This window comes from Butyricicoccus sp. AF18-9LB, assembly GCF_027684505.1.
Classification (GTDB): domain Bacteria; phylum Bacillota; class Clostridia; order Oscillospirales; family Butyricicoccaceae; genus Agathobaculum; species Agathobaculum butyriciproducens.
Genome location: NZ_JAQCWA010000016.1, coordinates 11959 through 59719 on the forward strand (window position 1 = coordinate 11959; position 47761 = coordinate 59719).

Annotated in this window: 28 protein-coding genes, 2 pseudogenes and 1 CRISPR repeat array; of the genes and pseudogenes, 10 read left to right on the forward strand and 20 right to left on the reverse strand. The window is 55.6% G+C overall.

Annotated elements, in window-relative coordinates:
- Window positions 1-38: 38 nt before the first annotated feature.
- Window positions 39-3215 carry an ATP-binding protein gene (locus PGY33_RS09880; protein ID WP_118480561.1) on the reverse strand — a complete coding sequence of 1059 codons (3177 nt, stop codon included), beginning with the start codon at window positions 3213-3215 and terminating at the stop codon, window positions 39-41.
- Between the two features lie 207 nt (window positions 3216-3422).
- On the opposite strand from PGY33_RS09880, the gene PGY33_RS09885 reads away from it, so the two are divergent.
- Window positions 3423-4379 carry a ketopantoate reductase family protein gene (locus PGY33_RS09885; protein WP_118480563.1) on the forward strand — a complete coding sequence of 319 codons (957 nt, stop codon included), beginning with the start codon at window positions 3423-3425 and terminating at the stop codon, window positions 4377-4379.
- Between the two features lie 96 nt (window positions 4380-4475).
- Here the strand turns inward: PGY33_RS09885 and PGY33_RS09890 are convergent, their stop codons facing one another.
- From PGY33_RS09890 to cas3, 9 genes and pseudogenes are all read right to left on the reverse strand, one after another.
- Window positions 4476-7265, reverse strand: coding sequence for a molybdopterin-dependent oxidoreductase (locus PGY33_RS09890; protein ID WP_118480565.1), 2790 nt, complete (start codon window positions 7263-7265; stop codon window positions 4476-4478).
- Between the two features lie 20 nt (window positions 7266-7285).
- The gene (locus PGY33_RS09895) at window positions 7286-8830 is read right to left on the reverse strand and encodes a sodium:solute symporter family protein (RefSeq protein ID WP_118480567.1); all 1545 of its coding nucleotides are present in this window, start codon (window positions 8828-8830) and stop codon (window positions 7286-7288) included.
- 15 nt (window positions 8831-8845) lie between these two features.
- The gene (locus PGY33_RS09900; RefSeq protein ID WP_118480569.1) at window positions 8846-9115 is read right to left on the reverse strand and encodes a hypothetical protein; all 270 of its coding nucleotides are present in this window, start codon (window positions 9113-9115) and stop codon (window positions 8846-8848) included.
- Between the two features lie 47 nt (window positions 9116-9162).
- Window positions 9163-9837 carry a cysteine hydrolase family protein gene (locus PGY33_RS09905; RefSeq protein ID WP_118480571.1) on the reverse strand — a complete coding sequence of 225 codons (675 nt, stop codon included), beginning with the start codon at window positions 9835-9837 and terminating at the stop codon, window positions 9163-9165.
- Between the two features lie 241 nt (window positions 9838-10078).
- Window positions 10079-12425: a CRISPR direct-repeat array (repeat unit 32 nt; unit sequence ATTTCAATCCACGCTCCCGCGAAGGGAGCGAC).
- A gap of 33 nt (window positions 12426-12458) precedes the next feature.
- Window positions 12459-13079: pseudogene (cas4, locus tag PGY33_RS09910) on the reverse strand (CRISPR-associated protein Cas4); the annotation flags it as partial.
- A complete protein-coding gene (gene cas7c / locus PGY33_RS09915; protein ID WP_270478436.1) occupies window positions 13079-13966 on the reverse strand; it encodes a type I-C CRISPR-associated protein Cas7/Csd2 in 888 nt (295 codons plus the stop codon). The gene cas7c and the pseudogene cas4, both read right to left, overlap by 1 nt.
- Complete coding sequence (gene cas8c, locus PGY33_RS09920; protein WP_270478437.1) at window positions 13967-15697, reverse strand: type I-C CRISPR-associated protein Cas8c/Csd1; 1731 nt, start codon at window positions 15695-15697, stop codon at window positions 13967-13969.
- Entirely contained in the window at window positions 15694-16356 is a 663-nt protein-coding gene (gene cas5c / locus PGY33_RS09925; protein WP_270478439.1) for a type I-C CRISPR-associated protein Cas5c, read from the reverse strand. The genes cas8c and cas5c overlap by 4 nt, the downstream gene beginning before the upstream one ends.
- Window positions 16357-16716: 360 nt before the next feature.
- On the reverse strand, window positions 16717-18894 hold the full coding sequence (gene cas3 / locus PGY33_RS09930) for a CRISPR-associated helicase Cas3' (RefSeq protein ID WP_270478441.1): 2178 nt from the start codon (window positions 18892-18894) through the stop codon (window positions 16717-16719).
- Between the two features lie 489 nt (window positions 18895-19383).
- Between cas3 and PGY33_RS09935 the strand changes: the two genes are divergently transcribed.
- The 7 genes from PGY33_RS09935 (at window position 19384) to PGY33_RS09965 (ending at window position 26976) form a co-directional block, all read left to right on the forward strand.
- Window positions 19384-20430: a methionine ABC transporter ATP-binding protein gene (locus PGY33_RS09935; protein WP_118480579.1), complete on the forward strand. Its 1047-nt coding sequence runs from the start codon at window positions 19384-19386 to the stop codon at window positions 20428-20430.
- Window positions 20411-21091, forward strand: a complete 681-nt coding sequence (locus PGY33_RS09940) for a methionine ABC transporter permease (RefSeq protein ID WP_118480581.1) — start codon at window positions 20411-20413, stop codon at window positions 21089-21091. Before PGY33_RS09935 ends, PGY33_RS09940 begins: the two co-directional genes overlap by 20 nt.
- Before the next feature lie 12 nt (window positions 21092-21103).
- Complete coding sequence (locus tag PGY33_RS09945; protein ID WP_118480583.1) at window positions 21104-22057, forward strand: L-lactate dehydrogenase; 954 nt, start codon at window positions 21104-21106, stop codon at window positions 22055-22057.
- Window positions 22058-22268: 211 nt separating this feature from the next.
- The gene (locus PGY33_RS09950) at window positions 22269-23159 is read left to right on the forward strand and encodes a MetQ/NlpA family ABC transporter substrate-binding protein (protein WP_118480585.1); all 891 of its coding nucleotides are present in this window, start codon (window positions 22269-22271) and stop codon (window positions 23157-23159) included.
- Window positions 23160-23223: 64 nt separating this feature from the next.
- The gene (locus tag PGY33_RS09955) at window positions 23224-24612 is read left to right on the forward strand and encodes an FAD-binding oxidoreductase (RefSeq protein ID WP_243022928.1); all 1389 of its coding nucleotides are present in this window, start codon (window positions 23224-23226) and stop codon (window positions 24610-24612) included.
- 2 nt (window positions 24613-24614) lie between these two features.
- A complete protein-coding gene (locus PGY33_RS09960; RefSeq protein WP_118480589.1) occupies window positions 24615-25787 on the forward strand; it encodes a pyridoxal phosphate-dependent aminotransferase in 1173 nt (390 codons plus the stop codon).
- 19 nt (window positions 25788-25806) lie between these two features.
- Window positions 25807-26976 (forward strand): M20 metallopeptidase family protein, encoded by a 1170-nt coding sequence (locus tag PGY33_RS09965; protein ID WP_118480591.1) that lies wholly within the window; start codon window positions 25807-25809, stop codon window positions 26974-26976.
- A 63-nt stretch (window positions 26977-27039) separates the two neighbouring features.
- Here the strand turns inward: PGY33_RS09965 and PGY33_RS09970 are convergent, their stop codons facing one another.
- The 5 genes and pseudogenes from PGY33_RS09970 to PGY33_RS09985 all read right to left on the reverse strand — a co-directional run bounded on the left by PGY33_RS09970 (window position 27040) and on the right by PGY33_RS09985 (window position 36831).
- Window positions 27040-28341 (reverse strand): hypothetical protein, encoded by a 1302-nt coding sequence (locus tag PGY33_RS09970; RefSeq protein ID WP_110435567.1) that lies wholly within the window; start codon window positions 28339-28341, stop codon window positions 27040-27042.
- Between the two features lie 399 nt (window positions 28342-28740).
- On the reverse strand, window positions 28741-28974 hold the full coding sequence (locus tag PGY33_RS09975) for an S-layer homology domain-containing protein (protein WP_270478445.1): 234 nt from the start codon (window positions 28972-28974) through the stop codon (window positions 28741-28743).
- Window positions 28975-28980: 6 nt separating this feature from the next.
- Window positions 28981-29037: pseudogene (locus tag PGY33_RS14525) on the reverse strand (S-layer homology domain-containing protein); the annotation flags it as partial.
- Between the two features lie 12 nt (window positions 29038-29049).
- A complete protein-coding gene (locus PGY33_RS09980; RefSeq protein WP_270478446.1) occupies window positions 29050-30531 on the reverse strand; it encodes an InlB B-repeat-containing protein in 1482 nt (493 codons plus the stop codon).
- 123 nt (window positions 30532-30654) lie between these two features.
- Window positions 30655-36831 carry an InlB B-repeat-containing protein gene (locus PGY33_RS09985; protein WP_270478447.1) on the reverse strand — a complete coding sequence of 2059 codons (6177 nt, stop codon included), beginning with the start codon at window positions 36829-36831 and terminating at the stop codon, window positions 30655-30657.
- Window positions 36832-37171: 340 nt separating this feature from the next.
- On the opposite strand from PGY33_RS09985, the gene PGY33_RS09990 reads away from it, so the two are divergent.
- The gene (locus tag PGY33_RS09990; protein ID WP_243022929.1) at window positions 37172-37402 is read left to right on the forward strand and encodes a hypothetical protein; all 231 of its coding nucleotides are present in this window, start codon (window positions 37172-37174) and stop codon (window positions 37400-37402) included.
- 256 nt (window positions 37403-37658) lie between these two features.
- Here PGY33_RS09990 and PGY33_RS09995 read toward each other — a convergent pair whose 3' ends face one another.
- The 4 genes from PGY33_RS09995 to PGY33_RS10010 all read right to left on the reverse strand — a co-directional run bounded on the left by PGY33_RS09995 (window position 37659) and on the right by PGY33_RS10010 (window position 43413).
- Window positions 37659-39104: a TrkH family potassium uptake protein gene (locus tag PGY33_RS09995; RefSeq protein WP_118480595.1), complete on the reverse strand. Its 1446-nt coding sequence runs from the start codon at window positions 39102-39104 to the stop codon at window positions 37659-37661.
- Window positions 39101-40471 (reverse strand): Trk system potassium transporter TrkA, encoded by a 1371-nt coding sequence (trkA, locus tag PGY33_RS10000; RefSeq protein ID WP_118480597.1) that lies wholly within the window; start codon window positions 40469-40471, stop codon window positions 39101-39103. Before trkA ends, PGY33_RS09995 begins: the two co-directional genes overlap by 4 nt.
- A 243-nt stretch (window positions 40472-40714) precedes the next feature.
- Complete coding sequence (locus PGY33_RS10005; RefSeq protein WP_118480599.1) at window positions 40715-41563, reverse strand: hypothetical protein; 849 nt, start codon at window positions 41561-41563, stop codon at window positions 40715-40717.
- A gap of 122 nt (window positions 41564-41685) precedes the next feature.
- Window positions 41686-43413: a phospho-sugar mutase gene (locus PGY33_RS10010; RefSeq protein WP_270478448.1), complete on the reverse strand. Its 1728-nt coding sequence runs from the start codon at window positions 43411-43413 to the stop codon at window positions 41686-41688.
- A 330-nt stretch (window positions 43414-43743) separates the two neighbouring features.
- Between PGY33_RS10010 and PGY33_RS10015 the strand changes: the two genes are divergently transcribed.
- Window positions 43744-46323: a X2-like carbohydrate binding domain-containing protein gene (locus PGY33_RS10015; RefSeq protein WP_158557369.1), complete on the forward strand. Its 2580-nt coding sequence runs from the start codon at window positions 43744-43746 to the stop codon at window positions 46321-46323.
- Window positions 46324-46614: 291 nt separating this feature from the next.
- Here the strand turns inward: PGY33_RS10015 and PGY33_RS10020 are convergent.
- Window positions 46615-47761, reverse strand: a 1147-nt coding sequence (locus tag PGY33_RS10020; RefSeq protein WP_270478450.1) for a hypothetical protein, incomplete at its 5' end; no start/stop codon positions are given.

The following is a 47761-nucleotide window of genomic DNA, read 5'->3' on the forward strand; positions in this document are numbered from 1 at the left end:
ATGCTGACTATATGACTTTTCGACAGACTGAGGACGCTTTACGCGTCCTTTTTTGCAGATCGGTTATTTTTCACCCATTCGGCGATTGTCTGCTTGACCTTCTTTATCTGCAGCGGCTTTGCCAGATGGGCATTCATGCCTGCGGCGAGGCACTTCTGTGCATCCTCGTAAAAGGCGTTTGCGGTCATGGCGATGATGGGCAGCGTTTTCGCGTCCGGTCGGTTGAGCGAGCGAATGGTCTTCGTAGCGTCAATGCCGTTCATCACAGGCATCATTATATCCATGAGAACCGCGTCGAAGGTGTCCGGCGGATTGTTCTGCACGATTTCCACAGCCTGTTTGCCGTCCGTGACGACGGTTACGGTTGCTCCCTCGTCGGTCAGCAGGATCTGTGCGATTTCGGCGTTGAGGGCATTGTCCTCGACGAGCAGCAGCCTGCAGCCTGCAATGCTGATATCCGGCGCGGCATGTGCGTCCGGTGTCTGCTCGGGAGACGGTGCAATTTCAAACGGCAGGGTGATCACGAAGGTGGAGCCGACGCCAAGCTGACTCGTGACCGCAATCGAGCCGCCCATCCGGTCGACAAGCTCCTTGGTGATGGTCATGCCGAGACCGGTGCCGTGATAATAGCTGCGCGCGTCCTGCTTTTCCTGCGTGAACGGTTCAAAAATATGGTCAACAAAGTCCGGACTCATGCCGATACCCGTATCCGAAATCGTCCAACGGTAGATGCATTTGCCGTCCTGTTCACCGAGCGAGTCCGTACGGGTGGTGATTTTACCGCCGGGACGGTTGTATTTGATGCAGTTGCTGTAAATATTGAGGAAAATCTGCCGCAGATGCAGCGGACTGCCGTAAATATACGGGTACGGAATGATGCATTTGTCCTTTTCGTACTCCCACTCAATGCCGGCTTCTTCAGCGCGGCCGACGATAATGGTAATGATATCGCGGGTCAGCTCCACCAGACTGATACGCTCATGCGTGAGGACTGTCGTGCCCTCCTCCAGTTTGCTCATCTGCAGCACATCGTTGATGAGCGACAGCAGGTGATTGGCGGAAATCTGCATTTTTTTGTGATTTTCCAGCAGCAGCGCCTTGTCATCAAAGTGGGTTTCGTCCACCTGCAGCAGACCGATAATGCCGTTGAGCGGTGTGCGGATATCGTGACTCATGCGTGAGAGAAATTCGGTTTTGGTGCGGTTCGCAATACGCATTTCATCGAAGGCGGCCTGCAGACGGGCGTTCTCCTGCTCGTCGCGGGCGTGCATCTGCGAGGTATCCTGCAGCAGGATAATCGCCGTGACCATCGGCATTTCGGCATTGATTTCCGGATCAAACACGGTAGTCTGCGTCATCAGCACGGTTTTCTGTACCCAGCGGATAGCGCCGTCATCCTCCTGCACGCAGTACTCCACCGTGATGTGTTTTTCACCGGCGGCAAAGCGCTTGAGCAGACGGGCACTGGTATCTGCCGTGCGGTAGCTGCCGAGTGTTGCCGGTGTGACGCGCTTGCGGTACTCATCGCAGTAGTCGCGGTAGGCGCAGGGAAGCGGGTAGTCGAGGAACAGCGCCCGGTCCGAATCACTCTTGCCGGCAGGTGAAATGTTGCGCTCGAGGGTGTCGCGCGTGAGGTTTACCGTGTAGATTGTGCCTGCCATATCGAGCAGCGCGTCCACATAGCTGTCGTTCTCAAGGATAGACTGCTTTAGCTGCTCGTAGTACAGCGTCAGCTGCTCCTTCGGGTCGATGGCTTGGTCGGCGTTCAGCCGAATGGTCTCGAATGCGAGGATGAAATGATGCAGCCTGCCGTTTCTGTCCCAGTCAATCGGAAGAACGGTCAAACGGCTGTAGCGGCTTTCCTCGGCCGCGTTGTACTGCAGTTCGAGGGTATCCTCTGCGCTGTGCAGGCTGCGCTGCAGTACGTCAAGCTGCAGCGCAGAACGGACGCGGCTGCGCTCGCTTTTAGCAGCCTGTTCCTCGGCAATCTGCTCAACAGCGCCGGTGTAGCTGCCGTCCGATGCCAGAAAAAAGCTCTCGCACGCGCGGATGGTGCGGTAGGTGTCCAGACGCGCATCGCAGTACAGGCAGTCGGAAAAGCTGCGGTGCAGGTGGTTGACCTGCTTCAACAGCTGAAAATCCAGCCGCTTTTCGGCGGCGGCTTCCTCGCGCTTGACGTGGTTTTTGTTGATGTACATGTTTTTGTCCGCAAGGTCAAACAGATCGCGCATATTGCTGTCCGGATTGTCCGATGCAAGCGCAAAGCCGACTGCATAGCTGAGCGGTGTATCCGGATGCTGTCGGGACTCCTCGGCAAGCTGTTTACGGACATGGGAGAGCAATTTCTGCAGCGCATCGGCATCCAGTCCGTGCGTTACCGCGAGAAACTCATCGCCGCCTGCACGGCCGACAAAATGCTCCTCGGGCATGGCCGCACGCAGCGCGACCGCAAACCGCCGGATGTATGCGTCACCGGTCTCATGGCCCATGCTGTTGTTGATGCGGCGCAGATTATTCAGGTCAAAGCTGCACACACCGGTTTCGGGTGCAGGCGGCGTCGGATCGTCGAGCAGCTCCTCGCACCTGTTCTTGTTGGGGAGACCGGTCGCGGCATCCAGATAGACCTTATGCTGCAGAGCGCGGTTCATCGTAGCCGTGCGCAGCGCCTGAAACAGCTGGTAGCCGATCAGCAGCATGAGCACGACGATATCCGCTGTGATGTACTTCTCCAGAATGGAAAGCGAGGTTGCCTTGCGCTGTGAGTACGCCTCTGCCAGACCGGTCGCGTCATTGCAGATGCCGAAAAAGGTTTCGCTTATGGGAATGATGTCCGTGTTATTTGACCCGACTGCGCGCACGCGGCCTATCTCCTGCTTGAGTGCTTGAAAATAGTCGTCCAGCTCCTGCATTTTGCTTTGGAAGGCATCATTGTTCAGCCGCACGAGGTTGAGCTCGTCGCTGCCGAAGCGCAGTCCGTCGATAAACGCGTCAATATCTGCGAGCATGCCGTCCTGCGGCTGACCGGAGATTTCCAGCTTGACGATACGCTGGATCATGCCGCGCACGAGTCCGGCGTAGTTGATGATACGCGCGGTGCCCTGAATACCGGCAACGAGGTTCATCATCCAGACAATCAATATAGCCAGCACGACTGCCAGCGCGCCAATGGCGGCGTTGACGATGCCGGTGCTTTTCTTTTTGGGGTTGCCAGCCATGTGCAATGACCTCCTTGCAGGCTGTCGAATTTTGTCGAACAAATTAGACGGGTGAGAAAGTATATATAGAATCATTATATCGTGAAAAGGGAACAAATGCAATGACAGAAGCGGAGAATCACACGCTGCACAGAGATATCCACAGACTTGTGGATACATTGCCGATTTTGTGCTATAATGCAGAAAAAGCAATCGGAGGAACAGAGGATGAAGCTGCGTTATATGATTATCGGTGCCGGTGGCGTTGGCGGACCGGTAGGCGCGTATTTGAGCAAATCCGGTGCGGATACCACGCTTATTGCACGCGGAAAGCATCTTGCGGTCCTGCAGGAGCACGGCTTGACGCTTGTATCCGGAGAAAATGAGCGCGAGAGCATTCCGGTCAAGGCAATCGACATGGACGGCTTTCTTGCCGCGCGGGAGCAGGGCGCTCCCGCGCCGGATGTGATTTTCGTGTGTGTCAAAGGATACTCTCTCGCGGATACCGTACCGTTCATCCGCAAGGCAGCAGGCAAGGACACGGTAGTTATTCCGGTGCTCAACATCTACGGCACAGGCCGTACCCTGCAGGCAGAGCTGCCTGAGCTGCTCGTTACAGACGGCTGCATCTACATTTCGGCCAACAGGATTGCGCCGGGTGTCATTCAGAAGCACGGCGCAATCTGCCGTATCGTGTACGGACTGCCGAGCCACAAGATCGACCATCCGGTGCTGCAGCAGGTCGAGACAGACCTCAAAAACGCCGGAATCGACCCGGTTTATTCTCCCTATGTCGAGCGCGACACGCTGCTCAAATTTGCATATGTGTCGCCGAATGCGGCCTGCGGACAGTATTATCACGCGAAAGCTGCGGAAATGCAGCATCCGGGCGAGGTGCGCGACAGCTTTGTGCGCCTGATAAAAGAGGTCGCTGCGATAGCGAACAAGATGGGTATTCCGCTGGAGAGCAGGCCGGGGGAACTGGTCGAGCGCAACCTGCGCATTCTGGACGCACTTGCACCGACTGCGTCTACCTCTATGCAGCGCGATATGGAAGCCGGCAAGCAGTCCGAGGTGGATGGTCTGATTTATCAGGTTGTGCGTCTGGCAGAGCAGTATGACGTGGATGTGCCGGAGTATCGCAAAATCGCAGAGGCGGTAAAAAAACAGACGGAAAATAAGTGAAAACGGCAAAGACCCGGAATCTTCCGAAAAAGATTCCGGGTCTTTGCACTATGGGTGGTGATGCTGTTTCGACTGTCATTGTCAACAACGACAATTTCACTGCACACCGTCCGATGGACGGTGACATTCGCAATCCTTCTTGAGCGCCTGAAGCTGCTGCTCCATGGTCGGCACCTCGCACTTGCCGGTGCGGATGGCCTCGAGCACGACCTCGGGCGACGCAGGAACCTTATTGATGCGCACGCCGATGGCACGCGACACGGCATTGAGAATCGCCGGTGTGACGGGCACGGTCGCAACCTCGGAAATGCCCTTGGCACCGAACGGACCCTGCGGTTCCGGGTCCTCGATTAAAATAATCTCGTAATCCGGCGTATCCTCGGCACGCGGCAGACCCAGCTGGCGGTACAGCGTCTTGACCGGATAGCCGTTCCTTGTCGGATAACCCTCGGTCAGTGCGTAGCCCTGTCCCATCGAGCAGGAGCCGTGCATCTGTCCCTCGATGATATGCGGATTGATGGCGCGGCCGACATCGTGTGCCGCGATGATTTTGAGCAGACGAACCTTGCCGGTCTCCTTGTCCACCTCGACGATAGCGGCCTGCGTGGCATACGCATATGCCGGAAAGTTGCGGTATTTTGCACCGCGCTTTTTCGCGCCCTCAAAATCGCCGATGGCGAAGCACGGGTCGGATGCATAATAGTATTCCGCGCGGCGTTCCTCGCCCGGCCGCCACGGACGGCTGTCTAAATCCTGCTTGAGCTTGACGCACGCCTCATATACCGCACGGCCGCCGCACAGCGTCTGACGCTCGGAAACCGACTCGCCGGTCGGGATGGTCAGCTCGGTGTCGCCGTTGGTGATGTAAATATCCGCGATATCCATGCCGAGCGTTTCCGCCGCGATCTGCGTCATGGCTGTACGGAAGCCCTGTCCCATATCCGTGCCGGAAACGATCATATGCAGGCGGCCGTCGCCCTGCAGAATCAGCCTGCACGCACCGTCATCGGTGAAAATACCCTTGCCGATGCCGACATTCTTAAATCCCGAGGCCATGCCCCATCCAAGCACCTTGCTGCCCTTGGGATACTGGCCTTCGTACTCTTTGAGCGCTTTTTTCAGGCTTTTTTCGCATTGATTGATGGTATCCATCATACCCATGCTGTATTTGAGCACCTCACCGCCGACCGAGGTCGCACCCGGATAGACGGCATTGCGCCGGCGCAGTTCAAACGGGTCGATACCCAGCTTTTCCGCCATCATATCCATCGCGGTCTCAATCGAAATCGCCGCCTGATTGATGCCGTAGCCGCGAAACGCGCCGCCCTGCAGATTATTGTTGCGGATCGCCGAGCCTTCCACCTTGACATTGGGAATGATGTACGGGCCGCCGCTCATCAGCGCGCCGGTCATCAGCGTGCCGTAGCTTTCGCACTCGTACGGTCCGCCGTCTGAGAACATCCGGCAGTCCAGATACTGGAACTTGCCGTCCGGCGTAAAGCCGATCTCGTAATCCGTATGGTAGCCGTGGCGTTTGGTGGTGAGGATCAAATCCTCCTTGCGCGTCAGCGTAATCTTGACCGGCTTGCCGCAGGCATGAGCGGCAACAACCGCCGGTGCTTCGAGAAATGAGTCGCATTTTTTACCGAAGCCGCCGCCGAGCGGCGTGACGATAACGCGGATATCCTCCTCCGGCTTGTCCAGAATCTTTGCCAGCATACTGCGGATTTCAAACGGCGCCTGTGTGCAGGAATAGAGAATCGTTTTGCCGTCCTGCACCATGCCGATGGCCGAAACCGGCTCCATGCAGGCGTGCTCCTGCGGCTCGATATCCTTGGAGACATTGAGCTTGACGATGTCCGTCCGCTGCTTTGCCTGCTCCACATCGCCGCTGACGCGGCCGGTGTGTACGATGAAGCTGTTTTTGCGGTAGCCGTCCGCCATGGTGTAGATACCGGGCAGCTCCTCATAGTCGATTTTAACCAGTTTGGCAGCCGCTCTCGCGTGCGCCGCCGTATCCGCGACAACCAGCGCGAGATGGTCACCGAGAAACCGCACCTCATCCGTGCAAAAGACCGGCTGCTCCGGCGTCCATGTGCCGACCTTATTCATGCCGGGCACGTCAGCCGCCGTCACGATGCGCACCACGCCTTCCGCCTGTTCGGCGGCGGAGTAGTCCACCGCGTTGATCTTTGCGTGCGGCGCCGGCGCCCAGACAAATGCACCATGCAGCAGGGTATCCGCGCCGATGTCCTCCGAGGTGTAGTCGTCGCAGAATTTCAGTTTGCCGCCGGTCTTGTCCATGCCGTCCACATCCCAGACCGACTTACCAACCGCGGAACCGGTGATTTCGGGCACGACCTGATTTTCACCAACCACAATAACCGTGCTTTCATGGCTGCGGAAGCTGTCAATATCCGGATCTTCCCCGCGCAGCCGCGCCGCTGCCAGCTTGACCGCCTCGATAATCTTGACATAGCCGGTGCAGCGGCAGTAGTTGTTTTTCAGTCCGTCGCAGATTTCCGGCTCGGTCGGAGCCGGATGGTGCAGCAGCAGCGCCTTTGTCGCCATCACCATGCCCGGTGTGCAGAAGCCGCACTGCACAGCGCCGACATCGAGAAACGAGTGTTGAATCACCTGCAGCATGGTGTCGTTCGGTGCATTTTCGATGGTCTCAACGGCTTTGCCGTCCAGTCGGCGCACGAGCGTCACGCATGAACGTGCCAGTCTGCCGTCCACCAGCACGCTGCACGCGCCGCAGTGACCGGTGCTGCAGGCTTCTTTTGTGCCCTTCATGCACTTTACATTGCGGAGATATTCGAGCAATGTGCGGTTTTCACCGTCCTGCACCTCGATTTGTGTGCCATTGAGCGTAAATCGTGTCATGGGATTTCGCCCTCCTGCCGTTACTTGATTTTTGCTTTGATGCGCATGAAGCGTCTGTGACCGGAGTCAAGCGCCTCGTAAAAGTCCTCGCTGTCCTTCGGGTCATCCTTTGTCAGCTTAGAGACTACATACATCAGCACGAACGCGGTCGCCAGACCGATCGTGCCGTACCACACATAGCCGAGATCCCAGACGAAGAAGGTCAGGCAGATGATGATCGCACCGACCGAAATCGAGGTGATAGCGGCTTTTCGGGTTGCCCACTTGCAATAAATGCCGAATACCAGTGCCGGGAACAGCGATTCGACCAGGGAGTCCGCGAAAATCATCAGATTGTAGACGTATTCCCAGTGCATGAGCGATACGGCAACCGTTACGGCACCGAACAGCAGAATTACCACGCGGATAACCGAGGTTTCGGATGTCTTGAATTTGCAGTGACCGATACCGACCAGCAGGTCCTTGTAGATGATAGAGGACATGACCATCAGCAGCGCATTTGCGGTGGACAGACCGACCGCCAGTACGCCGATGAGGAACACGATCATCAGAATCTGCGCGAGCAGACCGTGCGTACCCGCGATGATGTTGCACATATACGGGATAACCAGTTCGGTTTCCGAGCTGGTAAGGTCAGGCATGGCAGCCAGCGCGACCAGACCGATGAGCATCGTGCCGCCCCAGACGATGATCTGCAGGAACGGTGCAAGGAACGCCATCTGACGCTGGTCCTTCAGACCCGCGCTGTAATAGCCGGAGCGCACGAACACCTGCGGCAGCAGCAGCGTGTAGCCGAATGCACACGCAAGCGGATAGCTGACGCGCGACGGATAGGTGCAGATACCGATCGGACCAGGGTAGGAGAACCAGTCCGGCGTCTGAACACGGACGGTCTGGAACGCCTCGATGATCGAGCCGTTGAATACGATCTTGAGCGTTACGAAAATAATTGCCCACAACGCCAGAATGAAGAACCAACCCTGTACAGCATCCGCCAGTGCGGTGGATTTTACACCGCCGAGCATGACGAATACCGTCATGATAATGCCGCAAATGAGCGTAAACGTCTGCGAGGATACCGCGCCGCCGGTGGCTACCTCAGCCGCGCGTCCGCCGGCTACCAGTACCGCCGAGATAAACGGCACGGCGCAGATAATGTAAACAATGTCGATGATAACGGTCAGCGCCTTGGACTTGTAGCGGCAGAAGAAGAAATCTGCCGGAGTGGTGAAGTGCTTCTGCTGGTTGACCAGCCATACCTTGGTCATTGTAAAGTAGCAGATGATTGGGAACATGGAGTAGATGCACATCTCCGAGAAGAAGTAGCCCAGTCCGTAGCGGTAATATGCGCCCGGGCCTGCGAAAAATACCCAGACGCTCATGCAGGAGGCGATATAGGTCATGACCATGACCGGCCACTTGAACCGGCCACCCTGCAGATCGACCTTGCCAGCGTCACGTTTTTCCTTCCATGTGGTGTAGCGTGCGATAGCGATCAAAAATAGAAAATATGCCGCAAAAACGATCCATACCGTTTTGCCTGAAAGTAAACCCTGTGTTGTCATTTTCTCTGTTATCCTTTATTTGTCCGATTCTTTTTGCGTTTCGGAAGCGGCAGGCGTCATATTCTCTGCTGTTTCGCCCTGTTCCTCGTCCTCAATCAGAGGATACTCCTTTTCGGTCAGCTTGCAGCCGATATACACGGACAGCACCGTGCCGACAAAGCTGATCAGACCGTGTATGATGCAGGCGGTCTCGCTGCCGTAGGGTGGGAATCCCGGGAAATTATAGAATACCCAGAAGAACAGCACAGACGCCAGCCAGATTTTCTCTGTTCTGCCGATTTTCATTTTGTGTCACCTTGTTTTCTTGTTTATATGTAATTTCAGGTATGCATTTAGTCCTGAGAGCGCCATTCATCCAGCAGCGCATCCGAATCCACGACAAGTCCCAGATGCAGCGAGATCATGCGCAGCGCAGGCTCTTCGAGGTGCTCGGAGCCGCGGGTGAGGTCGCGCGGCACGACGACGCGGAAGTCGCGGTTTGCGGCATCGAAGGCGGTGTTGATAACGCAGCAGTCGGTCATGCAGCCGGTGAGCACCACGCGGCGGATGCCGAGGTTGCGCAGCAGCAGTTCCAGATCGGTCGGATAGAACGCGCTCAGGCGCTTTTTGGTCGTTACCATGTAGTCCTCGTCGTGTACGTCGATGGACATTCTGTTCCAGCGTGTGCCTTCGATGGCGTGCTCTGCGATGTTGGGAATCTCACCGACCGTAACCGGAAACACCATGCGCCACGCAGACGGAAACAGCTTTTCGTCTGCACCGCCCTTACGCAGCGTTGAGCGGACATGGATGATTGGCAGACCGAGCGCGCGTGCTTCGTTCATGAAATGATTGAGCGGTTCGATGATCTCACGTCCTCGCGGAGACGGACATGGACAGTCCGGATCGGTTGACAGGTGTCCATCGTGCATGTCGATCGTAATGACAGCCGTATCGCGGCGATTAAGGAAAACCTGCTGTAATTGCTCCGGAACCTCCTTTTCGATGCTGTCAAAGTATGCTTTCATTTGATTTTTCTCCTTCCCCGGCAAAACGCCGCAGCAATCTGTGCGGCGCTGTCAATAGCGGTATTGGAGTTATTATAGCACATGTGTCATGACATGTGCAAATGTTTTGGTCGGGGTGGGTGAAAGATTGTGAGGGATGGGGACCGGGGCGAGGTTGGACGGGAGGGAGGCGATGCGGCTATCTGTGTCGCTCCGCGAAGGGAGCGACATAACCCTCCGGCGCGGCAATCTCGTATACCTCATTTCAATCCACGCTTCCGCGAAGGGAGCGACGCGTAGTGACCGAGCACACGATCTGCCTTGCAGAAATTTCAATCCACGCTCCCGTGAAGGGAGCGACGCGAAACTGTTGGTCTGAGCACCAACCGCTACGAATTTCAATCCACGCTCCCGCGAAGGGAGCGACGCCACGAGAATATAGCAACCACCCAAATTTACGATTTCAATCCACGCTCCCGTGAAGGGAGCGACAGCTGCATCCCAGACCGCTATGGCGGCAATCTTCCATTTCAATCCACGCTCCCGCGAAGGGAGCGACGGAGGTGGAAGAATGGTAGCACCGCTTGATGCAATTTCAATCCACGCTCCCGCAAAGGGAGCGACTCGTGAGGGCATAGAGTTTCCGCATCTTCTCGTAATTTCAATCCACGCTCCCGCGAAGGGAGCGACTAGGCATTCAGCTGTGCCTTGTAGTCGGTGAGATTTCAATCCACGCTCCCGCGAAGGGAGCGACCACCGTACCGACCAGCAATCCAGCATAAGCAACAATTTCAATCCACGCTCCCGCGAAGAGAGCGACGATCAACCTTAAAATACTGAGTATCTAACTTCACACGATTTCAATCCACGCTCCCGCGAAGGGAGCGACACTTCATTCTTCTCCCGGTGTCGCCACAGGTACTTATTTCAATCCACGCTCCCGTGAAGGGAGCGACTGCTATCGGTATCACCTACGGCATCACCTTCATCATTTCAATCCACGCTCCCGTGAAGGGAGCGACTGGACGGCTGCACAAGTACGAGGAGCTGGACACGACATTTCAATCCACGCTCCCGTGAAGGGAGCGACGGGGCGATGTTGTGTACTTTAGTACACTTTGTAAATTTCAATCCACGCTCCCGTGAAGGGAGCGACCTGTTTGAAAGGTGGTAAAACAATGAAAATCAAGATTTCAATCCACGCTCCCGTGAAGGGAGCGACGTTGTGATTGAGGCCGTCCGGTGGACAGGCAAGAAATTTCAATCCACGCTCCCGTGAAGGGAGCGACCTCGTTAGTATCCAAATCTACCTCGCAGTAACGCATTTCAATCCACGCTCCCGCGAAGGGAGCGACAGCTGCAGCGTAAATATGCAGGATGGCTGTTCGATTTCAATCCACGCTCCCGCGAAGGGAGCGACTCTCTTGCGATAAGCATACCTAATCATCAGGACGATTTCAATCCACGCTCCCGCGAAGGGAGCGACCTGGCTCAAAAAGCGGTTTTTCGACCGCAAGGATATTTCAATCCACGCTCCCGCGAAGGGAGCGACAAGGTTGTGGAGCGCGTGACCAGGGAAACCGGCATTTCAATCCACGCTCCCGCGAAGGGAGCGACACCAATCCTCGCGTTCGGCCCCGGCACGGTCACATTTCAATCCACGCTCCCGCGAAGGGAGCGACTCATAACCAGCTTGATACCAGCAACACGACCAATATTTCAATCCACGCTCCCGCGAAGGGAGCGACGCAGATAGCGTGAACAACAGTCAAAACCATTTATCATTTCAATCCACGCTCCCGCGAAGGGAGCGACATATTGGAGTAAGATAATTTATCCGGCGCTATATTTCAATCCACGCTCCCGCGAAGGGAGCGACTTTCTCGCGGTCGAGAAGTGGTACGGGCAACGCATATTTCAATCCACGCTCCCGCGAAGGGAGCGACTCCTTACCGACACGCAGCGCACCCTTAGCCAGTATTTCAATCCACGCTCCCGCGAAGGGAGCGACGAGAAATGTAACTGTTGTATATGTGTGGACTGCGTATTTCAATCCACGCTCCCGCGAAGGGAGCGACCTTGTAGCCGCCTGCGGTACCGCTGGTGTTGGTAATTTCAATCCACGCTCCCGCGAAGGGAGCGACACGATTCGTGCGTATTGTGCTGACCACACCAAGACATTTCAATCCACGCTCCCGCGAAGGGAGCGACGGCAGACCGGGAGCAGGTAAAGCCGCATGGTGTATATTTCAATCCACGCTCCCGCGAAGGGAGCGACCACGCTTCGCAAGCTCAATCTTCACTTTTCGCTTATTTCAATCCACGCTCCCGCGAAGGGAGCGACCGAGATTACGGAAAACGGCAAAACGACACGCAGCATTTCAATCCACGCTCCCGTGAAGGGAGCGACGTGCGGCTTGAGCGGAAAAGAGCTGCGGAAGTACATCATTTCAATCCACGCTCCCGCGAAGGGAGCGACCTATTACTGGGATAACTCGCAAATGTCAGTTAAATTTCAATCCACGCTCCCGCGAAGGGAGCGACGTTTGCGGGTAAGTGTAGCGACGGCAGTGATGCATTTCAATCCACGCTCCCGCGAAGGGAGCGACCGATTGACGATTGCGCACGCGCCCATGAGCGCCGGAGACAGGTTTCGCCTTCATCAGCTCGGGCAAACACAATTCCTTGAGCGAGCAGGCCGAGCAGCCTTTCTGCGGTTTTACCTTAGGCGTGCAGCCGCGGCGCAGATAGTCGTGCATTTCGGCAAGGCTGTCGCGCACACGCTGACGCAGTTCGTCTGTAAATGCAACCGGCGTCCGTCGGCGCGGCTCACCGTAGAACAGCGCACCGTCGGAAATCTGACAGCACAGCATTTCCTCAAGACACATCGCCTGAGCGCACAGCTGCAGCTCGTCCGCGTCGTGCGGCTTGGGCTTGCCGCGCTTGTATTCGATTGGAAACGGCGACCACAGTCCGTCTCGTCCCTGCAGGGTAACGCCGTTTTCCGAGCGATGAAATTCTACCACATCGCATTCACCGGACACACCGAGTACCGCCGAATGGATACGCATGGCACGAACAATCAGCAGGTCGCCGCGGCTTTCTGTGCCGCCGCCGTGCGCTTTCTCGTGCAGAATCGAGCCGTCCACCGTGCGGTAATTCTCTGCCCACTGGTGCTCCACATGGATGAGCGCCCACTGCCGACGGCAGAATGCGAAATGCTGCAAACCGGAGAGCTGGAGGAAGTCCTCCTCGGCGTAGATTACCCCAGCACCTTGCAGGTCACGCCGTCCGGCAGGTTGGCTTCGTCAACCGTGATGGTGTAGTCCGTGTACGCACGCGGTGCAATCACGCCTTCGTTGTGCTCGGCATGAACCAGATCAAACAGCTTGTGCGAGGGTGCGTTGCCAAGCTCGGAATCATGCTTGAACACAATCAGCTGGCGTACAGCCATCTTGCCGCGAGCAGCCGAATGGTCGTTCTCGAACATGTTGATGATTGCCGTCCACAGCAGTTCAAGGTCAGCCTCAGAGAATCCGGTCGTCTTGCGGGCGAGGTTAGCGGAAACATAGCCTTCCGCGCGGTACAGACCGTAAGGCACGATGTACTTGCGGCCCATTTCGGTGCCCTTTTTCTCCGCGTCAGCCTCGGTGGTGATGGCAACACGGGTGATCGTGACTTCCTGCGGAACAATAGGATCCACACTGCGGGCAAAGCCAAGCTGCACCGGACCGCGCACCTGTCCGCAGTTGAGTGCACCCTTGACAAAGGTGGTCATAACTGCACCGAATGTGCGAATATCGTAGAAATTCTGGCACATAAAGTCGCGTAGCTTGCTGTCCAGCTGGTCGTCCTTCTTCTTTGCATCCTTGAGCTTGTCCGGCGCTATACCGACATAAGCGCAGGCTTCTGCATCGCTGCGGTTGAGCGGTACACCGTCCTTGACGTAAATGCGGTAGCCGGATTCGCCTTCCTTGGCCATTTCCACATAGTTGCGGATTTTGCGCTTGAGGCATACATCGGTCACCAGACCGTAGCCGGTTTCCGGGTCGATACGCGGCATGTTGCCCGCATCCGGATCGCCGTTCGGATTGCCGTTTTCCACGTCGAAAAAGATTACAAATTCATAGCGGTTTTTGATGGGTTCCATTTACTTGTCCTCCTTTTTAGTGTAACGCTTCTGTGTCTGATGGTAGTAACCGAGGTCAAATGAGCCTTGCTGCGGCAGGTTCAGCCGAGCGGGATACTCTTCGTGCAGAATATCCATGATCTGGCCGATTTGCTTATTAAAATAAATTTGCTGATCGATTCGCAGCTTACGCAGATGTTTCTGACAGAGCTTGTCAAGAATAGGGAAGATAGTCGCGGGGATAGACGAAGCGGAGTTGAAGTATTTATCCTTGATAGTAGCGTTGATGCCCGGATTTGCCGCCTGCTGTACGGCTTCATACACCGAGAACAGCCGTCCGAGCGCATAAGGGATATTGGTGCTGGATTCATTCAGGCTCACAGTTAAAACCTCCTCGGGACAGTCCTTGTCCTTGTTTTTTAGGTAATATGCCTTGATAATTGCGGCACGCCGCCAGTTTATCTCAGAATCTGCGCGGATACGGAGCATAACACCGTTCAGCAGTGCAGCCGGATAGCGGTCATTGTTCCAGACGGCGCGGGCAGTCGCACCGGCCATAACCGGACTCGGCTTTTTGTCGCGGGCACTCTGGTTGACGGTTTCGGCAAGCAGCTGCCACAGCGGCAAAAAGCCGGCAGGCGCCTTCGCCGGACGCTTGATTTCCAGACGTTCATAGTGCGCGTTGACGTTCTTCATCAATTCACCAAACGTGTTTTTATAGAAGAATCGCACACTCAGACGCGCAGCATTCGGTGCCAGACCGAGAATGTAGAATGCACGGTCAGGATCAAGATTTAATTCCTGACACGGTTCGCTGTCTGCAAGGTGTTTGAGCGCAGCGAATAAGTCATTATCCGACCAGCTTTGCGTGTTATTGCCCATAAGGCAGCTGAAAAAATCAGTATACTGCGGTTCCGCGGTCTCCGCCCAGCAAACGACAGTGGTGTCGCCGATGTACTGCGTATGCTCGCGGTCAGCCAGCAGGTGATTGAGCGCCGTCGTATAAGCAAATGCAGCGTGCTTGCCAACAGGTGCGTTGTAGTTCTGCTCGTGACCGTAGGAACAGAAGGCGGGTGCGTTGAACGATACAAGTGCGGCGCCACTGGACTGCGCATCACGCACACCTTTGATGGCAGGATGAACGGCGGCAATCTCGTCGAGTTCGCCGGTGACAAGACATTGCTGTTTGGGTGCATCGGAGTCACTGTCATAATGCGCCTGCCATGCAGCGCAGATGACCGGATCATCTGCCGGATATTGTCCGTTCACATAAAATACCAGATTGGCACCGGCAATGATTTTGTCGTAATCATCGACAAGAGCAGGGTGCTGTGCAGCTTCGGCAGGCTGCCATGCATCAAAGAAGGAGAGAATTGCGTGTGCGAAAGGAGAGTCCACGGTGTCTAACAGCTTGCGGTGCAGCTCGGCGGCGGCGTGAAAGCATTGCAGACTGCGCTCCGGTTTGCCTTTTGCGTCTACGCCAAGCAGATATGCCGAATTATCCCACATAAAGTTGGACGTGACACCGGAAGAACGCTTGACTGCCGCCGGCAGATGAATATCCTCCCGCGGTCGGAGCACTTTCTTTTTGCCTGCCTCTGCTTCGTGCAGCAGCGAAATAACCTGGGCGAGTTCACCGTTTTCCCGCAGCTGGAGCGCATAACTGATTTTCGGTCTGCCCCAGCCGGGCGCATCAATTTCACCGCGGGCATTGAGGGCATCATAATATTGCGTCAGCGCCTGCAAAATCATTTGACCACCTCCGCACTGTGAATCGGGGGAACCTCCATGACACCGTCTATCAGCTTGGCGCGGAAGAACATCGGTGTGATATTGGCGGGATCGCTGTAATCCATGTCGAGCAGCATCCAGCCGAGATCGTGCTCACCAAGCAGCTTCTCCGGACAAGGCGGAAGTTGTTCACAAAGCTCAAACTTTACCGGAAATTCCCGTGTGCCGAAGTAGGGCATGCTGTAGCACTGTCCGCGGCGCAGACGGCGTTTCATAATGTCCTGAAACTTGCCGGGATTGTCGGTCGGCGCAGCCTTGTCGGTCATTTCAAAGTGTGCTTCGATGACATAGTGGACATCGCGCAGCACCATGGCGGCACGCTGCTGAATGCTTTCCGATGCAGCAAGGTACAGCTCACCCTTGGGTTTTGCAATCCACGCCTTGACCGAACGCGCGTTAATGGTGTCCTTCACCTCATTTCGGCGGATGTTGGTGAAGTGAATCGGCGCACAGACATGAATGCGGTCGATGATCCAGCGAAGACCGGGATGCCAGTAAATACTTTCCAGCAACCCGCGTGCCGCCGAGGGTGTCATGCAGTCATAGCTGACGCGTTCGGTCTTCATTTCGGGTCGGCTGAATAGAGCGTATGGACCGCTTACTTCAACTTGAATTGACATTGGTATATTTCCCTCCTTTATGAAGCCTTGCCAAATATTTCCTTGCATCAACAGAGAGTGGAATATGTGACAGGGCTTCGGTGTGATTTGTTGGATAGATAGGGTAGCAAGCTCCCTTATCTACGATTACATTATATCGCTTTACACTGTTGATTACAACAGTAATATTTCCTAATATGAGATAATTAAATTTATGCAAATGAAATAATAAGGCAGGGTAAAGAAACTTGACAAAATAAATCAGAAACTGTTATAGTGTATTTGTCGTCATTAGACGTGGATTGAAATCTAATTTGAGATAATTAAGGAAGCACGGGAGAATGTTACCACATTCTCCCGTTTTCCTTTTTACGCGAAAAATTACCCGAAAAACGCCTGACCGCTGTCTGCCTTGAGCGACAGACCGGTTTTCTCATCATACAGTGACAGATCGCACAGAATAGCACTGCGGTCGTCCAGAGCATTGGTTTCATCGGCGGTTTGAAGCGCACCGGCGTCGTACAGTGCCTGAAAATGCGCATCATACACCTGCACGGCGTACTGCCCAAGCTGCCGATACAGCTTTTTAGAGCACGCACCATCGCAAAGCCGCTCGATGAGTTCAGAACCGTCCTTCCACGGAATATAAACTGTGCGTGTGTCGTTGTCGATCATGCGAAAATTCTCGGCAATTGTGCGGAACGGATACAGAGAGCCGCCGCGTCCACGCTCAAACGCGTCGATCACGCCGATTTTATCAATCGCGGAACCGTTCAGCTTGCGCAGTTCGCGGAAATAGTTCTCCATTGTCTGCAGAGAAGCGGGATCGGCATTGTTATCCAGCGCAATATTTGTCGCGCCGATGGCTTGTCCAAACAGCGGCGGAGCCTTCTCCGTGCGGCGGAAAATGGTAACAATGCTGTCCTCTGCGGCACGCTTGCCCTCACGGTTGCAGCGTCCGGCGGCCTGCAGAATGGAATCCAGACCCGCCAGTTCGCGGTAAACGGCGGGGAAATCTATGTCAACACCGGCTTCAACAAGAGAAGTCGATACGACACGGCAGGGCAAACCGTCATTTAGTCGGCGTCGGATTTCCTCGAGCACCGTACGGCGGTGTGCCGGAACCATCAATGTGGACAGATGGAAACTGCCTTCCTCCGGCAATTTCGAGAAAATGGACTGCGCCGCTTTGCGGGAATTGACGATGCAAAGGACATGCTCATGTGCGCACAGCAATTCGGCGAGTGCGTCATCCTCGAGGACACCGACTTGCCGGAACGTTACACGGCGGAATTTGTCGAAATAGAACGGAATCTGCGGGCAAATCTCGGAAACCGTATGCGACGGTGCGAATCGCTGAATCAAATCGCCGAGTACCGGCTGGGTAGCCGTACACAGCACGGCAGTTGCGCCGAACTGCTCTACCAGAGCGCCGATGGCCGCGACGCACGGCATCAGATGGCACAGCGGAAGCATTTGCGCTTCATCGAAAATAATCACGCTGTTTGCCAGATTGTGCAGCTTGCGGCACTGTGAGGAACGGTTAGCGTACATCGACTCGAAAAACTGAACGGCGGTTGTGATAACGAGCGGGCTGTCCCAGTTTTCGGCGGCCAGTGCCTTGGGATCGGGATTGCCGTTTTCCTCATCGTTCTCGAACTGTACACCGGAGTGATGCTCGAGTACGTTCTCATCGCCTAAAATACCGCGGAAAACATCGGCATTCTGCTCGATGATGGAGGTGTACGGTACAACATAAATCACACGTTTCATACCGTGTTCAACGGCGTGATGCAGCGCAAATGCGAGAGAACTGGTCGTTTTACCGCCGCCGGTCGGAACCGTAAGCGTGTAAATGCCCTTGGGATTGGCTGCGGCGGAAACGCACGCCTGCAAGATCTGCTGACGGAGCTTGTTCAGCGCGGAAGTCGGGTTGTCCCATGCGTTTAGCTTGGCCTGTAAGCGGGTGAGCAGGGTTTCGAGCGAATCTCCGGTGCCGCGCGGCATATCGCCTTTCATGAATCGCTCGGTATCCAGATAATCCGCGTCCACCAGACAGGAGTACAGCATGCGCGTGCGGAATGACTCGGAAAGCGACGGCCTGGTGACCGGACGCTGCGGCAGGCGTACCGGCGGAATGGGATAATCCGGGTCGAGCGGCGGAATAGCGGGAGTGCCCCACTTTTTTATTCTGCCGGTGAAGGTGGGTGTGCCTTCCGGGTCATTTGTGCTGCCTAAATCCGGCAAACCGCTGTGATGCCCCATGACACAAGCGGCTAAGAGCAGATTGTTTGACAACATGATGTTTCGTGCACCGGCGGTTGCATGATCGACCTTTGGACCATTATCCAGAAGACGATGCTGAAATGCGGCAGTTGCTTTGCCGTCATCATGGTGAACACCGGCCTCGTGACCTTCAGCTTGTGCACCGAATGCTTCGGCAAACTGCCCGCAGAGCGTGCCGACACCGCGCTCGTGATCGGAGAGAAGCTGATATTCTGTACGTTCAACGCCGTTTTCATTGATCGGACGGGTATGTGCATAGAATTTTTTATCCATAGCGATCACCTTCTATTGAATTGTTATATACAGTATATAACAGTTAAAGTCCGATAAAAAGTACAACACCCAATATGCCTGCCAAGAAGACCGCCTTGAATTACAGCAAACTGCTGAAAATATCAGTCAAATCCCATAGATTTTGTTGGATGAATTTATACAAAACTGGCAAAACCGCCAGAAAACAAAATCCCTATAATTCCGAGGTTGACACTGGGGATTGACTGTGCTATTCTATAACCAACAAATTCAGTAAGGAATCGGAAAGGAGCGAGCAAAATGTTCATCGTAAACGCACGAATGTCGGGTCGAATGTGTATGAACATGCTGTATTATGCTCAGATGCTGCCTGACCGACAGAATACGAAATTACTTTGAATCGTCTTGCTTGACGCTGCGCGTTCTTGCGGATTCATTGTATTTTCTGAAGCGGGGAGCTGCGAGCTTCCCGCTTTTTTGCGCATTTAAGAGGAATAAGGAGGAATTTTCTTGATAAAATTGTCACATATCTCGAAGGAGTTTGTGAGCGGCAAGCGAACCGTTCATGCGGTGCAGGATGTTTCGCTGACGATTGACAGGGGCGAAATTTTCGGTATGATCGGCTTTTCCGGTGCGGGTAAATCGACGTTGGTGCGCTGCATCAATCTGCTCGAGCGGCCGACCTCCGGCAAGGTGATCGTAGATGGTCAGGATATGCTGTCGCTCTCGGCAAAGGAGCTGCGGCAGGCCCGCAAGAAGATCGGCATGATCTTTCAGCACTTCAACCTGATGCCATCGCGCACCGTAGCCGGCAACGTAGCGTATCCGCTGCGCGGCAGCGGCCTTTCCAAACAGCAGATCGAGGAAAAAGTACAGCGGTTGCTTGATCTGGTCGGCATCGGTGATAAGGCGGAGGCGTATCCCAAGCAGCTGTCCGGCGGTCAGAAACAGCGTGTAGCAATCGCTCGCGCACTGGCAAACGACCCGAATGTGCTGCTCTGCGATGAGGCTACCTCGGCACTCGATCCGCAGACCACCAAGGCGATTCTGCAGCTGCTCAAGCACCTGAACGAAACCCTCGGCATCACGGTCGTTATCATCACCCATGAAATGGCGGTCGTCAAGGAGATCTGCCACCGCGTAGCCGTTATGGAGCACGGCAAGGTGGTCGAGTCCGGCGAGGTGTTCAACATTTTCGCCAACCCGAGAGAGGACATCACCAAGAACTTCATCCACACGACCTCCAATCTCCGCAAGATCGAAGAACTCATCGCGGAGGATTCGCCGGTCGTCAAGCTGAATCCGGGCGAGCTGATCGTGCGCTTGAGCTACATTCAGCGCAACGTATCCGAGCCGCTCATCTCGACGGTATCGCGCAAATTCGACATTGTGCTCAACATCATCTTTTCGGATATCGCCATCGTGCAGAATGCACCGATTGGCGGCACGGTAGCCATCATCAGCGGCGGCCGCGATCAAATCACACAGGCAATCGCTTATCTCAGTGAGAAAAACGTAGGAGTGGAGGTCATCAAGGATGCAAGAGTTTCTGAATAACATCATTCCGAACGTGATGGCAAAGCTGCCGGACTTCTATGCAGCCATCGGCGACACGCTGCTCATGGTGGTCTGGTCGGGTGCGATCTCGTTCGTGCTCGGTCTGACACTGGGCGTGCTGATCACGGTCACCAAGCAGGGCGGCATTCTGGAAAACAAAATCGTCTATCAGATCCTGGACAAGCTGGTCAGCCTGTTCCGTTCCATCCCGTTCATCATCCTGCTGACGTGGGTAATGCCGGTCTCCCGTGCAATCATGGGTACGGCAATCTATGTTCGGGGTGCAATCGTTCCGCTGGTATTCGGTGCGGTGCCGTTCTTCACCCGTCAGGTGGAGAGCGCCCTCGCAGAGCTGGACGGCGGCCTCGTCGAAGCGGCGCTCTCGATGGGCTCCACGCCGCTGGAGATCATCTTCCGCGTTTACCTGAAGGAAAGCGTTGCCGCCATCGCGCGCGGCACAACCATCACGGCGATCAGCCTGCTCAACCTGACCGCAATGGCCGGTGTCGTCGGTGCCGGCGGTCTGGGCGACTTCGCCATCCGTTACGGCCACGACCGCAACATGCTGGACGTTACCAACGTCACTGTGCTGGTCCTCGTCATCATTGTTTGTATTATGGAGTTCGTTGGCGGCAAGGTCGTCAAGAAGAACACGCATTAAGGAGTGTCTGACATGAGTATTTCCAATCGCAAAGTTGTTATTGTCGGTGCAGGCCATGTCGGCTCCCATGTCGGCTACGCACTGATTTCGCAGAGTTTGGCAGACGAGATTGTCTACATTGACTCCGATCACGCCAAGGCAGTTGCACAGGCGTTCGACCTGACCGATGCGACCAATTACCTTCCGGTTCGCACCAAGGTCACCGCGGGTGACTACAGCGATGCCAAGGACGCACAGATTATGATCATCTCGGCGGGCCCGCTGCCGACCGGCAATCAGACCCGTATGGATACGCTGGGTCAGACCATCGCCATCCTGAAAGATGTAACAAAATCCATCAAAGAATCCGGTTTTGACGGCATTATCGTCAATATCTCCAATCCAGCGGACGTTATCACGCATTACATCCAGCACACGCTGAACTGGGCGCCGGAACGCATTTTCTCTACCAGCACTACGCTGGATTCCGCAAGACTGCGCCGCGCGATCGCGCAGGAGATCGGCATTGACCAGAAATCTATCACCGCTTATGCGCTCGGCGAGCACGGCGAAAGCCAGATGGTCGCATGGTCGGCTGTCACCATCGCGGGCAAGCCGCTCAGCCAGTGGCAGGCGGAGTATCCGGACACGTTCGGCAGGCTCGACCTCGATGCACTGGCCGATGCGGGCCGCGAGGGCGGCTGGACCATCCTGCGCGGCAAGCAGTGTACGGAGTTCGGCATCGGTGCTTCCGCCGCAGAAGTCGTTCGCGCCATTTTTTACAACGAGAACCGCGTTCTTTCGGTTTCTGTTCTGCTGAACGGCAAGTATGGTCAGCACGATGTGTACGCCAGCGTGCCTGCTATCGTGGGTCGCGACGGCATCGCAGAGATCATCGAGCTGCACCTGACTCCCGAGGAGCAGGAGAAGTTCAACGCATCCTGCAAGACCATGAGCGAGAATTATCAGCTGTCGCTCACTCTCTAACATCAGTTCATTAAAAAGTTCACATAGAGGCAATACCGCACAATTGAACAAGAGTGATTTGCGAGTAAATTTTGCGTGCTGATGCGGCGTGTTTTTGCAGCAATACTTTGTGTATTGCAAAAAATCACAACAAAATCAGCGCACAAAATTTCCGCAAAGCACCGCAGTTTAATTGTGGGGTATTGCCTCCCCAAAAACGGAGGTAATCCCAATGAAGCTCAAAAGAATCATCGCACTGTCCCTGTCCGCAGCAACCCTCGCCCTGTCCCTGACCGCCTGCGGCGGCTCGAGCAGCGCAGCTTCCGATGACGCACAGGCATCCGACAGCAATTCCGGCGATGCCGTAACCGTAAAGCTCGGCGTAGTAGGCAGCATCTACGAGGATCTGTGGACCCCGGCCAAGGAAAAGCTGGCTGACGAGGGCATCGACCTCGAGTTCGTACAGTTCTCGGACTACGTTACCCCGAACAACGCACTTGCGAACGGAGAGATCGACCTGAACGCATTCCAGCACCGCATTTACCTGCAGAGCGAGATCGACAACTACGGCTATGAGATCGAGAACATCGGCAACACCTTTATCATTCCGCTGAACCTGTACTCGGACAAGGTTAAGTCGGTTGATGAGCTCAAGGACGGCGACACCGTAGCCATTCCGGACGATGTAACCAACGGCGGCCGCGCGCTCAAGGTGCTGGAGGCTGCCGGTCTGATCAAGCTGAAGGACAGCGCCGAGTTCAACCCGACCATCGACGACATCGAGACCTACAACACCAAGATCACCATCGAGGAGCTGAAGGCAAACGTTATCCCGTCCACGCTGGCTGACGTTACCGCAGCTGTTGTAAACGGCAACTACGCACTGGATTTCGGCCTTAAGACCGAGGACGCCATCTACAAGGATGATCAGCTGGACATCGAGGAGTACTGGAACCTGATCGCAGCACGTTCCGCTGACCTCGAGGATGCGGACAAGCTGGAGACCTATAAGAAGGTTGTTGCAGCGTTCCAGTCCGATGAGACAGAGGCAGTATTCAATGACCAGTTCGGCGGCTACTTCATCAAGGCAGGCTGGGATCAGGATCTGCTGGCAGACAAGTAATTCATAATTATTCCTAATGCCGCCGGAAACAACCGACGGCATTTTCGGCAGGGAGGAAACAGTAATGCAGATCAACAAACAGGCGCTGCGGGAGATCATTCCGGACAGCGAACGCCTGCTTTTCGAGGAAAATATTCCGGCGGAGTACCTGAGCGACGCGCTCGGCCGCCGCACCGGCACAGCGGATGCACTCGTGTTCGCGCTTTCGACCGAGGAGGTCAGCGGCGTGCTCCGGTACGCCAACGAAAACGGCATCCTGGTCACGCCGCGCGGCGCGGGCACCAATCTGGTAGGCTCGACAATTCCGCTGTTCGGTGGTATCATTTTGGATGTGTCCCACATGAACCGCGTGCTCGAGCTTGACCGCGACACCATGACCATCACCGTCGAGCCGGGTATGCTGCTCAAGGATCTGCAGGCTTACGTCGAGGAACGCGGCCTGTTTTATCCGCCGGACCCGGGTGAAAAGGCGTCGAGCATCGGCGGCAACATCAGCACCAATGCGGGCGGTATGCGCGCAGTCAAGTACGGCGTAACACGCGACTATGTGCGCGGGCTGGAGGTCGTCCTTGCGGACGGCACGGTGCTGCATGTCGGCGGCAAGCAGGTGAAGGACGCGAGCGGTCTGTCGCTCAAGCACCTGCTCATCGGTTCAGAGGGCACGCTGGCGGTCATCACCAAGTGCCTGCTGCGCCTTCTTCCCAAGCCGGAGACCACGGTGAGCGTGCTCGTGCCGTTTGCCGATCTCGGCACGGGTATCCGCAGCGTGCTGACCATCCTGCAGGCGAACGCCAACCCGACCGCAGTCGAGTTCATGGAACGCAAGGTGGTTGCGCTCGGCGAGGAGTTCTGCAAGGTGCAGTATCCGCGCCCGGATGCGGGTTCGTACATTCTGCTGACATTTGACGGCCACGAGAGCGAGGTCAACGCGAATATCGAGCGTGTGCGCCGTCTTGCGCTCGACAACGGTGCAATCGACTGCATCGTGCTGCGCAGTGCGGAGCAGGCCGCCGACATTTGGAAGGTGCGCGGTGCGCTCGTTATGGCGGTCGAGGCTGTGTCCGAGCAGGAGCCGGTGGACATCGTTGTGCCCATCAGCCACACGGCGGATTTCGTTCGCTATATCAACGAGCTGGAAGCATCCTCGGGTATGCGTATGATCGCGTTCGGCCATGCGGGTGACGGCAACGTGCATCTGTGCGTAGTGCGTGACGGCCGCGACCAGCAGACATGGGAGCGCGAGCTGCACGAAAACATGGAGCAGGCTTACGCTAAGGCGTATTTTTACGGCGGCGTAGCCTCGGGAGAGCACGGCATCGGCATTTCCAAGCGGTCGTACTTCCTGCGGGAGACCGCGCAGGAGAATCTTGCCGTGATGAACACCATCAAGACCGCCCTCGACCCGAAACATACACTGAACGACCAGAAATCTTACATTGTGGGAGGAAAATAACCATGCAGAGCTTATCTGAGCGCACCGCCGGCTTTACCGATTCGGTCATCCGCCGTATGACGCGCGTTTCCATGCAGTATGATGCGGTAAATCTGTCGCAGGGCTTCCCGGATTTTGAGCCGCCGAAGAAGCTGCTCGACCGTCTGGCGCAGGTGGCCTACGAAGACTATCACCAGTATTCGATCACATGGGGTTCGCAGAACTTCCGCGAGGCGCTGGCCGCCAAGCAGACCTATTTCATGGGCCGCAGGATCGACCCGAACACCGAAATCGTCACGACCTGCGGCAGCACCGAGGCGATGATGGCTGCGATGATGACAGTCACCAATCCGGGCGATAAGGTTATCATTTTCTCCCCGTTTTACGAGAACTACGGTGCGGATACCATCCTGTCCGGCGCAGAGCCTATCTATGTGCCGCTCGTGCCGCCGGATTTCCACTTTGACGCAAATGTGCTTGAGGACGCGTTCCGTCAGCACCCGAAGGCCATCATCCTGTGCAACCCGTCCAATCCGTGCGGCAAGGTGTTCACCCGTGCCGAACTGGAGATTATCGCGTCTCTCGCAGAGAAATACGACACCTATGTTATCACCGACGAGGTGTATGAGCATATCGTATTCGCACCGAACAAGCACACTTATTTTGCCACGCTGCCGGGTATGTGGGAGCGCACGCTGTCGTGCTCGTCGCTTTCCAAGACGTATTCCGTCACCGGCTGGAGACTGGGCTATATCATCGCTCCACCGGAGATTATTGACCGCGCGAAAAAGGTGCATGATTTCCTGACCGTCGGCGCAGCAGCACCGCTGCAGGAGGCTGTTGTTACCGGTCTCAAGATGGGCCAGGACTACTACGACGACTTGCAGGCCAAGTACACACAAAAAAAGGAGCTGTTCCTCAAGGGTCTGGACGATCTGCAGATTGCCCATACCGACCCGCAGGGCGCGTACTATGTTCTGCTTGACATTGCCGAGTTCGGCTACGAGAGCGATCTTGCGTTCTGCGAGGATCTGGCGCATTATGTCGGCGTAGGCGCGGTTCCCGGCTCGAGCTTCTTCCGTGAGCCGGTCAACAACCTGATTCGCCTGCATTTTGCCAAGAAGGACGAGACGCTGCTCGATGCACTCAACCGTCTGGAATCGCTTAGGGACAAAATTAAGCCGAAACACCGATAAATTAGGAGGAAAAGCTGTCATGGACGTAAAGAAAGCCGCAGCGGAAACGAAGGACTACATCGTATCCATCCGTCGGGAATTTCACCGGCACCCGGAGCTGAGCCTGCAGGAATTCCGCACGGCACAGCGCATTGAGGAGGAACTGGACAAGTTCGGCATTCCGCACACGCGCGTGGGCGAGACCGGCGTGCTCGGCACGCTGAAGGGCGCAAAGGACAACGGAAAAGTGCTGGTTCTGCGTGCGGATATCGATGCGCTGCCGATTGAGGAGACGCACGAGTGCGTCTATCGCTCGGAGAATGCAGGCGTCATGCACGCCTGCGGCCATGACGCGCACGCGGCCTGCCTTCTGGGTGCCGCGAAAATCCTGTCGGAGAACAGAGATGCGTTCAGCGGAAAGGTCCGTCTTGTGTTTCAGCCGGGAGAGGAAATCGGAAAAGGTGCAAAGCCATTTGTCGCAGCCGGTGTGCTGGATGGTGCCGAGCGCGTGTTCGGTCTGCACACTGCGTATGATTTGGAGGCAGGCACGGTAGGACTTAAACCGGGCATCAACAACGCCGCAGTCGATCATTTCCGCATTCGCGTGCACGGCAGGTCCACGCACGTTTCCACGCCGCATCTGGGCGTGGATGCGCTGTATATCGCCAGCCAGATTGTTGTGGCAGTGCAGGGACTGGTTACGCGCCGCACTTCACCGACCGAGCCGGTCATCATCGGTATCGGCAAGCTGAACGCGGGCACGACCTACAACGCCGTGGCAGCATTTGCTGAAATGGAGGGCACAACGCGCACCATTTCGCAGGAGAGCCGCGACCGCGTCCGTGCACAGGTCAGTGAGACAGCGCAGAGCATCGCTGCGCTGTACGGCGGCACGGCGGAAATCGAGTGGACGGACTTTGCCGCTGCGCTCGTCAATGACCCGCAGGTGTGCGAGGAAGCTGCTCAGGTCGTGGACGAGCTGCTCGGAGAAGGACACGTTGTCACTGACCGTGAGCTGTCGCTCAGCGGCGACAATTTTGCCGAGTTTGAGCGGTATAAGCCGGGCGCGTATGCGTATCTCGGCACCGGCAATCCGGATTTGCCGCACACGATGATCACCAACCATAACGGCGGCTTCGATGTGGACGAGAATGCACTTGTGACCGGTGCCGGTCTGTATGTCGGCTACACAGTCGCGCGGCTTGGATAAAGCGAAACGCTCAGCTATCGTTTGGTAGCTGAGCGTTTTGCTTTTGAAATTACAGTTTTGAACTTACATCCCGCACTCAAGTCCGTTATACCGTGTCACCACAAACGGATAGCTGAGTGTCTCCGGCTGGATGCCAAGCTGCCGCAGACCGGCACACAAATCCTCGACAACCTGCATATCGTGGTCGCGCTGCGCGACGGACAGTTTCATTTTATCTCCATACGACGAGATCAGCAGCGCAAACGGCTGCACAGCACACGGCAGGATTGCGCCGTAATCGAGTACATACGGACGGCAGCTTTCCGGCAGGGCGAACCGGCCGACATTGGTAATGAGAAAGCTGTCCTCGAGCACAAAATCAGTCGTGACCTTCTGTGCCGCCTGCATTTTCTCCGCGAGCGGCATATCTGCCTCATGCAGCGATTCACAGCGGTCTGCGGCGGCTTTTGCACGATAGAGCAGCTGTTCGCGCTGCATCTGATCCTTCAAAAATGCCTTCGTGCGCCGGAACACCTCGTCATTCGGCAGATCGCGGTATTCCGGAAAATACGGCAGATCGATAAAACAAATAAAATACCGCGTGGTAAGCGTCGGCAGCAGCGGACGCAGATCGACCGGAATCTCCGCGATAACCGGCTTGTCCGTTCCGCCGAACTTATCATCAAACGCTTTCATCATCAGCGGAGCCAGTACAGACAGCGGACTGACGCCGATGGACTTTGCGTAATCGTGCAGCTGCGAAAATGGGAACGTCACCTCGGTGACGACCTCGGAGCCGTCAGCGCCCCACTGTACCTCGGGGGCATGAACAGCCTCCGGCTTTTTCCAGATGCCATCCGGCGAAAATTCACGGTCTGCCAGCTGCTCGTAGCCGTTTGCGCTCTCCTCAGGAGACCAGCGGGTATCCATGCCGCGCACAGAGCCGTCATTCTCAACCGGGAAACCGCAGTTTTTCAGGTACTGGAACAGTACACAGCGGATAAACTCCTCGAATCCGCGTCCATCCGAGATAGAGTGCTGATACTCCATATAGATGGTCTTGTCGTGGTAGCCGACGAGAAATAAGTATCCGTTCGTATCCTTGGAGCCGATGGTGTAGCGGGTGGATACACCGTCGAACGGCAGCACCACGGCGGGCTGCACGTTGCGGCGGTAGCGGAACGCGGTCTCGGTCGGCTCGGCGGTCAGCATCATGTGCGGAAAGCGCAGCAGTGCCTGCTCGACGGCTTCGCGCAGCTTATCCGGGCGCACTTTATCGCGCATGCGGATGGTGTGGCGCGGCACACAGGCGACGGTTTCATGGGTGTTGTACAGGAAGATTTTTGCATAGCTGTCCGTGCGGAGCAGCGGGTCATTCATGGTCATTATAGCATCTCCTCAAAGCATAATCCGGCGCATCTTATATGGTAATTTCAGTATATCACCCTGCAAGGACGTTGTAAATCAAAATGAGTCGAATTTGCACAGTATTATGCAAATATAGAACATGATGTACGATATAATGACCCGCGCGCCTGAAAATACTTGCGATTCGGTTGGCAGAGTATATCACGCCGGAGAAGCTGACATATGAGCATGGAATTTCTGCCGCGGCTGTTCGATTCGTTCTCGCGTGAGCGTATTCCGTGTGAGAAGCAAAAAAACAAGCGACACCATATTTCGATTGGTGTCGCTTGTGTGCGTTTTCAGGCGCTGTCGGTATTGTCTGCCCTTGCAGGGCGGTTGTTCATACCACACCCGTTGTGCGGTATGGATCAGATGGGATTACTGGTCGGTGTAGCGGCTGAGGATAACCGCTACCTGAGCACGGGTTGCGGTGCCGTTCGGCACGAGCGTAGTCGGGGTAACGCCGGTTACCAGACCGTTGCCGTTCGCCCAGCTCATTGCTTCAGCAGCCCACGACTCGACAGAAGCCGCGTCTGCGTAGCCATCGAGTGCTGCGCTGCCCTGCGGCGTATGACTGCGATAGGTATCGTAGCGGTACAGGATGGCCGCCAACTGCTGACGGGTGATCAGCGTATCCGGCTGGAATCTGCCGTCCGTGAAGCCGTTGACGATGCCGTTTTCGGAGGCTCATGCGATGGCTTCCGCGTACCACTTGCCGTCCGCCACATCGGTAAACTGTGCGGTGGAAGCGGCCTTGCTGCCGCTCATGCGGTAGAGTACCTGAACCAGCATTGCGCGGGTCATGCCGTCATCCGGACCGAACTTAGTCGCGGTCAGGCCCTTGAACCAGCCGTTCTCGAGTGCGGTGTTGACCTCGTTGTAAAACCACTTGCGCAGGTTGACATCGGAGAAGTCGCTGCTGTACTCGTGGGTGATAACGAAGGTGGAGAAGTGGGTGGTCTTAAAGGTAGCCTTTCCGGTCGCTGCATCATAAATGACAGGCAGCTTTTCGAACGAGCCGTCCTCAGCAAGATAGTATGCAACCAGATGCGCGGCGTTCTCGCCGCTCTTGAGGCTGTATGCTACAGAAACCGAAGCCGTGCCGTTCAGCGCATGAATGCGGGTTGCAGTGCCGTTTTTCGGCTGCACCTGCGCAGAAATGTTCAGGATGGTGCCGTTCTTCGGCAGGTATTTGCGCTGTGCGTCCGTCAGGGAGGACTTGTCAGCGGAAGCGAGCGAAATACTTGCCATACCGTCAGCCTGTGCGGCGCTGCCGAGTGCGGTCAGCGTCTCACGGTCGAGTGCAACCGTGCCGTTCGGCAGGATAAGCGCTGCGCCGTTCTTTGCACCGGCAAGAGCAGCTACCACATCGCCGGTGAGCGATACCGCGCGTACGGTGGAGTCTGCGGACAGATCAAGCGTCAGCGAATCCTTGCCGGAAACCGCAGTCAGCTTGGAGCTGTCGGCAGAAACCGCTGCGGTGCCGTTCTTTACCACAACCGTTGCGGGAATCTTGGTGCCGTCCGGTGCAGTGATGGAGGACGAGCCGCTGTCGGACGGAGCCGATGCAGCACCGCCGCCGCCCGCTCCACCGCCGCCGCCTGCACCGCCGCCGCTGCTCGGCTTGGCGGCAAAGGCTGCGGTGACAGTAACGTCATTTGCCGGCATGGTGAAGGTGTAGGTCAGGGTGGACGCGGAAACCGTCTTGTCGAGTGCGGTCTCCGGTGCCAGCGTCAGGGTTTTCAACTGATAACCGCTTGCGGGTGTTGCAGTGAGCGTTACCGTGTCGCCGGCCTTGGCGCGTGCCGCAGAAGCGGAAACGCTGCCGTTTTCGGCCTTATTGGCCGTGATTGCGTAGGTCTTGTGGAACAGATTGTCGGTGTTGACCGTCAGAGCTTCCGTTACGTTGCGGATAACCGCTTCAAAGCTGCTGTCCTTCTCGGTTACGGAAACAACGGCATTCGGAGCCGCCTTCTCGAGTTCAGACTTAATTTCTTCGGCGGTGCCGACACAGTTTGTGCTCGGCGTGAGCGTCAGCTTGAGCGTGCCGTTCTTACGAACCTGAGCGGATGTGCTGTTGACTGCACCGGTGTCGGTTGGCTGAATCGGCGTGGTGTAGGTGAAGTTGCCGGTGCCGTTCGTGCCGGTGATTGCTGCGTTGTACTGCACAAGGTCGGTGAAGTGAACGCGGATGGTCTGGTTGGCATCGAGTGTGTGAATATAAATTGGATCGACAAGATTTACACCATCAACCTGTACAGCAGCATCGTTTTCTGCTGCGGTAATGTCACCCTAGGTAACCGTCCACTTTTCGACCATCTTATTGGTGTTCGGCGCTGCAGTGAAGGTGATTTCACTGCTGTTCGGCTGCTTGGTCTGAGAGTTAATCGCGGTGTCGTCAATCTTGGCGGTCAGATGGCCGTTCTCACCAACGGTGCCGAAAGTAAGCTGATAGCTTGCCGTAACCTTAAAGTATACGGTTGCAGTAATATTCTTGTCCGCACGGATTTTGCCTTCCGGATTGGTTTTGGAGTTTCCGGCAGTTTTTTTGCCGTTTACTTCCCACTGTTCAACCTGATAGCCAGTCTTCGGCGCTGCATGGAAGGTGATTTCCTCATCCTTATAAATGGTTACGCCTTCTGCAGGCATAGCCTCGGTCTCAACTTCCTTGCCGTAGATATCATACAGCGTGTATTTTACGGTGCCGTTGCCGGCCGCAGCGGTAGCCTTGGCAGTGTAGGAATCGCTCTGGGCAAATTCAGCGCTGATGGACAGATCGCCAGCCAGTTCGCTGATGGTATAAGTGCCGTTGGTCTTTGCCGTAGCTTCATCCTGAGCAGTACCGTTTACAACCCAGTTCTTGAAAAGCCAGCCGCGGTCTGCGCGTGCCTGCAGCTCAACCTTGCTGCCGCCGGGAATCTTGGACAGAACATCCATAACTTCGCCGTCTACGGTTACAATGATCGTGCCATGCTCCATTTTCGGTGTGGTAATCGCAAATGCGGCACGGTCGGTCTTGAGCGAAACCTTGGTGTTCTCAGTGATGGGGAAGGTATAGCTGCCGTCAGCGTTGAGTTTTCCTGCTTCAACAGCCGTACCGTTCACCTGATAGGTCTCGCCCGTGGCGGCAGCATAGCCTGCCTTGGGCGCTACCGTAATCTTCGTATCACCGGTGACGCTTTCGCCGCTCTTGAGAGACTTGGTGAGCGTTTTGGAGCTATCGTCCGGATCAACCGTCTGATAGCTTGCGGAGATTTCGCCGTCCAGCGTCAGCGTGTAGCTGTCGCGCTCGAATACGGCAGCCAGATCAATATCCTGCACGCCAACCTCAACAGAGAGCGTGTTGGAGCCGTTCGTCGGGTCCGATTCGCCGGACGGATAGCTGTTTGCACCGCGTTTCGAGAGAATCCACTGCTTGAAGTGCCAGCCGGTATCCGGCGTTGCGGTGAAGTTGAACTTTGCACCGCTGGCAATGTAAGCCGGGAAATTCTTGAGGCTTTCGGAGCCATTTTCATCCGTGCATTTGAGTGTACCGCCCTGCTTATTCTGAACGGAAGCATTCAGTTTGGTATTGGTGGTCTTGAAGTAAACCAAAACAGATGCCGGTTTTGCAAGGGTCTTGATGGTAACCGAGCTCTTCTCCTTGCTGTCCTCGATTTCCTTGCCGTCATAGGTCCAGTAATCGACTGCATAACCTGCATCCGGCACAGCCGTCAGGGTAACATCGGTGTTTGCGGTAAAGCTGGAGAATGCACTGCCGTCATTCGCCTTGCCAGCATTCAGACCTGCGGTAATGATCGACGCAGAACCGACAGAGTGCTTGTTTGCGCCTTCGCCGAAGTCCTCAGCCTTGAGGGTCAGGATGTAAGTCAGGCCGTTTACCGTGTAAACGCCGGGGATAAAGGTGAATTCGTAGTTGTTGTACAGCGTTTCGTTGGTATCGGTAGTCTTGCACGGAGAAACCGTGTAGTTGCTGGGCGCAATGTTCGGCGCGAGCGTCACCGTGTTGCCTGCGGTGTTGACTGCGGTATAGCCAAGGTGCAGAGCGGCAATCTCATCAGCAGTCATGTTTTTCGTGTCTGCCGTGAGAGAAAGCTGATTCTTGTCTTTCGGGTTGACCTTATCCTGTGCAACGCCGTCCTTCGGGGTGACAACGCGCAGCGTAACGGCACGCTGAACAACGGTAAACTTGGTTTCCGCAACCGGTTTGGTTTCGCCGTTTACATAAGCATACAGCGTGTAAGTGCCGACATTCAGCGGATTGGTCAAATCCTGCTGTGTTTCCAAACCGGAAACTGCATACTTGAAGGTCGCGTTATTGACCTTCTGCAGACCATGCGTATCTTTACTCATGCGGGAGAGCGACGGCGTTACCGTATCGCCGTAGGTGAAGCGGGTGACGCTGTTGTTATCCTTGCCGTTGGTGAGCGTCAGCTGATAGCCGGTCGCGTTCTCGCCAACGAGAACCATCTGGCCTTCCGCGTTGCTCATATCCTTGAATACATAGCTGCCCGGATAATACGGGGTAACCGTGTATGCACCGTCTGCGGGCACGATAACGTCCTTTGTAACCTTGCCGGTTTTGTCAATTTCAGCCGCAACTGTGGTAGAGAAGTCCGTGCCGCGAATCAGGAAGCTGAGCGTGCCGGTCGGGATGGTGGAGGTAGCAGACGCGGAACTCATTTTAGCGCTGATGTGCAGCGTGCGGTCAAACTGAGCAGTGTTGTCTTTTTGTACATTCTCCGCCGTAACCGTCAGCTCACACTTAGGCGTGCGTTTGCTGTAAACCGTGTTGACTTCGGGCGAGTAAGCGGAAATGCTGAACTCCTTTTGGGCGGTGTTGTCGAAGTAGAGCACATTCAGACGGCAGCGGTAAGTGCCCTTGTCGGCAGAACCGGCGTTTTCGATGCTCAGCGTATCGGAGGTGCTGCCGGCAATATTGATCCAGGAACCGCCGTTCAGCTTCTGCCACTGATAGCTTACGCTGTTGTACTTGCCGCCGTCCGGATTTTTATTGTCTCCGTTATATTTAACTGTTGCGGTTGCCAGAGAATCCGGATAGATCGGCAGAACCGTCTGATTCTCCTTGCCGTCAATCGTTACCGAAATATCGGGATAGCCTGCTGTGGTCTTGGTGCGGCAGGTCAGCGGTTCGCTGTAAATGCTGTTGCGCTGCTGCTCAGCCTTGTTGTTGTTGCGGGTCTGAATCTGATATTCATACTCGGTATAGGGAGACAGGTTCTTATCCGTGTAGCTGAAGGTGTAGGTGCCGTCATCGTGACGCTCACCATCGGTGAACGGCACAAATGCGAGTTCCTTGCGTCCGGAGCCGTCCGGGAAGTTGTAGTAGCGGTACAGCTGGAAACCGGAAACGATCTTGTCGTACGTCCACGTCAGGGTAACGGAATCATCGGTGGTTTTCGCAACATCCTGCTCAAAATCCTCCGGAAGCGGAGACGGAGCCTGCGGCTCGGTTACCGCGTAGGTAACAACCGGGAACGCCTGATTGCCGCTGCGGTAGTTGTAGCAGAAAATTCTCCAGTTCATGCCGTAGCCGTATGGTTTTGCTTCGATCGGCATGTTCTGCAGCGAACCGGAGAACGAGCCGCCTGCGGTGTTGACCGATACCTTGCCGGCAGAGAGGTCCGAACCGGCAACCACGCCTGCGGTTACGCCGCCTGCACCTGCACCCGCTTTGGTTTCGATAGAGGTGGTGTTGGTGTAGTTTTTGCTGTCCGAGGTGGAGAAGCTGATCTCCTGCGTGATGCCGGAGCCGCCGCCTGCCGCGGTGAAGTCAACCTTAGCCGGATCACCGTTATAAGCCTTGGAGCCTGCACTCGGTGCGCTCGGATAGCTGGACGGATCACCGATCGTATGCGTCAGCACACTGCCCGAAATGGACGGCAGCACGCTGTAATCCTCGGCAATGTTTTCGTAGTCGGACAGGTCGATCAGACCGATCGAGGCTTCGTGCGGGATGGAAACGGTGGAGGTTACCTTCGTGTATTTGCCTGTTCCATCCGGGATGTAGGAGGTGTACTCGTAAATCTCCATCGGGATGGAATAGAACGCCACTCTGTCCTCGCCGGAGGTTGTCTCGTAGGTGATGGACTGCTCGAGCGAGGAGGTGTGCTCGGTCTCGTAGGTGAAACCGGAGGTAAAGGCGGCTTCCGCCTCAACGCTGCCGATCTTAACGCCGAATACCGAGAATTCCTGCTCAAAGGAGACATATGCGCCGACCGAGATGGTAGAGGAGGAGCTGGTGCCGTTCTCGGTGCCCTTCATGCTCGAGTAGGTGGTGGAGGACTCAGCATAGTTGCCGGACAGGTCATCGCGGTCGAGCAGATCGGAGAAGTACGGAGGCGAAGCCAGTACCGCCAGAACCTGCGGGTCGGAGTAGGTGTAATAGTGCTTGCCGGTGTAGGTCATGTAGCTGGTATCGTCGTCTGTGTTGGCGAGACAGAGCGTGTACGAGCTGTTGACATCGGTTTTTACCGGCTGAGAGCCGTCAAACAGGTTGACGGTCGAAAGTCTGGTTGTACCGGGAGTACGCTTGTTGTATGTGGAGTTTGTTTCCTTGTTTACAGTATCGTATGTACCGGTGAACGCCCAGTAGGAGGAGCGAATCTTGAACAGCTTGTGCAGCCAGTTTTTGTAGTAGTAGCGGAGCTCGTAATGCGGAACCTTACCGTCTACCGTGTACTTATCAGACTGCTTGTTCTCATCCTTGGACATAGTCTGCGTCAGGGTGAACAGCGTACCCGAACCTGCGGTGTTGTTGTTTGCATCCACCGCGGTGGTCACAGAGCCTGCGGATGCATCGTACTCAACGTAGTCCTCGTTCGGCATAGCAGGCGTGTTGTCGAGCGCCTGCTTGATGTTCAGACCATTCTCGTCGCAGGAGATGACAAGGCTGTCAAAGTACAGCAGATCACTGGTTTTGCCGCCATCGTTTGTTTCGCCTGCGGTCGGACGGGAGATAATCGCCGTATTGGCCGGGCACAGCGGCAGAGAATGGAAAACGTCGGTGCCGTTTTCGGTGTGATTCTGCATTGCGCTGTAAATATAGTTTCCGTCCTTATCCTTGGAGAACAGATCGAAATTCTTAGAGACAGACGGCTTGAAGGTGACGCCGTTCCATGCGTACAAGCCTACATAGCGCGTGTTCTGCTTATTTGCCTTGAGGTCGGCATCCGACTGAGCCGCCAGAATCAGCGTTTTGCCGCCGCCGGTCATATCGCCGAAGGCGAAGGATGCGCGGACCAGATTGCTGCCCTCGTAGGTCAGCGGGAATTCCTGCGAGCTCTGCAGCATGTGTGCGCTCGTGGAACCGAACATTACAACGGCACGCGAGCCTGCGTTCTGCTGCGGACCGTAGTAGTAACCCCAGGTGCAGGCGAGATCGTCTACGCCGTCCTGGTTGACGTCACCGCTGACGAGAGAGATCATGTTGGAAACGACACTGCCCTCACGGAAGAAGTACGTCCACGCCTGTCTCCAGTTAGAGGGATTGGAGTAATCGTCAGTCTGCAGGTCGTAAATCTCAATGCGGGAATTGCCGACCTCCGGCACATAGACCGCAACCTCGTCCTTACCGTCGTTGTCCCAGTCGCCGGTAGCTACCTGCAGGTAGTTTTTCAGCTGATACGGGTTTTCTGCGAAGTTTTCGACCTTTTTGGCGGTCGTGCTGCCTTCGTCGCTGGTGTCGGTCAGATTCGGGTTGCCGATTTCCTTGCTGGTGTCCAGCAGCGTGATCGGCTTGCCGTACTTGCCGGATTCAGCATCGCCGAATCGCAGGTACAGACCGCCTTTCGCGCTCAGGTCACCGGCGTAAACCATGACCGTCTGCGAGGACTTTGCGTCCTTGTCCGAGGTGAAATGGCCTGCGGCTACGTCTGCCATGGCGTAATCGGTCTTGTCGTTCAGCTTGGTAGTGGCATTGGTCATGCCGGTCAGATAGCCCTTGGTGGCATAGCCGTCAGTGCCCTTGCTGCCTATCGGGAACTGTGCGTATGTGCCGGTAGAGGTGGTTTTACCCTCAGAAATAGTTTGGGTCTGCTTCTGAGCGCTCAAAAACTGCTGAGCCTGGGTAGATGTGTTATCATCATTGCCGTACAGCGTGCTTTGAAGGGTATTGTCCTTCTGGTTGGACTGGGAAACGCTTGTATTGCATTTCTCTGCGCTTTCACACTTGCCCAGGCCGATTTTATCTGACGGCAGAACATCATTCGTCAGACCAACGGTATACAGCTCGTACACCGGTGTAACCTTGATGGTATTGCGGCCATACGGGTTGCTGGGGTCGTTGGCATTAAAGCCATCGGGCGCTTTGCTCGAATCTATGCCGAGCGCCGCAAGCGCGTCCGAGCTGCCGGTATCCGCTGCCGCTGCGCGGATATCAAGCGGGCCGCCCATGCCGGCGATAAGAGCCAGTGCCAGAGCAAGGCTTATGCCGCGTTTGAATTTCATGGTATATTCCTCCTTTTCCCATTCTGCGGTGCGGTGGAACGAGCCGCGCCTGCAGAAAAGAGACTGAAAATTGCCTGCGTTTATCATAGCAGCTTTGCAGCCTGCTGTGCGGTCGGGCACACGAAATGTCCGATTTTCGACACGAAATACACCGATAGGAAAAACAGAGTGAACTACGCGTAAATTCTGCAAAAAATGACACACAATCCACAGGAGTTATCAACAGGCTGTGGATAAAATGCGGCAAAAAACACCCCGGTTTTGTCACCTGACAAAACCGGGGAGAAAGGCGCAGCCGTACTTTTCCGCCCGTGCGCGGAACCGTGCGGGCAGAGCACGGATGAGTGCGGCACTGCTTTCGTTTGCGCGCATGCTGCTTGAGCAGGCAGATATCATGCAGGAGCACTTCGGCGTGGGCCCAAAGCGCGTGCCCAAGTTCTGCGTGTCATGTCAGCACTATTCGTTCGCAGTGAACGCATTCGTCGAGGTTGTCAAGGAGTACGACGCAGACCGGTACGGTTTTATCCTGCGGGAAACACAGACCGGAAGTGCATCACGCTCGATGAACTGAAACCCTATCCGTATCTGATTTTTGAGCAGGGAGACCGCAATTCCTTTTATTTTTTCGAGGAACTGCTCAGCATGCTCGATATGCCGAAAACCATTATGTTACCCAAAGAGATAGATACCCCTGAGCAACCGGAAAACCCCATCTCGACATATTCTGCCGCGATGATTCAGGTGTGTCGGTGGAGCACCGGAACGATTTGTGGTCGGTCGATATGCACGCAAAAGCCGCTAAACGGTATACGTTTAGCGGCAGTTTTTTATCGGTTTCTTCTCCACGTTTCCGGCGCAAACAGAAGAAGCATGGGGAACAGCTCCAGACGACCGGCGAGCATATCGAAAGTCAGCACGATTTTACTCAGCGGGTGCAGTGCACCGAAGTTGGCTGCAGGACCGACCTGATTGAGTCCCGGACCGACGTTATTGATGCAGGTAACGACCGAGGTGAAGCTGGTTACCATATCCTCACAGTGCAGACTGACAATGAGGACGGAAGTGGCAATGACGATCAGATATGCCACAAGAAAGGCGTTGACCGAGCGCATGACCTCATGCTGGACGCGCTGTCCGTCCATTTTATGCACGCGCACCAGACGCGGATGAATCAGCGACATCATTTCCTTCTTTACGCCCTTGAACAGCAGCAGGATGCGCGAGCATTTCATGCCGCCGCCGGTCGAACCGGCACACGCGCCGATGAACATCAGCAGCACAAGCAGCAGCTTGCTGAATGCAGGCCACTGGTTAAAGTCCACGGTTGAAAAACCGGTGGTCGTGATGATAGACGCAACCTGAAACAGGGAGTGGTGGAAGCTCTCGCGCAGCGAACCGAAGCAGCCGCGCACGTTGAAGGCGATCAGCGTGGTAAATACGGCAATCACGCCGAGGTACACGCGAATCTCCTCGATTTTGAACAATTGCTTGAATTTACGGGTCAAAAGCAGAAAATACGCGTTGAAATTGATGCCAAAAAGGATCATAAAGACCGAGATGACATTCTGCAGGTAGGCGCTGTTGTAGTGCGCGATGGAATTATTCCAGTTGCCGAAGCCGCCGGTGCCGGCCGTGCCGAGCGAAACGCAGATGGCGTCGAACATCGGCATGCCGCCGAGCAGCAGCAGAATAATCTGCAGAACGGTCAGTCCAAAGTAAATCGCGTACAGGATAAGCGCGGTATCGCGCATGTGCGGCGATATTTTGGAGACCGAGGGTCCCGGGCTTTCCGCGCGCATCAGATAAATGGTCTGACCGCCTGCCAGCGGCAGGACGATCAGCATGAACACCAGAATGCCCATGCCGCCGACCCAGTGCATCAGGCAGCGCCATAGCATAGAGGCATGCGAAAGCGCCTCCACATCGCCGAGAATGGTAGCGCCGGTGGTGGTGAAGCCGGATGCGGCCTCGAAAATCGCATCTACTGCGAACGGAATCTCGCGGCTGAGCACGAACGGCAGGGCACCGGTCACGGCCAGCACCAGCCAGCACAGCGCGACTGCCACAAAGCCTTCGCGTGCGTAGAACTTGGTGTTTTTCGGCTTGTATTCACACAGAATGCCTGCGCCGACCATACAAATCAGTGCCGTGGCGATATAGGCAGGCAGCTCGGGTTCACGGTAAATGACCGCGGTAAACGCGGGCAGCAGCAGGAACAGGGACTCAATGCCCATCAGCCAGCCGATCAGATAGCGGACGATTGCGAAATTCATTTTTCGCGCCCTCCGGCTGTCGGCAGGAAGATATCCTGAAGGTCGTTCATGCCCTCGAAGGTGGAAACGACGATAACCGTATCGCCTTCATGCAGCACATCGTGGCCGCGCGGAATGATACGCTTGCCTCTGCGGTTGATGCAGCACAGCAGAACATCCGGACGAATCGGCATATACTGCAGGGGAACACCGGTGAGATGGTGCGCCGCAACACGGAACTCAAGCGCTTCTGCGCCGTCCAGCTGATGCAGGGTCTCCACGTTGGAGCCCATCGAGTTCTGCATCGCGCGGGTGTACTGGCTGATCAGCTCGGCGGTGGTCTGCTTGGGGCGAATCACCTTGCCGATCGGCATGCTGGCAATGACTTCCTCGAAGTTCACACGGTTGACCTTGGTGAACAGCTTCGCACGGGAATGACGGCCGGCGTGCAGCGCAAGCAGGATGTTCTCCTCGTCCATGCCGGTGAGAGCCGCGAAGGCCTCACAGGTTGCCAGACCCTCCTCATCGAGCAGGTTGCGGTCGGTGCCGTCGCCGTAGATGATGGTCGCGTGCGGGAGCATTTCGGACAGTGCCTCGCAGCGCTCGAGTTTGTTTTCGATAATCTTGACTGAAATGCCGGAATCCAGCAGGATTTTCGCAAGAAAGTACGAGATTTTTCCGCCGCCGACCAGCATCGCGGAGGAAATGCGCTTGACCGGCAGACCGACCTTCTCGAAAAATTCGTTCTGCTCACGGCGCGGAATGATAACCGTGATGTTGTCGTTTTCGCGCAGGATGAAGTCACCCTTGGGAATATAGGTCTGGCCGTCACGGCGGACCATACACAGCAGCACGTCCGTGCGGAGCAGCGGATTGACCTCGCAGACCGCCATACCGTCCAGGCGGGACTCGTGCGGGATTTTGAGGTCGAGCAGCTCGATGCGTCCGCGGGCAAACGTGCTGACGCGGATGGCCGACGGGAATCGGATCAGACGCGAAACAACACGCGCGGTGGACAGCTCGGGGTTGATGACCATCGAAATACCCAGCTCATCGCGGATAAAGCCGAGGTCGGATACATATTCCGGATCGCGCACACGCGCAATGGCGTGGCAGCCGGATGCTTTACGAGCGATCAGGCAGGAAAGCAGGTTGATTTCGTCATGGGTGGTAACGGCGATGAGCAGGTCGGTATCCTGCACGCCGGCTTCACGCAGAACGTGATAGCTGGTGCCGCTGCCCTTTACTGTAGCAAGGTCGTACATATTGGAAAGCTCGTTCAGCCGGCGTTCGGACAGGTCAATCAGTGTCAGGTCGTGTCCGGCCGCGCTGAGCTGTCCTGCCAGCTCCGAGCCGACTTTGCCGCAGCCTACAATAATGATGCGCATAGCGCACCTCCGATCTATTTCTCTATAGCTGTGCTCTGTTGACACAGTCTTGATACGCATATAGCGATTATAGCTGTTTGACCGAGAAAAAGCAATATCCAGACAGGAATTTTGCAGGAGTTTAGCGGAAAACCGACAGATAGGGAGAAATGGTCGGTGTATAGCTGATAATAGTATGCCCGAAAAAAAGGAAAAACCACCCGAACGGGTGGTTTTCACTGCGGATTAAAGTTCCGCGACAGGTCACTTAAACTGTGTATAAGTGGTATCGCTTGCGTAGCCGTCACTGTCGGTCTGGTGCATGGAGACCAGATTGCCGTTATCATCAAAGGTACGGGTATCGGTTGAGAGGGTGCCGCCTTCGATGGTCGAGCGGGTGGTCTGCGTTTTGCCGTCCACCGAGTACACGGTGAGCACTTCTAACACGATGCCGCTCTCGTCTACGGTGACCGACTGGATGAGCCGTCCCTGACTGTCGTAGCGGTTGTCGGTGGAGGAGGTGATATTGTCCTCGCCCTCGTAGGTGCGGGAGGACAGCACGTCGCCGTTGGTGTTCATGCCCATGCGGACGACCATCAGCTCGTTGCCGTCTGCGTCGTAAACCGTGTTGACGGCAGAGGACTGACCGTTGTCAACCTCGGTGTAAACCGTCTCGGAGGAGACCGAAAGTTCGCCGTCCTCGTAGTTTTCCGTGCGAAGAACGCGGTTTTTGTCGTCATAGCTGCGGCGGTATTCCGAAGTAGAGTTGTTGGTCTTGTCGGTGGTGATGGCATCTGTGCAGTTGCCGTTTTCGTCGTAGGTGTAGTCCGTATAGGTGAAATTGAGCGGTTCTTCCTCGCCTTCCACGGTCTGCATGGTGTAGGAGCGGAAGGTGCTGCCGTCCTTGTCATGGCAGTTGACCGTGTAGCTGCGGTTGCCTTCCTCCGTGCGCAGCTCCAGTTCGTAGGAGGCAGCACGCGGCAGAACGGAAGCCAGCTGTGTCGGCACCTGCTCCATCACGGCAATGCGGCATGCAGGCGTGCGGTCATACGCGATGGTGGCACCGAGCACGATGACCGTGCTTACAATACAGGAAATAATGCGTTTGATCATATTTTTGTTCCCCTAAAATAATTAAGGTATAATAATTTCGGTAATCAAGGTGATTCCGGAAAAATGCAGCCGAACCGGAATTCGGCTGCATTCAGCGTTGCTGGATTTTTACTGCAGATGGCTTACTTTACGATTTCCTTTGCTGCAGCGGTCAGAGCCTCGACCTTTTCTGCGGCCTCGGCCTTGTTCTCGCCCTTGGCCATGATGTAAACCTTGACCTTCGGCTCGGTGCCGGACGGACGGATGATAAAGGTCGTGCCGCCTTCCAGCTCGTAGTACATCACGTTCTGCCCCTTAAGCTCCATCGGCTCAGACTTGCCGTCTGCCATGCAGGTGCGGGTGCCCGGCATGTAATCGCGGGTGTAATCGACCTTGTGGGTGCCGATCTGGGTCAGCGGCTTGTCGCGCAGCTCCTGCATGAGTTCCTTCATGCGCTGCAGGCCGGAAACACCCGGCATAACGATCGAAACGGTCTGTTCGCAGTAGCAGCCGTACTTTTCGTACATCTCTTCCATTGCGTCGTACAGGGTCTTGCCCTGGGTACGGTAGTAAGCCGCCATCTCGGCGATCAGCATGGAAGCGGTAACGGCATCCTTGTCGCGGGCATAATCGCCGCACAGGTAGCCGTAGGATTCCTCAAACGCGAAAATGTACTCGTGCGAGCCGTCCTGCTCGAACTGCTTGATCTTCTCGGCAAGGAACTTGAAGCCGGTGAAGGTATCAAAGCACGCAACGCCGTTCTTTTCAGCCGCCGCGCGTGCCATCTCGGTGGTAACGATGGATTTGAGCACCGCCGGATGGGCAGGCATGGTGTTCGTCAGCTTCTTTGCGGTGATGATGTAATCGGTGAGCAGCACACCGACCTGGTTGCCGGACAGGGTGACATACTCGCCGGACTTGTCCTTGAGGACGATGCCGGTGCGGTCGGAGTCCGGGTCGGTGCCGATGATCAGATCAACATCGTTCTGCTTTGCCAGCTCGATGGCGAGCGTAAAGCCTTCCTTGTACTCCGGATTCGGGTTCTTAACGGTCGGGAAGTCGCCGTCGATCTTCATCTGCTCTGGTTCACAGATAATGTGCTTGTAGCCCAGGCGGCGCAGGATCTCGGGCACCAGACGGTAGCCGGCACCGTGGAACGGCGTGTACACCAGCTTGAACTCATCGGCAACCTGCTTTACGCAGTCCGGATTTACCGCAACCTTAATGACTTCGCCGAGGTAAGCCTCGTCGGTCTCCTTAGACAGAATACGGATCAGACCGTTTTTGACGGACTCATCGTAGTCTGCAGTTTTTACACCGGTGAAGATATCGGTCTTTGCCATTTCGCTGGCAACCACGTCTGCCTCGGCCGGAGGAAGCTGTGCGCCGTCCTCCCAGTAAACCTTGTAGCCGTTGTATTCCTTCGGGTTGTGGGAAGCCGTGATGTTGATGCCTGCGATGCAGCCGTAGTGACGGACAGCGAAGGACAGCTCCGGGGTCGGACGAAGCTCATCGAACAGCAGCGACTGGATGCCGTTTGCGGCCATGATGCATGCAGACTGCTTGGCGAACTCGGCCGAGAAATGGCGGGAGTCATATGCGATGGCAACGCCGCGGTCCATTGCGGCCTGACCGTTCGATACGATCAGGTTTGCCAGACCCTGTGCAGCCTGACCGACGGTAAAGCGGTTCATGCGGTTGAGGCCGACGCCCAGTACACCGCGCAGACCGGCCGTGCCGAACGACAGCGGCGCAAAGAAACGGCTTTCGATCTCTTCCTGATTATCTGCAACAGCAGCCAGCTCGGCATGCTCGTCCGCAGAGAGGGCAGAGCAGTCCAGCCAACGCTTGTATTCCGACATATAATCCATTGGTATCACCTCATCGTGTTAGTTGGCGCATCGCCGCTTTCAGCCGACGGATTGCCACTATCTAAATTATACAATATCCGGCTGTCAATGCAAGGGGTTTTGCGCGAATTTGTGAAAAGATTCCATGAAGCAGAGTGATGATATACAAAACGGCAGAGCAGAAATTGTACGTTCTGTGAGGATACCGGAAAATTCTGCGAAAATGCGGAACCAAAACCGGCAGCAGGCCGTCTATTTAGTCAAAAGCCCTGTCTCGAGATAAAAATAACAGTACACAAATAAACAAAAGAATGGTAGAATAAAGGTAAATTATAATAAGAGGTGATAGCTTTGAAAAAAGTCCTTTCCGCCGTACTGACAGCGGCGCTGCTGGTCAGTACCGTGCCGGCTGCCTTTGCGGCTTCGGATATTGATGGCCACTGGGCAAAGTCCTACATTACCGAGCTGCATGAAAACGGCATTATCAATCCGTCTGCCAGCACGGGCAACTACGGTCCGGATGACAAGGTAACGCGCTGGGAGTTCATGCGCTATATCAACCGCGCGTTCGGCTTTACCGAAAAGGCGGATATCAGCTTCTCGGATGTCAATTCGAGCGATGTTTTCTACGAAACCGTGCAGATTGCGGTCAAGCAGGGTTATATCAACGGTGTCGGCAACAACCGTATGGCGCCGGAGGGCACGCTGACCCGTGAGCAGGCGGCAACCATCCTCGGCCGACTGCACAAGTACACGCCGACGGCTGATCTGTCTGCACTGGATATGTTCTCTGATCGGGCCAAGCTGAGCGATTACAGCAAATCCTACGTTGCGGAAGCGGTCAAGCAGGGTTATATCAACGGCTACACGAACGGTACCTTTAAGCCGCAGGGCACGCTCAGCCGAGGCGAAATCGCCAAAATGCTGTACGGCTATATGGGCACCTCGCTGAATAAGAACGGCAATGTGTACTCGCAGGCTACGCTCAAGAGCGATACCAAAAACGTTACGATTTCCGTACCGTGTACGCTGGCCGATGCGGATATCAAGGGCAATCTGTACATCACCGAGGGCGTTCTGGCGGGCAATGTAACGCTTGAGGATGTCACCGTTGCGGGCGATATCATCGTCAGCGGCGGCAATGTAACGCTGGACGGTGTTTCCGCACTCGAGATGGTCGTCTCCAATCCGGCCGGACTGACCCCGCAGGTCATTGCGACCGGCAACACCAACATCGGCACCACCGAGGTAAAAACCTCTGCAACGCTGACCGAGAGCAATCTGGCAGCGACTGCAGGCGGCTTCTCCGATCTTAAAATGAACGGCAGCAGCGTCAGCCTGACGCTGGATGCAGCTGTATGGGACGTTGCCAATGAGCAGACCGGCACTATCCTGACGACCGGCAGCACCTCCATCAGCACGCTTACCGCAAACGGCAGAACCACCGTCACCGGCGGCGGCTCGGTCCAGAAGGCGGTGCTCAACGCCAACGGCTGTGAGCTGACCATGCAGCCGACCAGCGTTGAGCTGGCGAGCGGCGTCACCGCGAAGATTGCCGGCAAGGACGTTGCGGCGTCCACCAGCGTTTCGGTTTCTCCGTCCACGCTGTCCATTGACGTAAACAACAAGGACGCGATCGCGTTCTCCTACGAATTCACCTTCAACGCGGACAAGAACGATCTGACCCGTGTTTCGGTCAACGGCACCAATCTCAAGCAGGGCACGGATTACAACCTGCTGAGCGACAAGAACGGCATTCGCGTGTACAAAACCTATCTGTCTACGCTCAAGGCGGGCACTTACACCGCAGAACTGACCTTTGAGGACGGCTCCAAGGCAGCCATCGGTCTGGCGGTCAGCAACTCGGCACAGAGCGCAGTCAGCCCGAGCCAGATTACCTTTGATAAGTACGAGCAGTCCGCAAACTATGCCGATCAGACGGTAAACGTCGTTCTTCCGGCGGGCACGCGTCTGGATTCCGTCAAAATCGGCAGTACGGTGCTCGAGCGCGGCACGGATTACACCTATAATGCAACCAACGGCACGATTCGTCTGCTCAAGGAGACGCTTGCCAAGAAGAGCAAGGGCACTTATACGGTTACATTCGTACCCAATCAGGGTTCGTCCTTTACCTGCTCGCTGAGCGTGGTAGATACCGCGCCGGTAAACGAAGTGGTTCCGGGCACGGTTGATTTTGACGCGAACACCTCGTCCGGCGGATACGCCGATCTGGTGGTAACGCTTAACATGGTAGACGGTGCAAAGCTCAAGAATATCCGCTCGAACGGCAAGACGCTCGAGGAGAACTGGCAGTACAAGATCGAGGGCAGCAAGGTCACGATCAACAAGTCTGCGGTTGCGGAATTCGGCAAGAGCGGCGCATCCTACGCGGATTTCGTTTTTGTGATGAGTAAGGGTCAAAGCCCGACGCTGCGTGTCAACTACGTTACCACTTACGCGCTGACGGCTTCCGTGGTAGATGATCTCGGTCTACCGATTTCGGGTGCGTCCGTCACCTTCACGCCTTCGGACGCGGAGAGCGGCACGGCAGCGCAGACGCTGACCACCGGCTCGGACGGCACGGCAACCGTTTATGTCAAGCGCGGCTCGTACGTTGTAACGGCAACGCATTCGCGCTTTACCGCGGCGGTTACGCAGACGGTCAAAATCTCTGCAGGCCGCACGGTCAAGCTGACCGGCGAGATTCTCGAGAATGTACAGCTGGTTGTCACCAACGCGTACGGCGCACCGCTGTCCGGTGCGGTTGTCACGGTTGGCGGCAAGAGCATCACCACCGGCACGGACGGCACGGCGTCGTTCAGCCTCAAGCGCGGCAGCTATGTGGCGCAGGTGGCGTGCACCGGCTACTCCGCACAGAGCGTACAGCTTTCCGTAACCGATTCGATTCGTGAGCGCGTACAGCTCAAGTAATTTCTCAAAAATGCAAGCCGCCCGGTTTTCCGGGCGGCTTTTTTGTGCGCTTTTACAGGCGGATGAGGAATAGGGCGCAAGGGCGTCAGAACGGCGCACAGCGGCTTGCGGTTGGGGCGCGATAAGGGAATAAGGGCGGCCTGCGGCACGGTGCAGAGCGGCGGCAGACCGCTGGTGGGTGAGGGGATAAGAAAACCCCCGAGGAGATTTTCCTCGGGGGTTCCTTTACGTAAAATCGAATCGCGGGATTCGGAGATTACTTGGTGATGTCGCCGTCAACGTCAACGAAGATTACTTAACGCCATCATACTCGATTGCGCCGTTGTTATCAGCAGCCTTATCATCCTCAGCACTTACGTAGATGATCTTAACATCATCGTCAACCGCCTTGGTGATCAGCTTAGCCTTGTCGCCGATATCATTGGTCTTATCCCAGTAAGATACGATCTGACCCTTTTCATCGTACTCGTCGATAGCAGCCATGGTGCTCGGCTTGTGGTAGTCAGTATTCTCGTTCTTCAGGTAGATAGTGATATCAGATGCAGAGTATACCTTATCAGAAGCCTCATCGAAGCTTACCAGATAGCCTTCCTTCAGAGTGGTGTCGCTGTCACCCTCGATCAGAACGGTCTTCTGGGTGTTAGTATCAACATCAACAGTGTAGGAGGTGTAGGTGGTGTCGCCATCCTTAACAGTGCCGTTTTCCTTAGATACGATACCGTAAACAGTGTCTGCGGTAGAACCGGACGGCTTGGTGGTCAGCTCAACATAAGCTGCAACAACCTTGTTGTCGTCCAGAATGGAAGCAACAGCTGCACCAGACTTAGCCTTGATATCGTTCAGGTTGCGGATGGTGTATGCGTAGAAATCACCCGGCTTACCATAAGCATTGGTCTTATTTACGAATACAACAGCATCAGAAGCAGCAACCTTGTTGTTGAAGGACTTAGTGTCCTTAACATATACGGTGGTGTCCTTATTCAGAGCCGTAGAACCCTGAACCTCGGTGATCTTGATCTTGTTATCGGAAACATTCGAATACTTGATCAGAACACCGGTCTTAACATCGGAAGTCTTCAGCTTGGTAGTACCCTGAGAAGTGGAGTCCTTATGAACAACGAACTTGCCTTCGGAACCGTCAGCCTTCAGAATCTTAACTTCCAGCGGATCGAAGCCAGAGTCAATAGTCTGAGAGCCATTGGTGTCCTCTACGATTGCATAATTCTTGGTGCCCTCAGAGGTCTGCTTAGCAGCGTAAACAATACCGCCGATGGTGTACAGGGTGTAGGTCTCGCCAATCTGATCCTTGAAAGTATTCTCGAAATCAGAATCAACATCAGTGCCTTCCAGCATAGCAATGTCGTAAGAAGTGCCGTCAATGCTTACCTTGGAGGTGTCCTTGAAGCTGGTCAGCTTGCCCTCAACGGTAGCTGCCTTA

What these genes read in the sequence shown, in the direction of transcription:
- PGY33_RS09880 (WP_118480561.1), bottom strand. Translation starts at nt 3,215, where the DNA reads ATGGCTGGCAACCCCAAAAAGAAAAGCACCGGCATCGTCAACGCCGCC.
- PGY33_RS09885 (WP_118480563.1), top strand. Translation starts at nt 3,423, where the DNA reads ATGAAGCTGCGTTATATGATTATCGGTGCCGGTGGCGTTGGCGGACCG.
- PGY33_RS09890 (WP_118480565.1), bottom strand. Translation starts at nt 7,265, where the DNA reads ATGACACGATTTACGCTCAATGGCACACAAATCGAGGTGCAGGACGGT.
- PGY33_RS09895 (WP_118480567.1), bottom strand. Translation starts at nt 8,830, where the DNA reads ATGACAACACAGGGTTTACTTTCAGGCAAAACGGTATGGATCGTTTTT.
- PGY33_RS09900 (WP_118480569.1), bottom strand. Translation starts at nt 9,115, where the DNA reads ATGAAAATCGGCAGAACAGAGAAAATCTGGCTGGCGTCTGTGCTGTTC.
- PGY33_RS09905 (WP_118480571.1), bottom strand. Translation starts at nt 9,837, where the DNA reads ATGAAAGCATACTTTGACAGCATCGAAAAGGAGGTTCCGGAGCAATTA.
- cas7c (WP_270478436.1), bottom strand. Translation starts at nt 13,966, where the DNA reads ATGGAACCCATCAAAAACCGCTATGAATTTGTAATCTTTTTCGACGTG.
- cas8c (WP_270478437.1), bottom strand. Translation starts at nt 15,697, where the DNA reads ATGATTTTGCAGGCGCTGACGCAATATTATGATGCCCTCAATGCCCGC.
- cas5c (WP_270478439.1), bottom strand. Translation starts at nt 16,356, where the DNA reads ATGTCAATTCAAGTTGAAGTAAGCGGTCCATACGCTCTATTCAGCCGA.
- cas3 (WP_270478441.1), bottom strand. Translation starts at nt 18,894, where the DNA reads ATGGATAAAAAATTCTATGCACATACCCGTCCGATCAATGAAAACGGC.
- PGY33_RS09940 (WP_118480581.1), top strand. Translation starts at nt 20,411, where the DNA reads ATGCAAGAGTTTCTGAATAACATCATTCCGAACGTGATGGCAAAGCTG.
- PGY33_RS09945 (WP_118480583.1), top strand. Translation starts at nt 21,104, where the DNA reads ATGAGTATTTCCAATCGCAAAGTTGTTATTGTCGGTGCAGGCCATGTC.
- PGY33_RS09950 (WP_118480585.1), top strand. Translation starts at nt 22,269, where the DNA reads ATGAAGCTCAAAAGAATCATCGCACTGTCCCTGTCCGCAGCAACCCTC.
- PGY33_RS09955 (WP_243022928.1), top strand. Translation starts at nt 23,224, where the DNA reads ATGCAGATCAACAAACAGGCGCTGCGGGAGATCATTCCGGACAGCGAA.
- PGY33_RS09960 (WP_118480589.1), top strand. Translation starts at nt 24,615, where the DNA reads ATGCAGAGCTTATCTGAGCGCACCGCCGGCTTTACCGATTCGGTCATC.
- PGY33_RS09965 (WP_118480591.1), top strand. Translation starts at nt 25,807, where the DNA reads ATGGACGTAAAGAAAGCCGCAGCGGAAACGAAGGACTACATCGTATCC.
- PGY33_RS09970 (WP_110435567.1), bottom strand. Translation starts at nt 28,341, where the DNA reads ATGACCATGAATGACCCGCTGCTCCGCACGGACAGCTATGCAAAAATC.
- PGY33_RS09985 (WP_270478447.1), bottom strand. Translation starts at nt 36,831, where the DNA reads ATGAAATTCAAACGCGGCATAAGCCTTGCTCTGGCACTGGCTCTTATC.
- PGY33_RS09990 (WP_243022929.1), top strand. Translation starts at nt 37,172, where the DNA reads ATGAGTGCGGCACTGCTTTCGTTTGCGCGCATGCTGCTTGAGCAGGCA.
- PGY33_RS09995 (WP_118480595.1), bottom strand. Translation starts at nt 39,104, where the DNA reads ATGAATTTCGCAATCGTCCGCTATCTGATCGGCTGGCTGATGGGCATT.
- trkA (WP_118480597.1), bottom strand. Translation starts at nt 40,471, where the DNA reads ATGCGCATCATTATTGTAGGCTGCGGCAAAGTCGGCTCGGAGCTGGCA.
- PGY33_RS10005 (WP_118480599.1), bottom strand. Translation starts at nt 41,563, where the DNA reads ATGATCAAACGCATTATTTCCTGTATTGTAAGCACGGTCATCGTGCTC.
- PGY33_RS10010 (WP_270478448.1), bottom strand. Translation starts at nt 43,413, where the DNA reads ATGGATTATATGTCGGAATACAAGCGTTGGCTGGACTGCTCTGCCCTC.